Annotated in this window: 55 protein-coding genes and 1 tRNA gene (1 of these 56 running past the window's edge); 27 read left to right on the forward strand and 29 right to left on the reverse strand. The window is 74.0% G+C overall.

The features are described from left to right. Positions 1 to 398 precede the first annotated feature (398 nt). On the forward strand, positions 399 to 665 hold the full coding sequence (locus tag ABZ858_RS33940) for a hypothetical protein (RefSeq protein WP_361387655.1): 267 nt from the start codon (positions 399 to 401) through the stop codon (positions 663 to 665). Positions 666 to 1061: 396 nt separating this feature from the next. On the opposite strand, the gene ABZ858_RS33945 is transcribed toward ABZ858_RS33940, so the two are convergent. Both ABZ858_RS33945 and ABZ858_RS33950 read right to left on the reverse strand, forming a co-directional pair. After that, entirely contained in the window at positions 1062 to 1844 is a 783-nt protein-coding gene (locus ABZ858_RS33945; RefSeq protein WP_361387658.1) for an ABC transporter permease, read from the reverse strand. After that, positions 1841 to 2797, reverse strand: a complete 957-nt coding sequence (locus ABZ858_RS33950) for an ATP-binding cassette domain-containing protein (protein ID WP_361387661.1) — start codon at positions 2795 to 2797, stop codon at positions 1841 to 1843. Before ABZ858_RS33950 ends, ABZ858_RS33945 begins: the two co-directional genes overlap by 4 nt. Positions 2798 to 2861: 64 nt before the next feature. On the opposite strand from ABZ858_RS33950, the gene ABZ858_RS33955 reads away from it, so the two are divergent. Continuing rightward, entirely contained in the window at positions 2862 to 3575 is a 714-nt protein-coding gene (locus tag ABZ858_RS33955; RefSeq protein WP_361387664.1) for a TetR/AcrR family transcriptional regulator, read from the forward strand. A 52-nt stretch (positions 3576 to 3627) separates the two neighbouring features. Here the strand turns inward: ABZ858_RS33955 and ABZ858_RS33960 are convergent, their stop codons facing one another. The 4 genes from ABZ858_RS33960 to ABZ858_RS33975 all read right to left on the reverse strand — a co-directional run bounded on the left by ABZ858_RS33960 (position 3628) and on the right by ABZ858_RS33975 (position 7781). After that, a complete protein-coding gene (locus tag ABZ858_RS33960) occupies positions 3628 to 4818 on the reverse strand; it encodes a type ISP restriction/modification enzyme (protein WP_361387667.1) in 1191 nt (396 codons plus the stop codon). A gap of 26 nt (positions 4819 to 4844) precedes the next feature. After that, entirely contained in the window at positions 4845 to 5594 is a 750-nt protein-coding gene (locus ABZ858_RS33965) for a GntR family transcriptional regulator (protein ID WP_361387670.1), read from the reverse strand. A 27-nt stretch (positions 5595 to 5621) separates the two neighbouring features. Continuing rightward, positions 5622 to 6938 carry a homogentisate 1,2-dioxygenase gene (gene hmgA, locus ABZ858_RS33970; RefSeq protein WP_361387673.1) on the reverse strand — a complete coding sequence of 439 codons (1317 nt, stop codon included), beginning with the start codon at positions 6936 to 6938 and terminating at the stop codon, positions 5622 to 5624. Positions 6939 to 7511: 573 nt separating this feature from the next. Continuing rightward, a complete protein-coding gene (locus ABZ858_RS33975) occupies positions 7512 to 7781 on the reverse strand; it encodes a hypothetical protein (RefSeq protein ID WP_361387675.1) in 270 nt (89 codons plus the stop codon). Between the two features lie 353 nt (positions 7782 to 8134). Between ABZ858_RS33975 and ABZ858_RS33980 the strand changes: the two genes are divergently transcribed. The 5 genes from ABZ858_RS33980 to ABZ858_RS34000 all read left to right on the forward strand — a co-directional run bounded on the left by ABZ858_RS33980 (position 8135) and on the right by ABZ858_RS34000 (position 13042). Continuing rightward, positions 8135 to 8743: a TetR/AcrR family transcriptional regulator gene (locus tag ABZ858_RS33980; RefSeq protein WP_361387678.1), complete on the forward strand. Its 609-nt coding sequence runs from the start codon at positions 8135 to 8137 to the stop codon at positions 8741 to 8743. 210 nt (positions 8744 to 8953) lie between these two features. Beyond that, the gene (locus ABZ858_RS33985) at positions 8954 to 9628 is read left to right on the forward strand and encodes a hypothetical protein (RefSeq protein ID WP_361387681.1); all 675 of its coding nucleotides are present in this window, start codon (positions 8954 to 8956) and stop codon (positions 9626 to 9628) included. Further along, on the forward strand, positions 9615 to 10313 hold the full coding sequence (locus ABZ858_RS33990) for a class F sortase (protein WP_361387684.1): 699 nt from the start codon (positions 9615 to 9617) through the stop codon (positions 10311 to 10313). Before ABZ858_RS33985 ends, ABZ858_RS33990 begins: the two co-directional genes overlap by 14 nt. Positions 10314 to 10546: 233 nt before the next feature. Beyond that, positions 10547 to 11935 carry an aldehyde dehydrogenase family protein gene (locus tag ABZ858_RS33995; protein ID WP_361387687.1) on the forward strand — a complete coding sequence of 463 codons (1389 nt, stop codon included), beginning with the start codon at positions 10547 to 10549 and terminating at the stop codon, positions 11933 to 11935. A gap of 24 nt (positions 11936 to 11959) precedes the next feature. Continuing rightward, positions 11960 to 13042 (forward strand): Zn-dependent alcohol dehydrogenase, encoded by a 1083-nt coding sequence (locus ABZ858_RS34000; protein ID WP_361387690.1) that lies wholly within the window; start codon positions 11960 to 11962, stop codon positions 13040 to 13042. A 3-nt stretch (positions 13043 to 13045) separates the two neighbouring features. Here the strand turns inward: ABZ858_RS34000 and ABZ858_RS34005 are convergent, their stop codons facing one another. Both ABZ858_RS34005 and ABZ858_RS34010 read right to left on the reverse strand, forming a co-directional pair. Further along, positions 13046 to 13801: a winged helix-turn-helix domain-containing protein gene (locus ABZ858_RS34005; protein ID WP_361387693.1), complete on the reverse strand. Its 756-nt coding sequence runs from the start codon at positions 13799 to 13801 to the stop codon at positions 13046 to 13048. A gap of 88 nt (positions 13802 to 13889) precedes the next feature. Continuing rightward, positions 13890 to 14531, reverse strand: coding sequence for a TetR/AcrR family transcriptional regulator (locus tag ABZ858_RS34010; protein ID WP_361387696.1), 642 nt, complete (start codon positions 14529 to 14531; stop codon positions 13890 to 13892). Positions 14532 to 14634: 103 nt separating this feature from the next. Between ABZ858_RS34010 and ABZ858_RS34015 the strand changes: the two genes are divergently transcribed. Both ABZ858_RS34015 and ABZ858_RS34020 read left to right on the forward strand, forming a co-directional pair. Then, positions 14635 to 15786, forward strand: a complete 1152-nt coding sequence (locus ABZ858_RS34015) for an acyl-CoA dehydrogenase family protein (protein ID WP_361387699.1) — start codon at positions 14635 to 14637, stop codon at positions 15784 to 15786. 106 nt (positions 15787 to 15892) lie between these two features. After that, positions 15893 to 16534: a TetR/AcrR family transcriptional regulator gene (locus ABZ858_RS34020; protein WP_361387702.1), complete on the forward strand. Its 642-nt coding sequence runs from the start codon at positions 15893 to 15895 to the stop codon at positions 16532 to 16534. Positions 16535 to 16552: 18 nt separating this feature from the next. Here the strand turns inward: ABZ858_RS34020 and ABZ858_RS34025 are convergent, their stop codons facing one another. Beyond that, positions 16553 to 17014: a MaoC family dehydratase gene (locus tag ABZ858_RS34025; protein WP_361387705.1), complete on the reverse strand. Its 462-nt coding sequence runs from the start codon at positions 17012 to 17014 to the stop codon at positions 16553 to 16555. A gap of 120 nt (positions 17015 to 17134) precedes the next feature. Between ABZ858_RS34025 and soxR the strand changes: the two genes are divergently transcribed. Beyond that, positions 17135 to 17614 carry a redox-sensitive transcriptional activator SoxR gene (gene soxR, locus ABZ858_RS34030; protein ID WP_361387708.1) on the forward strand — a complete coding sequence of 160 codons (480 nt, stop codon included), beginning with the start codon at positions 17135 to 17137 and terminating at the stop codon, positions 17612 to 17614. Positions 17615 to 17634: 20 nt separating this feature from the next. On the opposite strand, the gene ABZ858_RS34035 is transcribed toward soxR, so the two are convergent. Together ABZ858_RS34035 and ABZ858_RS34040 are read right to left on the reverse strand one after the other, a co-directional pair. Then, on the reverse strand, positions 17635 to 18375 hold the full coding sequence (locus tag ABZ858_RS34035) for a 3-keto-5-aminohexanoate cleavage protein (protein ID WP_361387711.1): 741 nt from the start codon (positions 18373 to 18375) through the stop codon (positions 17635 to 17637). Positions 18376 to 18503: 128 nt separating this feature from the next. After that, positions 18504 to 19109: a hypothetical protein gene (locus ABZ858_RS34040; RefSeq protein WP_361387714.1), complete on the reverse strand. Its 606-nt coding sequence runs from the start codon at positions 19107 to 19109 to the stop codon at positions 18504 to 18506. 299 nt (positions 19110 to 19408) lie between these two features. Between ABZ858_RS34040 and ABZ858_RS34045 the strand changes: the two genes are divergently transcribed. Then, a complete protein-coding gene (locus tag ABZ858_RS34045; RefSeq protein WP_361387717.1) occupies positions 19409 to 22201 on the forward strand; it encodes a penicillin acylase family protein in 2793 nt (930 codons plus the stop codon). Positions 22202 to 22217: 16 nt separating this feature from the next. Here the strand turns inward: ABZ858_RS34045 and ABZ858_RS34050 are convergent, their stop codons facing one another. Both ABZ858_RS34050 and ABZ858_RS34055 read right to left on the reverse strand, forming a co-directional pair. Next, positions 22218 to 23543 carry a serine-threonine protein kinase gene (locus ABZ858_RS34050; RefSeq protein WP_361387720.1) on the reverse strand — a complete coding sequence of 442 codons (1326 nt, stop codon included), beginning with the start codon at positions 23541 to 23543 and terminating at the stop codon, positions 22218 to 22220. 121 nt (positions 23544 to 23664) lie between these two features. Then, positions 23665 to 24903 carry a DUF1343 domain-containing protein gene (locus tag ABZ858_RS34055; RefSeq protein ID WP_361387723.1) on the reverse strand — a complete coding sequence of 413 codons (1239 nt, stop codon included), beginning with the start codon at positions 24901 to 24903 and terminating at the stop codon, positions 23665 to 23667. A gap of 144 nt (positions 24904 to 25047) precedes the next feature. Here ABZ858_RS34055 and ABZ858_RS34060 point away from each other — a divergent pair, with 144 nt between their 5' ends. The 3 genes from ABZ858_RS34060 to ABZ858_RS34070 are packed head-to-tail and all read left to right on the forward strand — an operon-like array spanning position 25048 to position 28109. Continuing rightward, positions 25048 to 25812 carry an SDR family oxidoreductase gene (locus ABZ858_RS34060; protein ID WP_361387726.1) on the forward strand — a complete coding sequence of 255 codons (765 nt, stop codon included), beginning with the start codon at positions 25048 to 25050 and terminating at the stop codon, positions 25810 to 25812. Then, on the forward strand, positions 25809 to 27482 hold the full coding sequence (locus tag ABZ858_RS34065; protein ID WP_361387729.1) for an AMP-binding protein: 1674 nt from the start codon (positions 25809 to 25811) through the stop codon (positions 27480 to 27482). Before ABZ858_RS34060 ends, ABZ858_RS34065 begins: the two co-directional genes overlap by 4 nt. Positions 27483 to 27515: 33 nt before the next feature. Continuing rightward, positions 27516 to 28109, forward strand: coding sequence for a TetR/AcrR family transcriptional regulator (locus ABZ858_RS34070; RefSeq protein ID WP_361387732.1), 594 nt, complete (start codon positions 27516 to 27518; stop codon positions 28107 to 28109). Positions 28110 to 28180: 71 nt separating this feature from the next. Here ABZ858_RS34070 and ABZ858_RS34075 read toward each other — a convergent pair whose 3' ends face one another. The 3 genes from ABZ858_RS34075 to ABZ858_RS34085 all read right to left on the reverse strand — a co-directional run bounded on the left by ABZ858_RS34075 (position 28181) and on the right by ABZ858_RS34085 (position 30871). After that, positions 28181 to 29395 carry an acyl-CoA dehydrogenase family protein gene (locus ABZ858_RS34075; protein WP_361387735.1) on the reverse strand — a complete coding sequence of 405 codons (1215 nt, stop codon included), beginning with the start codon at positions 29393 to 29395 and terminating at the stop codon, positions 28181 to 28183. A 6-nt stretch (positions 29396 to 29401) separates the two neighbouring features. Then, positions 29402 to 30436: a phosphotransferase family protein gene (locus ABZ858_RS34080; protein ID WP_361387738.1), complete on the reverse strand. Its 1035-nt coding sequence runs from the start codon at positions 30434 to 30436 to the stop codon at positions 29402 to 29404. A gap of 147 nt (positions 30437 to 30583) precedes the next feature. Beyond that, entirely contained in the window at positions 30584 to 30871 is a 288-nt protein-coding gene (locus ABZ858_RS34085) for a hypothetical protein (RefSeq protein ID WP_361387741.1), read from the reverse strand. 110 nt (positions 30872 to 30981) lie between these two features. On the opposite strand from ABZ858_RS34085, the gene ABZ858_RS34090 reads away from it, so the two are divergent. Then, on the forward strand, positions 30982 to 31923 hold the full coding sequence (locus ABZ858_RS34090; RefSeq protein ID WP_361387744.1) for an NADP-dependent oxidoreductase: 942 nt from the start codon (positions 30982 to 30984) through the stop codon (positions 31921 to 31923). 184 nt (positions 31924 to 32107) lie between these two features. Here ABZ858_RS34090 and ABZ858_RS34095 read toward each other — a convergent pair whose 3' ends face one another. From ABZ858_RS34095 to ABZ858_RS34120, 6 genes are all read right to left on the reverse strand, one after another. Next, positions 32108 to 32458 (reverse strand): DUF202 domain-containing protein, encoded by a 351-nt coding sequence (locus ABZ858_RS34095; protein ID WP_361387859.1) that lies wholly within the window; start codon positions 32456 to 32458, stop codon positions 32108 to 32110. 23 nt (positions 32459 to 32481) lie between these two features. Beyond that, positions 32482 to 32874 carry a DUF202 domain-containing protein gene (locus ABZ858_RS34100; protein WP_361387747.1) on the reverse strand — a complete coding sequence of 131 codons (393 nt, stop codon included), beginning with the start codon at positions 32872 to 32874 and terminating at the stop codon, positions 32482 to 32484. 48 nt (positions 32875 to 32922) lie between these two features. After that, positions 32923 to 33438 (reverse strand): NUDIX domain-containing protein, encoded by a 516-nt coding sequence (locus ABZ858_RS34105; protein WP_361387750.1) that lies wholly within the window; start codon positions 33436 to 33438, stop codon positions 32923 to 32925. 40 nt (positions 33439 to 33478) lie between these two features. Continuing rightward, positions 33479 to 34390, reverse strand: coding sequence for a DMT family transporter (locus ABZ858_RS34110; protein WP_361387753.1), 912 nt, complete (start codon positions 34388 to 34390; stop codon positions 33479 to 33481). Between the two features lie 305 nt (positions 34391 to 34695). Continuing rightward, the gene (locus tag ABZ858_RS34115) at positions 34696 to 36093 is read right to left on the reverse strand and encodes a gluconate:H+ symporter (protein WP_361387756.1); all 1398 of its coding nucleotides are present in this window, start codon (positions 36091 to 36093) and stop codon (positions 34696 to 34698) included. Positions 36094 to 36236: 143 nt separating this feature from the next. Then, positions 36237 to 36749, reverse strand: a complete 513-nt coding sequence (locus ABZ858_RS34120; RefSeq protein WP_361387759.1) for a gluconokinase — start codon at positions 36747 to 36749, stop codon at positions 36237 to 36239. Positions 36750 to 36892: 143 nt separating this feature from the next. Here ABZ858_RS34120 and ABZ858_RS34125 point away from each other — a divergent pair, with 143 nt between their 5' ends. Then, entirely contained in the window at positions 36893 to 37594 is a 702-nt protein-coding gene (locus ABZ858_RS34125) for an FCD domain-containing protein (RefSeq protein WP_361387762.1), read from the forward strand. A 148-nt stretch (positions 37595 to 37742) separates the two neighbouring features. Here the strand turns inward: ABZ858_RS34125 and ABZ858_RS34130 are convergent, their stop codons facing one another. Next, a complete protein-coding gene (locus ABZ858_RS34130) occupies positions 37743 to 38117 on the reverse strand; it encodes a YchJ family protein (protein ID WP_361387765.1) in 375 nt (124 codons plus the stop codon). 106 nt (positions 38118 to 38223) lie between these two features. Between ABZ858_RS34130 and ABZ858_RS34135 the strand changes: the two genes are divergently transcribed. Both ABZ858_RS34135 and ABZ858_RS34140 read left to right on the forward strand, forming a co-directional pair. Further along, positions 38224 to 38535, forward strand: coding sequence for a dsRBD fold-containing protein (locus tag ABZ858_RS34135; protein WP_361387768.1), 312 nt, complete (start codon positions 38224 to 38226; stop codon positions 38533 to 38535). 56 nt (positions 38536 to 38591) lie between these two features. Beyond that, positions 38592 to 39908, forward strand: a complete 1317-nt coding sequence (locus ABZ858_RS34140; RefSeq protein WP_361387861.1) for a phosphoribosyltransferase family protein — start codon at positions 38592 to 38594, stop codon at positions 39906 to 39908. 53 nt (positions 39909 to 39961) lie between these two features. Here the strand turns inward: ABZ858_RS34140 and ABZ858_RS34145 are convergent. Continuing rightward, a tRNA-Leu gene (locus ABZ858_RS34145) sits at positions 39962 to 40049 on the reverse strand. Between the two features lie 215 nt (positions 40050 to 40264). On the opposite strand from ABZ858_RS34145, the gene ABZ858_RS34150 reads away from it, so the two are divergent. The 3 genes from ABZ858_RS34150 (at position 40265) to ABZ858_RS34160 (ending at position 43098) form a co-directional block, all read left to right on the forward strand. Beyond that, positions 40265 to 41590 (forward strand): M20/M25/M40 family metallo-hydrolase, encoded by a 1326-nt coding sequence (locus ABZ858_RS34150; protein WP_361387771.1) that lies wholly within the window; start codon positions 40265 to 40267, stop codon positions 41588 to 41590. A 181-nt stretch (positions 41591 to 41771) separates the two neighbouring features. Then, positions 41772 to 42005, forward strand: coding sequence for a chaplin ChpH (gene chpH, locus ABZ858_RS34155; RefSeq protein ID WP_361387774.1), 234 nt, complete (start codon positions 41772 to 41774; stop codon positions 42003 to 42005). A 190-nt stretch (positions 42006 to 42195) separates the two neighbouring features. After that, positions 42196 to 43098, forward strand: a complete 903-nt coding sequence (locus tag ABZ858_RS34160; protein ID WP_361387777.1) for a chaplin family protein — start codon at positions 42196 to 42198, stop codon at positions 43096 to 43098. A gap of 188 nt (positions 43099 to 43286) precedes the next feature. Here the strand turns inward: ABZ858_RS34160 and ABZ858_RS34165 are convergent, their stop codons facing one another. Next, positions 43287 to 43475 (reverse strand): DUF5703 family protein, encoded by a 189-nt coding sequence (locus ABZ858_RS34165; protein ID WP_361387780.1) that lies wholly within the window; start codon positions 43473 to 43475, stop codon positions 43287 to 43289. A 47-nt stretch (positions 43476 to 43522) separates the two neighbouring features. Here ABZ858_RS34165 and ABZ858_RS34170 point away from each other — a divergent pair, with 47 nt between their 5' ends. Then, entirely contained in the window at positions 43523 to 44302 is a 780-nt protein-coding gene (locus tag ABZ858_RS34170) for a hypothetical protein (protein ID WP_361387783.1), read from the forward strand. A 157-nt stretch (positions 44303 to 44459) separates the two neighbouring features. Here the strand turns inward: ABZ858_RS34170 and ABZ858_RS34175 are convergent, their stop codons facing one another. Together ABZ858_RS34175 and ABZ858_RS34180 are read right to left on the reverse strand one after the other, a co-directional pair. Then, positions 44460 to 46952: a helix-hairpin-helix domain-containing protein gene (locus tag ABZ858_RS34175; protein WP_361387786.1), complete on the reverse strand. Its 2493-nt coding sequence runs from the start codon at positions 46950 to 46952 to the stop codon at positions 44460 to 44462. Continuing rightward, positions 46949 to 47932 (reverse strand): aldo/keto reductase, encoded by a 984-nt coding sequence (locus tag ABZ858_RS34180; protein ID WP_361387789.1) that lies wholly within the window; start codon positions 47930 to 47932, stop codon positions 46949 to 46951. Before ABZ858_RS34180 ends, ABZ858_RS34175 begins: the two co-directional genes overlap by 4 nt. A 211-nt stretch (positions 47933 to 48143) precedes the next feature. Between ABZ858_RS34180 and ABZ858_RS34185 the strand changes: the two genes are divergently transcribed. Further along, the gene (locus ABZ858_RS34185) at positions 48144 to 49199 is read left to right on the forward strand and encodes an LLM class F420-dependent oxidoreductase (protein WP_361387792.1); all 1056 of its coding nucleotides are present in this window, start codon (positions 48144 to 48146) and stop codon (positions 49197 to 49199) included. 217 nt (positions 49200 to 49416) lie between these two features. Here the strand turns inward: ABZ858_RS34185 and corA are convergent, their stop codons facing one another. Beyond that, positions 49417 to 50418: a magnesium/cobalt transporter CorA gene (gene corA / locus ABZ858_RS34190; protein ID WP_361387795.1), complete on the reverse strand. Its 1002-nt coding sequence runs from the start codon at positions 50416 to 50418 to the stop codon at positions 49417 to 49419. A gap of 61 nt (positions 50419 to 50479) precedes the next feature. Here corA and ABZ858_RS34195 point away from each other — a divergent pair, with 61 nt between their 5' ends. From ABZ858_RS34195 to mshC, 4 genes are all read left to right on the forward strand, one after another. Further along, positions 50480 to 51166, forward strand: coding sequence for a histidine phosphatase family protein (locus ABZ858_RS34195; RefSeq protein ID WP_361387798.1), 687 nt, complete (start codon positions 50480 to 50482; stop codon positions 51164 to 51166). A 113-nt stretch (positions 51167 to 51279) separates the two neighbouring features. Beyond that, on the forward strand, positions 51280 to 51870 hold the full coding sequence (locus ABZ858_RS34200) for a DUF3090 domain-containing protein (RefSeq protein WP_361387801.1): 591 nt from the start codon (positions 51280 to 51282) through the stop codon (positions 51868 to 51870). After that, complete coding sequence (locus tag ABZ858_RS34205) at positions 51834 to 52664, forward strand: SCO1664 family protein (RefSeq protein WP_361387803.1); 831 nt, start codon at positions 51834 to 51836, stop codon at positions 52662 to 52664. Before ABZ858_RS34200 ends, ABZ858_RS34205 begins: the two co-directional genes overlap by 37 nt. Before the next feature lie 209 nt (positions 52665 to 52873). After that, positions 52874 to 54103: a cysteine--1-D-myo-inosityl 2-amino-2-deoxy-alpha-D-glucopyranoside ligase gene (mshC, locus tag ABZ858_RS34210; protein WP_361387806.1), complete on the forward strand. Its 1230-nt coding sequence runs from the start codon at positions 52874 to 52876 to the stop codon at positions 54101 to 54103. Positions 54104 to 54172: 69 nt separating this feature from the next. Here mshC and ABZ858_RS34215 read toward each other — a convergent pair whose 3' ends face one another. Then, a protein-coding gene (locus tag ABZ858_RS34215) for a PAC2 family protein (RefSeq protein WP_361387809.1) crosses the window boundary here: on the reverse strand, positions 54173 to 54608 show its 3' portion. 584 nt of this gene lie beyond the right edge of the window; 436 of the gene's 1020 nt are visible here — the last part of the coding sequence; its start codon lies beyond the right edge, outside the window — the gene reads right to left on this strand; the stop codon is at positions 54173 to 54175.

Below are 54608 nucleotides of genomic sequence, written 5' to 3' on the forward strand. Positions count from 1 at the left end.
GACCCCGCTCGCGGGGTCCGCGCCTCGTGGCGTTCCCGTGAGATCGCCCACGTTCCCGGCGGCCCGGCCGCCGGGAACGTGGGCCGCCGATTCCGTCACCCTGGGTGGGCACCGGAGCGGCCCGCGGTGGCGCTCCCCGGGTGACACGCCCTTGGCGGCCCAGGGCCTCCCGGCTCCGCCCGCATCACCCGGCGTGATCGGGGAACCCGACGGGGGAACCGCACGCACCGCCGGCCGGCCGATCGTCCAACTCGCCGCGAAACCGGACGGATTCGGAGAGTGATCGTCAACACCCTTATGGGGAAGGTGAATCCTGTGACCGTGATACCCGCATGCCCGGGCGGGGCGATAGGGTTACTCTGCCCGGGCCGGGTGGACTCGTACGGGTGGGGAGTGACATGGAGCAGATAACAGTGCGCAGCAGGGCGAGGGTCCCTGCGATCACGTGCGGAAGCAGCGCGACCAGCTCGCGCCTCGACCGCCATCTCTCGGTGCTGGGCGGTCCGGCCGTCCCGCAGCGTGAGACGGCCGAGGCGACGTCGCTGATGCTCGAACTGACCGCGCGTGCCGTGCACGACCGCACGGGCAGGGGCGCACGCGTGCGCCGCGTCTCGCTGTTCGCGCCGCTGCGTCGGCTGCGCCGCTCGCTGTTCGGCGGGCACTGACACCACCGTCTCCGGCCTCTCCGGCTCCTCCGGAGGGTGCCGCGGACGTTTCCCCGCGGCCCGTTCACCCGAGCACGGGCCCGGACCCGGCCGAGGCCATCGCACCGCCCCGGCGCGGTGCCACGACCTGGCCGCACACCCGCCCCACGGCGCGCGGCGGCGCCCCGGTGCCGCCGGACCCCACCGTCGTGTCCCACCGCGCGCCCCGGACTCGCCCGACCGACAGGACCGGCGACAGCGGCCCCGTGCCCGGCCCGCGTCGGCCTCCGTGAGCCCGACGCCTCCCCGCTCCGGCTCTCCCCGAACCGCCGCCGCACCCCGAACCGCCGACGCACCCGGCCCCCGGTGCGCGGCCAGACCCCCGTCCGGGCCGCGTCGACCGGCCGCCGTCGTCGTTCAGCCCCGGCCGCGCGCGTACCGGCGTACCGCGAGCGGCGCGCAGGCCGCGATCAGTGCCGCGGACCAGGCGAGCGTCCCGGCCACGGGGTGGGCCACCGGCCAGGCCGCGTGCGCCGGAACGGCGGCGTTGCCGAAGAGGTCGCGCAGGGCCGTGGTCACCGCGCTGATCGGGTTCCACTCGGCCAGCGTGCGCAGCCAGGGAGTGAGATCGCCGGTGGGGATGTAGGCGTCGGACAGCAGCGGCAGCACGAACGTCGCCGCGCCCAGCTGACCGGCCGCCTCCTCGCTGCGGGTGAGCAGTCCCAGCAGGATGCCGACCCAGGTGCACGCGAAGCGGAACAGCAGCAGCAGGCCCACGGCGCCCAGCGCGTGCCCCGCGCCGCCGTGGATCCGCCAGCCCACCGCCAGCCCGACCAGCAGCAGCGGCACCGTCCCGAGCGCCGTGACGACCAGATCGGCCACCGCCTGCCCGAGCGGCACCGCCGTCCGGCTCACCGGCATGGTGCGGAAGCGGTCCATCACGCCCCGGTGCGTGTCCTGCGCCGCCTGGAACATCCCCGTCATGACCCCGCCCGCCGCGGTCGCCGCCAGCAGCCCGGGCACCAGGAAGGCGCGGTACTCCCGTCCGGGCATCGCCAGCGCGCTGCCGAAGACGTAACCGAAGAACAGCAGCATGTTGACGGGCATCATCTGGGTCAGGATCGCGAGCCCCGGGCTGTTGCGGACCCGGCGCAGCTGCCGGCCCACCATCGTCATGCCGTCGTACGCCAGCGCGCTCATGCCGCGATCTCCTCCGTCACGTGGGCCTGTCCGGTCAGCCGCAGGAAGACGTCGTCCAGGGTCGGGGGCCGCAGGCTCACATCGAGCAACGGCACGCCCGCCGCGTCGAGTTCGCGCACCAGCCGGGGCAGGGTGAGGGCCGGGTCGGTGGAGACCGCGCCGACGGCGGCCCGTTCGTGGTCGAACACCGGCTCGGACCCGGTCAGCCGGTCCAGGACGGCCGCCGCCCGCGCCAGGTCACCGGCGTCGGCCACCACCGCCTCGGCGTGCGTGCCGACCAGCGCCTTGAGCCGGTCCGGTGAGCCGGTGTGCGCGACGCGCCCCCGGTCCACCAGGGCGATGTCGTCGGCCAGCCGGTCGGCCTCCTCCAGGTACTGGGTGGTCAGCACCACGGTGGTGCCCTGCTCCTTGAGGTCGCGCACGGCGTCCCGGATCTGGTTGCGGCTGACCGGGTCGAGGCCGGTGGTCGGCTCGTCCAGGAACAGCACGGCGGGCCGGCGCAGCAGCCCCGCCGCCAGGTCCAGGCGGCGGCGCATCCCGCCCGAGTAGGTGCCGGCCAGCCGCCCGGCGGCCTCGGTGAGGCCGAACCGCTCCAGCAGCTCGTCGGCGCGTGCCGCCGCGTCCGGGACGCGGTGCAGCCGGGCGAACAGCCGCAGGTTCTGCCGGCCGGTCAGGTCCGTGTCCACGGAGGTGTCCTGCCCGGTCACCCCGATCCGGCGGCGTACGGCGGCCGGCTCGCGCACCAGATCGTGCCCGGCCACCCGGGCCGAGCCCGCGTCCGGCCGCAGCAGGGTCGTCAGCAGGCCCACGGCCGTCGTCTTGCCGGCGCCGTTGGGGCCGAGCACGCCGCAGACCGTGCCCTCGGCGACCGCCAGGTCCAGGCCGCGCACGGCGTGGACGTCCCCGAAGCGTTTCTCCAGACCCTCACTAAGTACAGCGTACGTAGAAGTCATGGCAGGACCATAGCGCACTACGTACGGCGTACGTAACTACGATGGTGGGGCGAGGTGATGTCCGATGGCCGGCCGTGCGGCCCGACCCGAAGTGATCTGGGCCCGTCCGGAGCGGACGGGCCGGGGCCCGAAGCCCGCCCACACACGCGCCGACATCGCGGCGGCGGCCGTGCGGATCGCCGACGCCGGCGGACTGGACGCGGTGTCCATGCGGCAGGTCGCCGCCGAGCTCGGCTGCGGCACCATGTCGCTGTACAACTACGTCCCCCGCAAGGAGGACCTGTACGAGCTGATGGTGGACGCGGTCAGCGGCGAGCACGAGCTGTGGGAGCCCGGCGGCGACTGGCGGGCCGACATGGTCCGGGTGGGCCACCAGAGCCGGGCCCTGATGCGCCGCCACCCCTGGCTGCCCCGCCTGATGTCCGCGATGTACGGCTTCAGCCCCAACGCCCTGCGCTACCTGGAGCACTGCCTGGCCTGCCTGGACCCCCTGGAGGTCCCCTACGGCACCAAGATGGAACTGGTCGCCATGCTCAACGCCGTGGTGACCATGTACGTCTCCAACGAGCTGACCACCGCCGAGCGCACCCGCTCCCTGCCCTGGTCCGAGCAGGAGGAGACCGCGGTGCGCATCGCCTACCTGGGCGGCCAGGTCGCCACTGGCGCCTATCCGCGCCTGGCGGCGTCCTTCGCGCAGGACGCGGGCCCCATCGACCTGGAGGCGGTCTTCGACCGGGCCCTGGCCCGGGTGCTGGACGGCTTCACGCCGCGCGGCTGAGCCGCGGCACCCGGCACCCGGCCGCCGCGGGGCCCCGGCCCGGGGCCCGTCCTCAGATCAGGGCGAACTGGCCGCCCGGGCCCTCCTCCGCGTGGTCGAGGACCGAGGCCGGCCTGCGGGCCGCCTCCGGTACCGGCAGGACGCCCGCCGCCCGCAGCGCGGTGGCGGTCACCGGGTCCGTCATCTCCGCCTCCGCCTCCGCCTTCGCGTCCGGGCGCGGCGCCGGCTCGGCCAGCAGTGCCAGTACGGTGATCAGCTCCAGCAGTTGCGAGGTCCAGGGCTGCGGCCAGACGGCCGGGCACAGGGCCGCCAGCGTGCCCGGTTCACCCGGCGCGGTCCGGGCCGCGAACCACTGCTCCAGGACCCGGCCCGAACCGGCCTCGAAGTCCCAGGCCGCCGGGGGCACCGGGGCGACACGGCCCTCGTCGAGGTGCAGGGTCTCCTCGTCGCGGTCGTAACGCAGGCTCAGCGGGCGGGCCGGCAGGGGCGCGCGGACGTACGGGCGGCGCCCGCCGGGCAGTCTGGGGCGCTCGCCGTCACGGCGCATCAGCCACAGCGTGCGCCGGCCCGCCTCGACGCCCGCCGCCCACACCCCGGCGTCCCCGGTCAGCGGCACGGCGAGACCGCGCGGGCCGGGCCGGGCCGCCACCAGCGCCCAGGCGAGCACGTCCAGCGGGCCGAGCGGTAGCCCCAGGCGGTCCGCCAGGTGCTCCAGCAGCCCGGGCGCCAGGTTGGGTTCCCGGCCGCCCGGGCGGCGGTACAGCGGGCGGACGCGGCCCGGGCGCAGCAGCGGCGGCAGGGACGTCGCCAGCAGCGCAGGGCCGGCCGCGCCCGGGGCGGTGGCCGTCTCCACGGCGAACACCTGCCGGTCGTCCGCCACCCGCCACAGCTCAGGTCGGGCCGCGTCGATCAGCCGGTGGTCGGGGATCAGCCACTGCTCGTCGAAGGGCGCGGCCAGCACCCGTACCGGCTCCGGACACGGCCCGAAGGCCCGGATCAGCTGCTCCGTGGCGGCCGTCCCGCCCGGCAGCTGCGCCACCGCAGACCGTGCCGTGCGCGAGCGGGTCGGCTCGAACAGCGCCTCCCGCTCGGCGCCCTCGGCCTCCAGCAGGGCGGCCCAACGGGCCTTCAGGCAGCCCGGGTCGGGGGCCGCCGGCCATGCCCGGCCGAGCCGCGGCGCTGCGACGGACCACGGCATGAGGTCCGCGAGCAGCGGAGCGTCGTCGTGCGTCACGCCGGGCATCGTACGACGCGGCGGCGGTGCGCGGGTCAGGTCGCGTCGAGCGTGACCGTGAAGGAGAAGCGGTCCCCGCGGTAGTGGATGACCACCACGTCCAGCGGACGCCCGGCCGTGTCGTAGGTGATGCCCGTGTAGTGCAGGATCGGGCTGAGCAGCGGCACCTGGAGCAGCCGCGCGGTCTCCGGGTCGGCCAGCCGGGCCTGCACGGTGTCCGTGATCCGGCTGATGTCCGCGCCCACCACGTCCCGCAGCACCTTCGTCATCGGCCAGCGCACCAGATCGTCCGTGGATATCCGCGCGGCCAGCTCGGGCCGGACGTAGTTGCGGGCGTGGTTGGTCGGCTCGCCGGTCTTCTCGTCGCCGCGCAGCCGGTGGTACGTCGCCACCTCGTCCAGGTCCGGGAAGAACTCGGCGAGTTCGGCGGGGACGGCGGCCGTGCCGTGGTCCAGCAGCTCGGTCGCCATGCCGGACTGCTGGGCCACGATCGCGTCCACCGAGCCCAGCAGCCGCACCGGGGTGCCCCGCCGGGCGGCCGGCTCGATGAACGTGCCGCGCCGCCGGTGGCGGCTGATCAGCCCCTCGTCCTCCAGCTCCTTGAGCGCCTGCCGCATGGTCAGCACGCTCACGCCGTAGTGCCCGGCGAGCTGTTCCTCGGTGGGCAGGCGCAACGGGTCCCGGGGCGAGCGGCCGAGGATGGAGGCGCGCAGCGACTGCGACACCTGATACCAGAGCGGCAGCTTGCGGTTCAGGACGATCGAATCCGGGGCGAAGGACATCACGGAGCTATCCGTACCGGGCGTGATCGCTCAGCGCAACGGCCGGAAGTGCCTTTCGAGGCCCTGCCACACGTCGTCGTAGCGCTGCTGGAGGTGCTCGGCGCGGGTCGCGTGCGGGGTGAGCGTCACCGGCCAGCGGGTCTCGAACATGAACGCGAGGCCGTCGTCCACCTTCTGCGGCCGCAGCTCGGCGGCGCTCGCCCTCTCGAAGGTCTCCCGGTCCGGGCCGTGCGCCGACATCATGTTGTGCAGCGAGCCGCCGCCCGGCACGAAACCCTCCGCCTTGGCGTCGTAGGCGCCCTCGATCAGGCCCATGTACTCGCTCATCACGTTCCGGTGGAAGTACGGCGGCCGGAAGGTGTCCTCGCCCACCAGCCAGCGCGGCGCGAAGACGACGAAGTCGACACCGGCCAGGCCCGGGGTGTCGCTCGGCGAGGTCAGCACCGTGAAGATCGACGGGTCCGGGTGGTCGTACGAGACGGACCCGATGACGTTGAAGCGGCGCAGGTCGTAGACGTACGGGACGTGGTTGCCGTGCCAGGCGACCACGTCGAGCGGGGAGTGGTCGTAGGTGGCCGTCCAGAGGTTGCCGCAGAACTTGTTCACCACCTCCACCGGGCCCTCCACGTCCTCGTAGGCGGCGACGGGCGCCTGGAAGTCGCGGGCGTTGGCGAGGCCGTTGGCACCGATCGGGCCGAGGTCGGGGAGGCGGAAGGGGGCGCCGTAGTTCTCGCAGACGTACCCCCGCGCCGTCGCGTCCAGGAGTTCCACCCGCAAGCGCACCCCGCGCGGGATCAGCGCCACCTGGCCGGGCTCGGCGTGCAGCAGGCCGAACTCGGTGCGCAGCAGCAGCCCGCCGTGCTCCGGCACGATCAGCAGCTCGCCGTCCGCGTCGCTGAAGACGCGCTCCATCGAGGCGTTGGCGTGATACAGGTGCACGGCCATGCCGGTGCGCTGGGTGACGTCGCCGTTGCCGCCGAGGGTCCACAGGCCGGCCAGGAAGTCCGTGGCGGGGCCGGGCTGCGGCAGCGGGTTCCAGCGCAGCCGGTTGGGGTCGGGCACCGCCTGGGTGAAGGGCGCGGTGCGCAGCGTGCCGTTGCCGGTGCGGGTGAACGCCGGGTGCGCGGCCGAGGGGCGGATGCGGTACAGCCACGAGCGGCGGTTGTACGCCCTGGGCTCGGTGAACGCCGTACCGCTGAGCTGCTCGGCGTACAGCCCGAGCGGTGCGCGCTGCGGCGCGTTGCGGCCCTCGGGCAGCGCGCCCGGCACCGCCTGCGAGCTGTGCTCGTTGCCGAAACCGGAGAGGTATTCCAGTGCCTCGGCGGTCTTGCGTGCGTCCCCGCTCATGATCGCTCCCTTGCCACCTGATTCCTATGCTTCACCGTAGGATTGGGTCCGCCCCGGCGCAAGAGGGCGCGGACGCCCTCCTTCCGGGGGATGGCGAGAACCAGACCTGAGAGGGATTCGGCCGTCGGACCGCTGTTCTAGTCTCCGGGGCATGACGTCGTGGACGCGCCGGCCCCTCGCCGCGCTCGCGGTCTGCGCCCTGCTGCTCGCCGGGGCGGCGGGCTGCGGTGCGAGCGGTGGGCGGGGGAGTGCGGAGGGGAAATCGGCCACTCCGGTGGGCCGGCTCATCGGTCACACCGACGAGGAGGGGCGGGCCTACCGTGAGGTGGACGAGAAGGAGGCACCGGAGGTCGGTGTCGAGGTGCGGCCGGACGCGGGCGGCAGCTGGGACGTGCGGCTGACGCTGCACCGCTTCCGGTTCTCGCCGGCCGGCACGGCGGCGCGGGCCGCGGCCGGCCGCGGCCTGGCCCGCCTGCTGGTGGACGGCCGCCTCGTGGACAGCCTGCGCGGCCCCGACTACCACCTCTCCGCCCGCCTCGTCCCCCGCGGCACCCACCACGTCACCGCCCGCCTCTACGCCGACGACGGCACGGTCTGGGCGGTCTCCGGCAAGCCGGTCCAGAGCACGGCGGACATCACGGCTTCGGGGCCGGAGACGGGGGTGCCTTCGGGCGGTGGGTCGCCTGGGGTGGCGGCGGGTTCCTCGGGCGGCGGTTCGTCCGGGGGCGCGGGAGGTGCCGCGGGCGGCGGTTCGTCCGCGGTTCCCGGCGGCGGTTCGGCCGGAGTGGCGGGGGGTTCCTCGGGTACGGGGAGTCCGGCCGCCACCAGGAGCCCGGCTGCCACGGGGAGTCCGCCTGCGCGGGGCTCCGGGGTGGCGGGGAGCCGTACGGCTGCGGGGAGTTCCGCGGTCACGGGAGGTCCGGCGGTCACGGGAGGCCCGGCGGAGGCGCGGAGCCGGGGTGTGGGGGGCTCGGGGAGGATGACGGGAAGTCGTACGGCCATGGGGGGCGCGGAAGGGGTGGGGAGCCCGGAGGTGTCAGCGGCCCCGGCGGCTCCGGCGAGGTTCGGGGCTCCCCCCGCGACTGCCGTGAGGCGGGCTGCCCGAGTCATGGCCGGGGTCGCGTCCCGCGGGCGGCGGCCCGTCCGTGCTCCGGCCGGCGCTTCACCAGGGCGCCGGGAAACGGCATCATGAAGCCGTGCCCCACGCGACCCCGCTCCGCCGCGCCCCCGTGCAGCGGCGCAGTGCCGAACGGCTGACCAGGATCCTGGACGCCTGCGCCGACCTCCTCGACGAGGTCGGTTACGACGCCCTGAGCACCCGCGCCGTCGCGCAGCGCGCCGGTGTGCCCATCGGCTCGGTCTACCGTTTCTTCGGCAACAAGCGGGCGATGGCCGACGCCCTGGCCCAACGCAACCTGGAGCGTTACAGCGAGCGGGTCCAGCGACGCCTGGCGGAGACCGCGGACGGCGGCTGGCGCGCCGCCATGGACGCCGTGCTCGACGAGTACCTGGCGATGAAGCGGACCGCCCCCGGCTTCTCCCTCGTCGACTTCGGCAACCAGATCCCGCTCGGCACCAGCGGGCCGGAGCCCAACCACCGCCTCGTCGACCGCCTCACCCGCCTGCTCTCCGGCCACCTGCGCCACGAGCCCGACGACGACCTGCGCCGTGTCTTCCTGATCGCCGTGGAGACCGCCGACACCCTCGTCCAGCTCGCCTTCCGGGTGGCCCCCGAGGGCGACGAGAGGATCATCGCGGAGACCCGCGAACTGCTGCGGGCGTATCTGGTGCGGGTCCTGGACTGACCGGCCGGACCCCGGGCCGGGATCCCGCGCCTGCCCTCGACCGCACTCCGAACCTGTCCCGGCCGGACCCCGACCTGCCCCCGGCTGCGCCGTACGGGGGACATCGCCCGGCGCGTCGCGCCGCGCTGCCGCCGTCACGGGTGGAGCTGTGAAAGAGAGTCAGGTGAAAGAGCGATTTGTATGAAAATCGTCTGACTCGGAGGAGCGCGCATGCCCACCCTGACACCCCCACGCATCCCCGGCTCCCGCGTCGGCGCCGCCGTGGCCCTGACCGCCCTGACCGCGGCGGGTGCCGCGTGGTTCGCGGCCCCGGTCGCCCAGGCCCAGGGGGAGGCCGGCGACATCAAGATCCACCGGGTGGGCGTGCCCTTCGGCGTCTCGAAGGACGACCCCGTGGTCTGCCGGTTCTACCTGGACGCCGTCAACTTCGACGTCCTGCCGACCATCGGCTACACCATCCAGGCGCAGCCCCCGCTGCCCACCGCCGCCACCGTCACCGGCACCATCGCCCTCGCCGCCGGTGCGGGGCACACCGATCCGCTGGGCCTCGCCGACGGCCAGTACAAGATCATTTGGACGGTCGCGGGCACTCCCAAGGAGAAGATCTTCCGCGTCAACTGCCATGACGACGAGCACAAGGAGGGCGCCCAGGGCCCCGGCCAGATCGAGGACCAGGGCCACGACGGCGGCGACCAGCACGGCCAGGGAGGCCCCGGCAAGGGCGACCCGGGCCCCAGGGGCGGTGTGCACGCGGGCGGCGGCGGCCTCGTCGACACGGCGGCCGCCTTCTCCCCGGTGGCCGGGGCCGGGGCCGTGGGGCTGGTCGTGGTGGGCGGCGTCGCCTACTTCCGGCTGATCCGCCGGCGTCCCCATGGCGCCGCGTAGGCGCCGACGCAGGCCCTGGCACCGGACCCGCGCCTACCGGCTCGTCAGGACGGCCGTGCTCACGGCCGTCCTGGTGACGGCGGTGCGGTGCGGGGGCCATCACGAGCACGGCGCACCGGCCCGGGCCGCCGGTCCGCACGCGCGGTCCTCCGCGTCCCCGGCCGACGCGGACGGCGGCGCCCCGGGCGGGGAGAGCGGGTCCCGGGGCGCGCCCCCGCCCGCGCCGCTGCCCCGCTCCCCGGCGGCCTCCCTGCGCATCCCCTCCCTCGGCGTCGACGCGCCCGTCATCCCGGTCGGCCTCGACGCCGGCCGGCAACTGGAGACCCCGCCGGTCGACAAGCCCAAGCTGGTCGGCTGGTACAAGGACGGCCCCACACCGGGGGAGTCCGGCACCGCCGTCGCGGTCGGGCACCGCGACACGAAGACGGGCGCCGCCGTCTTCGCCGCGCTCGGCCAGGTGACACCGGGCCACCGCATCGAGGTGCGGCGCGCGGACGGCCGTACCGCCGTCTACACCGTCGACAAGGTGCGGGTCTTCGACAAGGACCGCTTCCCCGACAAGGAGGTGTACGGCTCCTCCCGCCGGCCCGAGCTGCACGTCATCACCTGCGGCGGCCTCTACACCCGCCGGGCCGGCTACTCCAGCAATGTCGTGGTCTTCGCCCACCTGACGGCGACGAAGTGAGTCACTGACGCCGCCGAAGTGAGGTACTGACGGCGGCGAGCAGGACCCTCACGGCGGCGAGCGGGACCCGCGAAAGGGCGGGCGCCGCCCGCCGCCGGTCTCTGGCGCCGCAAAACTATCGACGCTAGTTTATGGGGCTGTCGGTAGGTTGTGACGCGTCACGGCGCGTCCGGGTCCGGGCACCGCCCGCGGACCGCACACGGACGCGGACGACGCCCGCCCGGAGGAGCACCATGAAGGCACACGACGGCATGTACATCGACGGCGCCTGGCGGCCCGCCGCGGGCCGGGACGTCATCGAGGTGGTGAACCCCGCCGACGAACAGGTCATCGCCACCGTCCCCGCCGGCACCGCCGAGGACGTGGACGCGGCGGTGCGCGCCGCCCGCGCCGCCCTTCCCGGCTGGGCCGCGACGCCGCCCGCCGAGCGGGCCGCCCGCCTGGCCGCCCTGCGGGACGCGCTGACCGCCCGCAAGGACGAGATCGCCGAGACCGTCACCGCCGAACTGGGCTCCCCCCTCCCGTTCTCGCAGGCGGTCCAGGCCGGCCTGCCGATCGCGGTCGCCGCCTCCTACGCCGACCTCGCGGCGACGTACGCCTTCCAGGAGAAGGCCGGCAACTCCACCGTCCTGCACGAGCCGGTCGGCGTGGTCGGCGCGATCACGCCCTGGAACTACCCGCTGCACCAGATCGTCGCCAAGGCCGCCCCCGCGCTGGCGGCCGGCTGCACCCTGGTGCTCAAGCCCGCCGAGGACACCCCGCTGACCGCCCAGCTCTTCGCCGAGGCCGTCGACGCGGCCGGGCTCCCGCCGGGCGTGTTCAACCTCGTCACCGGCCTCGGCCCGGTCGCCGGGCAGGCCCTCGCCGAACACCCGGGCGTCGATCTGGTCTCCTTCACCGGCTCCACGGCCGTCGGCCGGCGGATCGGCGCGACGGCGGGCGCCGCCGTCAAGCGGGTCGCCCTGGAGCTGGGCGGCAAGTCCGCCAACGTCATCCTGCCCAGCGCCGACCTGGCCAAGGCGGTGCACGTCGGCGTCGCCAACGTCATGTCCAACTCCGGCCAGACGTGCAGCGCCTGGACCCGCATGCTGGTCCACCGCGACCGGTACGAGGAGGCGGTCCGGCTCGCCGCCGAGGCCGCCGCCAAGTACGCCGACCGGATCGGCCCCCTCGTCAACGCCAAGCAGCGGGCCCGGGTGCGCGGCTACATCGAGCAGGGCGTCACCGAGGGCGCGCGCCTGGTCGCCGGCGGCCCCGACGCCCCGCACGAGCGCGGCTACCACGTCAGCCCGACCGTCTTCGCCGACGTCACCGAGGACATGACCATCGCCCAGGAGGAGATCTTCGGCCCGGTCCTGTCGATCCTGCGCTACGACGACGAGGACGACGCCCTGCGCATCGCCAACGGCACGGTCTACGGCCTGGCCGGCGCGGTCTGGGCGGGCGACGAGGACGAGGCGGTCGCCTTCGCCCGCCGGATGGACACCGGCCAGGTCGACATCAACGGCGGCCGGTTCAACCCGGTGGCCCCCTTCGGCGGTTACAAGCAGTCCGGCGTCGGCCGCGAACTCGGCGCGCACGGACTCGCGGAGTACCTCCAGACCAAGTCCCTCCAGTTCTGACAACCCCCGAGGGAGTCACACCTCATGGCCGTACGCGCCGCCGTCCTGCCCGCCGTCGGCTCTCCGCTGGAGATCACCGAGATAGAGCTGCCCGCACCAGGCCCCGGGCAGGTCCGCGTCCGGCTCGCCGCCGCCGGGGTCTGCCACTCCGACCTGTCGCTGACCGACGGCACCATGCGGGTCCCGGTCCCCGCCGTCCTCGGCCACGAGGGCGCGGGCACCGTCCTCGCCGTCGGTGACGGCGTCACCCACATCGCGCCGGGCGACGCCGTGGTCCTCAACTGGGCGCCGTCCTGCGGCGCCTGCCACGCCTGCTCGCTCGGCGAGGTCTGGCTGTGCGCGGACGCGCTGAGCGGCGCCGCCGCCGTGTACGCCCGCACCACCGGCGGCACCGAACTGCACCCCGGTCTGAACGTCGCCGCGTTCGCGGAGGAGACGGTCGTCGCGGCCGCCTGCGTGCTGCCGCTGCCGGACGGCGTCCCGCTCACCGACGCGGCCCTGCTCGGCTGCGCGGTCCTCACCGGCTACGGCGCCGTGCACCACTCGGCGCGGGTCCGGGCCGGCGAGACGGTGGCGGTGTTCGGCGCCGGCGGGGTGGGCCTGGCCGCCCTCCAGGCCGCCCGGATCGCGGGCGCGTCCCGGATCGTCGCCGTCGACGTCAGCCCGGTGAAGGAGCAGCTGGCCCGCCGCGCGGGCGCCACGGACTTCGTCGTCGCCTCCGAGAACACCCCGCGCGAGATCCGCGCCCTCACCGGCAGGCAGGGCGTCGACGCCGCCGTGGAGTGCGCGGGCCGCGCGGTCTCCATCCGGGCCGCCTGGGACTCCACCCGCCGCGGCGGCCGGACCACGGTCGTCGGTATCGGCGGCAAGGACCAGCAGGTCACCTTCAACGCCCTGGAGATCTTCCACTGGGGCCGCACCCTGTCCGGCTGCGTCTACGGCAACTCCGACCCGGCCGAGGACCTGCCCGTGCTCGCCGGGCACGTGCGCGCCGGGCGCCTGGACCTGGACGCGCTGGTCACCGAGCGGATCGCCCTGGACGGCATCCCCGCCGCCTTCGAGAACATGACGGCGGGCAAGGGCGGCCGCGCGCTGGTGGTGTTCTGAGCCTCAGCGGTCCCCTGGCCTCCCGCGGCGCAGCGCCCCCGGCGCGATCCCCAGCAGCTCCGACAGGGCGCGTTCGCCGGTCGCCGTGACCTTCACGGCGCGTTCCGAGCCGATGCGCACGCACCAGCCCGCCGCCAGCGCGTGCCGGCACAGGGCCGCGCCCGCGACGCCCGCCAGGTGCGGCCGCCGTTCCGTCCAGTCGAGACAGGCGCGGGCCAGCGGCCGCCGTCCCGTGCGGTCCAGGCCGATCCCGGCCGCGCCGAACCAGGCCAGCCCCGCGTCGGTGAGCGTGAACCCGCTCTCCGCCTCCTCGTGGGCGCACAGCAGCCCGCGTACGGTCAGCGCGTCGGTCACCGCGATGCCGAGCCGCCCGGCGAGATGGTCGTAGCAGGTGCGTCCCCGGGCCATCGCGGACCCGGCGCTCGACTCGCGCAGCGTGCGCGGCGGCCGCGGCGTCCCCGGGGCGACCTGGGCGGCCAGGTCCTCCACCAGCTGGGCCACCCGCGCGCCGGCCAGGCGTACGTACCGGTGCCGGCCCTGTCGCTCCTCGGCGAGCAGCCCGCCCGCGACCAGCTTGCCCAGGTGTTCGCTGAGCGTGGAGGCGGCCACGCCCGCGTGCCGGGCCAGCTCGCCCGCCGTCCACGCCCGCCCGTCCAGCAGCGCCAGCAGGCACGCGGCCCGGGTCCGGTCGGCGATCAGCGCGGCGAGGGCGGCCAGGCCGGGCGCCCGCGGGTCCTCGGTACGGTCCCTGGAGGTCATGCGACCAGGATGCGCCCCCGACACTTCGGCACCCGCCGAAACGTGCCGGCCGAGGCGTAACCGCCGAAGTGCGTCGGCCGGAGCAGCGCTACGCGCCCCGCCCCACCTGCGCGTACTGCTGTGCCAGACCGTCGAGCAGGGCCGTCAGCCCCGTCTCGAAGGCGCGCTCGTCGATCTTCTCCTGCTGGTCGGCGAGCAGATGGGCCTGGCCGAGGTGCGGATAGTCGGCGGGATCGTAGGCGCCGGCGTCGTCCACGAAACCGCCGGCGAAGGAGCCGAGCGCGGAGCCCGTCACGAAGTAGCGCATCAGCGCGCCGATGGAAGTGGCCTGGGCCGGTGGCCAGCCCGCGTCGACCATCGCGCCGTAGACGGCGTCGGCCAGCCGCAGCGCGGCCGGGCGGCGGCCGGGACCGCGGGCGAGCACGGGGACGATGTTCGGGTGGTCGCGCAGGGCGGCCCGGTAGGAGAGGGCCCAGTCGTGCAGCGCGGCGCGCCAGTCGCGGCCGTCCTCGAACATCGACAGGTCGACTTGTCGGCTCACCGAGTCCGCGACCGCCTCCAGGATCTCGTCCTTGGTGCGGAAGTGGTTGTAGAGCGAGGGCCCGCTCACCCCCAGTTCGGCGGCGAGCCGACGGGTGGAGACAGCCGCCAGCCCCTCCGTGTCCACCAGCTCCCGTGCCGTCGCGACGATGCGGTCGGTGCTGAGGAGGGGCTTGCGCGGTCGGGCCATGGCGCACATAGTAGGGCTGCCGCCTTAAACTAGCAGTGCTAATTTAAATGTACGGCTTTCAAGATCCGATCGTGTGTGTCGTCGTCCGTGGGGTGATCTCGTGGTGAACCTGGAGCTGAGTCAGGAGCAGAGCGCGGTGCGGCGGCTCGCACGGGAGTTCGTGGAGCGCGAGATCGCCCCGCACGTGGTCGCCTGGGACCGCGCCGAGGAGGTGGACCGGGCGATCGTCAAGAAGCTCGGCGAGATCGGCTTCCTCGGGCTCACCGTCGACGAGGAGTACGGCGGCTCGGGCGGCGACCACCTCGCCTACTGCCTGGTCACCGAGGAACTGGGCCGCGGCGACTCCTCCGTGCGCGGCATCGTCTCCGTCTCGCTCGGCCTGGTCGCCAAGACCGTCGCCGCCTGGGGCGACGAGGAGCAGAAGCGGCGCTGGCTGCCGGGCCTGACCTCGGGCGAGTACGTCGGCTGCTTCGGCCTCACCGAGCCCGGCACCGGCTCCGACGCGGGCAGCCTCACCACCCGGGCGGTGCGCGACGGCGACGACTTCGTCATCAACGGCACCAAGATGTTCATCACCAACGGCACCTGGGCCGACGTCGTCCTGCTCTTCGCCCGCTCCACCGACGCCCCCGGCCACCAGGGCGTCTCCGCCTTCCTGGTGCCCGCCGACACCCCCGGCCTGACCCGCCGCACCCTCCACGGCAAGCTGGGCCTGCGCGGTCAGGCCACCGCCGAACTGGTCCTGGAGGACGTGCGCGTGCCCGCCTCCGCGCTGCTGGCCCCGGAGGGCAAGGGCTTCTCCGTGGCCATGTCCGCGCTGGCCAAGGGCCGCATGTCGGTCGCGGCCGGCTGCGTGGGCATCGCCCAGGCCGCGCTGGACGCGGCGGTCCGGTACGCCGGCGAGCGCGAGCAGTTCGGCAGGACCATCGCCCACCACCAGCTCGTCCAGGAGCTGCTCAGCGACATCGCCGTCGACGTGGACGCCGCCCGCCTGCTGACCTGGCGGGTCGCCGACCTGATCGACCGCGGGCAGCCCTTCGCGGTGGAGTCCTCCAAGGCCAAGCTGTTCGCCTCGGAGGCCGCCGTGCGCGCCGCCAACAACGCGCTCCAGGTCTTCGGCGGCTACGGCTACATCGACGAGTACCCGGCGGGCAAGCTGCTGCGCGACGCCCGGGTGATGACCCTCTACGAGGGCACCAGCCAGATCCAGAAGCTGGTCATAGGCCGCGCGCTGACGGGGGTCTCGGCCTTCTGAGTACGCCCCCTGCCCCCGGCAGCACGCCGCCGACCGGGGATGCTAAGCGCTCGCTCAGCTTCGGCGGTATGGTGGAGCCCCTGACAGCGAGAGGGGCTTGTGAGCGATGAGTACGGCGGAGGAGACGGCCGGCGGCGAGGCGCAGCCGTGGGCCGAGGTGACCCCTGACGCGGCCCGGCGGCTGCTGGTGGCCGCCGTGGACGCCTTCGCCGAGCGGGGCTATCACGCGACCACGACCCGCGACATCGCGGGCCGCGCCGGCATGAGCCCGGCCGCGCTCTACATCCACTACAAGACCAAGGAAGAGCTGCTCCACCGCATCAGCCGGATCGGCCACGAGAAGGCGCTGGAGATCCTGCGCACGGCCGCCCGGCGCGAGGGCAGCGCGACCGACCGGCTCGCCGACGCCGTCAGCTCCTTCGTCCGCTGGCACGCCGGGGGGCGCACCACCGCGCGCGTGGTGCAGTACGAGCTGGACTCGCTCGGCCCGGACGCCCGCGCGGAGATCCTCGGACTGCGCCGCCGGGTCGACGCGGAGGTGCGCGCGGTCATCGAGGAGGGCGTGGCCTCGGGCGAGTTCGACGTACCGGACGTGCAGGGCACCACGCTGGCCGTGCTCTCGCTGTGCATCGACGTCGCCCGCTGGTTCAACGTCGACGGTCCGCGCACCCCCGAGGAGGTCGGCGCGCTCTACGCCGACCTCGTCCTGCGCATGGTGGGAGCCGGCCGCACCGGCGCCGCCCGGTAGCGGGGTGCCGCCGGGAGGTCAGAGGTAGTACCGCGACACCGACTCCGCCACGCACACCGGCTTGTCGCCGCCCTCGCGCTCCACGGTGAAGGCGACGGTCACCTGCACCCCGCCGGGCACGTCGTCCACGCCGGTGATCGCGGCGGTGGCGCGCAGCCGTGAGCCGACCGGGACGGGGGAGGGGAAACGGACCTTGTTGGTGCCGTAGTTGACGCCCATCCTCACGCCCTCGACCGCGATCAGCTGCGGCCCGAACAGCGGGAGCAGCGACAGGGTCAGATAGCCGTGGGCGATGGTGGTGCCGAAGGGGCCGGCGGCGGCCTTCTCCGGGTCCACGTGGATCCACTGGTGGTCGCCGGTCGCCTCGGCGAACAGGTCGATCCGCTTCTGGTCGACCTCCAGCCAGTCGGTGTGCCCCAGTTGCTCGCCCACCGCCGCCCTCAGCTCGTCGACGCAGGTGAAGATCCTCGGCTCTGCCATGTGCGTGGCCTCTCGCATCGTACGTACCCGGAATGCAGTCTAAGCAACTGCTTAGGATGGTCGGGGCGGGGGTCCCTGTCAACGGACCGCGCACGGCACCCGGTGGGTAGGCTTGGCGGAGTGCCCCAGATTCCCGAGAAGATCCACGAGCTGACTGTCGGCCAGGTCTCCGCGCGCAGCGGCGCCGCCGTCTCCGCGCTGCACTTCTACGAGGCCAAGGGCCTGATCAGCAGCCGCCGCACCAGCGGCAACCAGCGCCGCTACAGCCGTGACACGCTGCGCCGGGTCGCCTTCGTCCGGGCCGCGCAGCGGGTCGGCATCCCGCTGGCCACGATCCGCGCGGCGCTCGCCGAACTCCCCGAGGAGCGCACCCCGACCCGCGAGGACTGGGCGCGCCTGTCCGAGGCGTGGCGCTCCGAACTCGACGAGCGCATCAAGCAGCTCAACCGCCTGCGCGACCACCTCACCGACTGCATCGGCTGCGGCTGCCTGTCGCTGGACAACTGCGTCCTGTCCAACCCGGACGACGTCTTCGGCGACCGCCTCACCGGCTCCCGCCTGATGGTGGAACGCGGGGCCGGCGCCCGCACCTCCGACTGAGCGTGGCTACCGCCCCGGCGTCACTCCGCCGGCCCCCGTTCCTGCCCCTGACCGTGCCCATGCCCCCGCAGCCCCTCGCCGATCAACTGGGCGTTGGACGCGGCCCGTTCGCCGTTCGGCAGGGTCAGGGTGTCCTCCAGGCCGACCCGCGTGGCCAGGCCCAGGCGGCCCGCCAGGCGCAGGACCGGCCAGGTGCTGCCGTCGGTGCCGTGCAGCAGCACCGGGCGGCCGTGCGCGCCACCGAGAGCGGTCAGCAGGGCGTGGGCGGACGCCTCGGCCGTGTCCGCGTCCGGGTCCGTCACCTCCGCCAGGACCCGCAGCACCCGCGGGCCCAGCGGCGAGGCGGCGAACCGGGCCGGGCCGTCCGTGCCCGACCACAGGCCCGCCTCCACACCGACGCCCAGGTCGAGCAGGGCGGCGGCCAGGTCCTCCGCGCCCGGCTCGTGCCAGTTGACGGAGGCGAAGTCCGGCAGCGCCGTCCACTCGCGTACGCGCGCCGTGCGGAGCGCCGGATCGGGCTCGGCCCACTCCGCCGTGGTCACCCCGACCGGCACCTTCACCCGCGCCCGGACCGCCTCGACCGTGGCGGCCACCACCTGCGGCGACAGACTCTCCTGCCCGCACGGCGTACGCGGGTGGACGTGCACCTCCGTGGCCCCGGCCGCGACGGCCGCCGCCGCGGCCTCGGCCACTTCCTGCGGGGTGAGCGGTACCGCCGTGCCGTCCGAGGCGGTCCGTGATCCATTGAGGCATACCTGCATGTCCGGGACAGTGCCCCGTTCCCCCGGGGTCAGTCCCCTCACCGGGAGAATCCACCTGATTCCAGTGGGAATCAGGTGGATCCGGCTGAATCCGGAAGAGCCCGGAAGGGGCCGGGGGAGAGGGGCGCTCAGGCCGACATCAGCAGCCGCCGTCCGCGCCGGGCGTACGCCAGCGCCTCCGGGGTGAGGACGGGCCGCGGCACCAGGATGCCGCACTCCGCGCAGACCGGTCCCGCGGACGGCTCGTGGTCCAGGCCGTACCGCCACACCAGCCGCTCGCCGCCGCACACCGGGCACACCGAGCCGGGCGCGCGCTCCAGCGCGGCGATCAGCCGGCGCAGCACCTCGGCCAGCGGCCCGGACGGATGCACCCGCGGGTCGTCGCACCAGGCGACCCCGAACCCGCCCCAGGTCATCCGGTGCCAGTCGTCCACACTGCCCGGCCGCCGCAGCCCGTCGTGCTTCTCCTTCCTGCGCCGCCGGGCGAACTCGACCTCGTAGTCGAGCCACACCGAGCGCGCCTCCTCCAGCTCCTCCAGCGCGGCCACGAGCCGCACCGGGTCGGGAGACCTGTCCTCGGGACCGAACCCGGCCCGGGAGCACAGATGGTCCCAGGTCGCCCGGTGCCCGTAAGGAGCGAACCGCTCAAGGCACTTGCGCAGTGAGTAACGCCGCAGTGCCAGATCGCACCGCGGGTCCCTCACCTGTCTCGCCAGACTCCGGAAACCGGCCATCGCCCTGCACCTCCGTCACACCTGTACCTGTACTTCGGTCACTTCGGCGTCGTCGTACGGTCCTCGTACCCTCCGTCGCGCGTTGTCCTCGTGTGCTGTCGTCGTACGGACGTCACCCGTCGGACGTGCCGGCCGCCGAATCGGCTCCATCCGATTTTTGCCGACCGCCACGGCTTCGCCCTGGTTGACCGTCATGTCCGTCACGTGACGACCTCCAAAAAAAGTGACGCCTGCTCATCTTCCAAGTCGGGGATACCGGCGGTAACGTGCCGCCCCACCCCCAGTCGGGAGGAGCACCCATGCCACGGCGCACCCCACCCCACGCGCTCGACGAAGTGAGAACTCCCCGCAGATTCACCGGGTTCCTGAAGACCGCATCCGTATGCGTCCTCATTGCCGGTCTTTTGTCACCCTTTTCCCAAGCGGTGGCAGCCGGCACCGCACCCCGGGCCGCCGCGAACGACTACTGCGGCGGGCAGTGCTCGGACATCCTGCCGCCCGGCGAGAACGGCAACGCCACCCTCGCCCAGATCCTGCTCAACCAGGGCTTCGGCACCCAGCCCGGCCATGCCGAGGACCAGCTCGGCCCGTACGCGAACCTCGCCAAGGGCTACCCGGCGCTGACCAACGACAAGATCGACGACTTCTTCAACGACGCCTCCTTCGGCGTCCCCGCGGGCCAGGTCGCCTCCAGCGAGAAGCCCGCCGGGCGCGGTGACGTCACCATCGTCCGCGACAAGAAGACCGGTGTGCCGCACATCACCGGCACCACCCGCTACGGCACCGAGTTCGGCGCCGGGTACGCCGCCGCCGAGGACCGGCTGTGGCTCATGGACGTCTTCCGGCACGTGGGCCGCGGACAGCTGACCTCCTTCGCCGGCGGCGCCCCCGCCAACCAGGGCCTGGAACAGCAGTTCTACCGCAACGCCCCCTACACGGAGGCCGACCTCCAGGCGCAGATCGACAGCGCGATCGCCAAGAGCGGGGCCCGCGGCCAGCAGGCCCTCGCCGACGTCAACGCCTATCTCGCCGGCATCAACGCCTACATCGACGCCTCCGACTCCGGCCGCTACTTCCCCGGCGAGTACGACCTGACCGGCCACAAGGACGCCATCACCAACGCCGGCACCATCGACCACTTCAAGGTCACCGATCTGGTCGCGCTGGCCTCCGTGATCGGCTCGCTGTTCGGCTCGGGCGGCGGCGGCGAAGTGAACAACGCCGTCTCCCTGATGGCCGCCCAGGCCAAGTACGGCGTCACCGAGGGCACCAAGGTCTGGGAGTCCTTCCGTGAACGCAACGACCCCGAGGCCGTGCTCACCCTGCACGACGGCCAGAGCTTCCCGTACGCCACCAGACCGGACAGCCCGCAGGGCGAGGCCCTGCCCGACGCCGGCTCGGTGACCCAGGAACCCCTCGTCTACGACCGCACCGGCAGCGCGAACGGCTCCGCCGCCAGGAGCGCCACCACCGCGGCCGGGCAGAGCACCCTGTCCTCGGCCCGGCGCGGCATGTCCAACGCCCTCGTGGTCAGCGGCAAGCACACCGCGAGCGGCCACCCGGTCGCCGTCTTCGGCCCGCAGACCGGCTACTTCGCGCCGCAGCTCCTGCTGCTCCAGGAGATCCAGGGCCCGGGCATCAGCGCCCGCGGCGCCTCCTTCGCGGGACTGAGCATGTACGTCGAACTCGGCCGCGGCCAGGACTACTCGTGGAGCGCCACGACCTCCGGCCAGGACATCATCGACACCTACGCCGTCGAACTGTGCCAGGACGACTACCACTACCTGTACCACGGCACCTGCACCGCCATGGACAAGGTCGAGCAGACCGACTCCTGGAAGCCGACCCTGGCCGACGGGACCGCGGCCGGCTCGTACACCATGCGGGTGTGGCGCACCAAGTACGGCCCGGTGCAGTACCGCGCCACCGTCGGCGGCAAGAAGGTCGCCTACGCCACCCTGCGCTCGTCCTACCTGCACGAGGCCGACTCGATCATCGGCTTCCAGATGCTGAACGACCCGGACCTCGTCAAGGGCCCGGACGGCTTCCAGCAGGCCGCGCAGCACATCAACTTCACCTTCAACTGGTTCTACGCCGACTCCCAGCACACCGCGTACTACAACAGCGGTGACAACCCGGTGCGCGCGGCAGGCGTGGACGCCGAGTTCCCGGTGTGGGCGCAGCCGGCGTACGAGTGGCGGAACTGGGACCCGGCCACCAACACCGCCGACTACACCCCGCCCTCCGCCCACCCCAACTCGGCCGACCAGGACTACTACATCTCCTGGAACAACAAGCAGGCCCAGGACTACACGGCCGCGCCCTGGGGCGAGGGGTCCGTGCACCGGGGGAACCTGCTGGAGGACCGGGTGAGGAAACTGGTCGCGGCCGGCGGCGTCACCAGGGCCTCGCTCACCCAGGCCATGGCGGACGCGTCCGTGACCGACCTGCGCGCCGAGGACGTGCTGCCCAAGCTGCTGAAGGTGGTGAACAGCGCGCAGAGCACCGACCCGGCGGTCACCGCGGCGGTGGCCGAGTTGCAGACCTGGCTGGCACACGGCGCCAAGCGCACCGAGACCTCGGCCGGCTCCCACACGTACGCCGACGCCGACGCGATCCGCGTCCTGGACGCCTGGTGGCCGCTGCTGGTGAAGGCCGAGTTCCAGCCGGGCCTGGGCAGCGACCTGTACAACGCGCTCGGCGCGAACCTGCCGATCGACGAGTCCCCGTCGGCCGGACACGGCCCGACCGGCTCGCACGCCGGCAGCGCCTTCCAGTACGGCTGGTGGAGCTATGTCGACAAGGACATCCGCTCGGTCCTCGGTGAGCAGGTCAAGGGCCCGCTGGCGCGGAAGTACTGCGGCGGCGGCGACCTCGGCGCCTGCCGCGACACCCTGACCGCCACCCTCAAGCAGGCGGCGGCCCTGACCGCGGCCCAGGTCTACCCGGGTGACGACCAGTGCTCGGCGGGCGACCAGTGGTGCGCCGACTCGATCGTCCAGCGCACCCTGGGCGGCATCAAGCACGGCAAGATCAGCTGGCAGAACCGGCCCACCTTCCAGCAGGTGGTGGAGTACACCTCCCACCGGTGACGCACCTGGCGGCGGGTCAGCGCACGCGGCCCGCCGCCAGCACCAGCCGGGCCAGCTCCGGGTGCAGGATGTCGCTGTGCGCGCCGGCCGGCGGGCCACCGCGCCGGACGACCGCCGCCACGTCGACGTTCACGCACCCGGACACCGGCAGCGGCGCGCCCAGCGCGTCGGCGAGGGCGCACGCGCGCGTGCCGGGCACCGCCTGGGTCCCGTCGTGCCCCAGCGCACCCCACCGGGCGCCGAGCAGCGCGCCGACGTCCACGCCCAGCACCGAGCGGTCGTCGTCCGCCATCCGCGAGGCCAGCGGATAGAAGGTGCCCAGGGCCGAGTCGAAGGAGGAGTGGCAGCACACCAGCGGGCCGTCGATCCGGCGCTCCTGGCCCTGCAACACCCCTCCCGCGCGCGGGTCGTCGGGCAGCCGGGCGGCGAACGCGTAGTGCGAGAAGGCCCCTTCCAGCAGCGTCACGGACTTCACCGACCGCACCCCCGCGGGCAGCCCGCGCAGCGCGAACGACACCAGCCGCGCGCCGAAGCTGTGCCCCACCAGATGCACCCGCAGCTCCGGGGCCGCCTGCGCGATCCGGCCCAGTGCCGGTCCCAGGCCCCGCTCGCCGACCGTGCCCGCGCGCCGCTTCATCGCCCAGTACGCCGCCTGCCGCAGCAACTCCTTGGCGCCCTCCCACGGGTTCGGCAGCGCGAACGCCTCCCGCCCGGCCGGCGTGTCCAGCCGCGCGGCGGCGTCGGCGAACTCGGCGCAGACGTCCGCCGCGGGCCGCGTGAACATGCCGGGCTCGCTCTGCGGCACCCCCTCGGCCACCGTGTCCGCGGCGAACGGGCCCTGCGGTCCCGGCGGCACCACCTCGGCCAGCAGCCGCGCCAGCCGCCTGAACTCCTCCAGCGCGGCCCCGTCGCCCGGCCGCTCGTCCAGCATCCGGGCGAGCCGGTCCACCACCGTGGCCCGGCCCGGGAAGGTCTCCAGGAGCGCGTGCCGGGTGTCCTTGTCGAGTGCCGGCCCGGGCCCCGGCGCCGGGGCGGCGGCGGTGGTGGAGCGCGGGAAGTCGGGGATCGGCTCGTCGCAGAACCGCATCGACGGCCACACCACGCCCACGTACCCGATCCGCGCGGCCGGTGCCAGGCGCGGGACGGGCGCGTAGAACGCGCTGTAGAGCCGGGTCGCCATGGACCGGTCGTCGTTCCAGCCGTGCGCGAACACCAGCAGGTCGCGCACCCCGCCGGCCGCGACGCCCGCGAGCAGCCGGTCCCGTTCGGGGCCGGCCACGTCCCCGTCCGCGTCGAAGGTCAGCTCCCAGTACGGAGCCACGCTCATCCCCGGATCAGCCATGACCGGCCTCCTCGTCCCCGCAAGCGGCGCGATGTGTGGAGCATCGTCCTGCCAACGGGGCGGATTGGCCATACGTCACGGCCCCCGGGGAAGCGGGAGTTCACCCCCTGGGGTGCCTGTCTCACCGGTAGAGCAGGTACTCCTGCCGTACCTCACGGAACGCGGCCAGTTCCGCGTGCCAGGCGGCCACCACGTCGTCGGTGCCCGCCCCGGCGTCGATCATCGTGCGGACCCGGGCGGAGCCGGTGAGCTTGTCGATCCAGTCGTCCGGGCGCCAGGCGAAGCCGCTCCACACGCGGCGGGCGGTCACCAGCAGCCCGACGCCGGTGCGCACCGGGTCGAAGGCGGCCCGGTCGTGGACGTGCAGCTGCACCCCGCCGACCGTGGTGCCCTGGAACTTGGAGAAGGCGGGCGCGAAGTACGCCTCTCGCAGCCGCACCCCCGGCAGTCCGAGCGCGTTCGCGGCCTGGGCCCAGCGCCCGTCGACGCCCTCCGCGCCGAGCAGTTCGAAGGGGCGGGTGGTGCCGCGGCCCTCCGAGAGGTTGGTGCCCTCGAACAGGCAGGTGCCGGAGTACGCCAGGGCGGTGTCCGGGGTCGGCATGTTGGGGCTCGGCGGCACCCAGGGCAGCCCCCAGGCGTCGTAGAACGAGGACCGCCGCCAGCCGGTCATCAGCACGGTCTCCAGCGGCACCGGCTTGGCCAGGAACTCCCCGTTGAACAGCCGCGCCAGCTCCGCGACCGTCATGCCGTGCGCCTGGGAGACCGGCTGCCGCCCCACGAAGCTCGCGAACTCCTTGTGCAGCACCGGGCCCAGGGCCGCCCGGCCGGTCACCGGGTTCGGCCGGTCCAGCACCACGAACCGCTTCCCGGCCAGCGCGGCCGCCTCCATGCAGTCGTACAGGGTCCAGATGTACGTGTAGAAGCGGGCGCCCACGTCCTGGATGTCGAAGACGACGGTGTCCACGCCGGAGGCGGTGAACACGTCCGCGAGCGGCTGCCCGCTCTTGAGGTACGTGTCGTACACCGGCAGCCCGGTGGCCGGGTCGGTGGAGCGGCCCTCGGAGCCGCCCGCCTGCGCGGTGCCGCGGAAGCCGTGCTCGGGGCCGAAGACGGCGGTCAGGTCCACCCGCCGGTCGGCGTGCATGACGTCCACGATGTGCCGTACGTCGCGGGTGACGCCGGTCGGGTTGGTGACGACGCCGACGCGCTGCCCGGCGAGCCGGGCGTACCCGGACGCGGCCAGGCGTTCGAAACCGGTCCGCAGCGGTCCGCCGTGCCCGGCGGCCGCCGCCGGGGGCGCGGACGACACGGTCGCCGCCGCCGCGGCCGCCGCGAGCAGACCTCTTCTGGACATGCGCATGGGTGACCTCCGTGAGGGGGGAGGGTGCCGGGGAAGGTGCTCCCCAAGGTTGCGGCAAGCACCCTTTCATTCGCACATACCGACCGGTTAGTGTGGCGTGCGGAGCCGATGCGTGTCGCGTCGCAGTCGTGTCGAAGGAGACCGATGGTGGAAGCCGTTCAGGGTGCCGCAGTGGTGGTCACCGGGGCCGGGGGAGGCATCGGCGCGGCGCTGGCCCGCCGGTTCGCCGCCGAGGGCGCCCGGGTCGTCGTCAACGACCTGGACGCGCAGCGGGCCGGGGCCGTCGCCGCGGAGATCGGCGGCATCGCGCTGCCCGGCGACGCCGCCGCGGTCGTCGCCGGCGCCCGGGACGCGCTGGGCGGCACGGTGGACGTGTACTGCGCCAACGCGGGCGTCGGCTGCGAGGGCACGGAGGCGGCCGGCGAACCGGTGTGGGCACGGGCCTGGGACGTCAACGTCATGGCGCACGTGCGCGCCGCCGAGGCGCTGCTCCCCGGCTGGCTGGAGCGCGGCCGGGGCCGGTTCGTCTCCACCGTCTCCGCCGCCGGACTGCTCACCATGATCGGCGCCGCCCCCTACAGCGTCACCAAGCACGGGGCGTACGCCTTCGCCGAGTGGCTGTCGCTGACCTACCGTCACCGCGGCGTCCAGGTGCACGCGATCTGCCCGCAGGGCGTGCGCACCGACATGCTCGCCGCCACCGGCAGCGCGGGCGACCTGGTGCTGCGGCCGACCGCTATCGACCCCGAGGACGTGGCCGACGCCCTGTTCAAGGGCATGGAAGAGGACCGCTTCCTGATCCTGCCGCACCCGGAGGTCGCCGAGTTCTACCAGGCGCGCGCCGCCGACCCCGACCGCTGGCTGGCCGGCATGAACCACCTCCAGCGCAAGTGGGAGGAGGTCCGGTGAGCGCCGCCGACGCCTCCCGCTACGCGGCGAAACCCTGGCTGGCCCTGCTGGACGAGGCCCAGCGCACCCCGGTGGACCCGGTCACCTCGCTCGTGCACGCCCTGCGCGCGGCGGTCGCCGAAGCGCCGGAGCGCACCTTCCTCGCCTACTTCGACGCCCGCCTGACCTACCGCGAGGTGGACGAGCTGAGCGACTCCGTCGCCGGCCACCTCGCCGCGCGCGGCCTGGAGCGCGGCGACCGGGTGGCCGTCGTGCTGCAGAACTCCCCGCACTTCGTGCTGGCCGTGCTCGGCGCCTGGAAGGCGGGCGCGACCGTCGTCCCGGTCAACCCCATGTACAAGTCGGCGGAGGTCGCCCACGTCCTGGCCGACGCCGAGGTGGCCGCGCTGGTCTGCTCGGACCGGGCCTGGGAGGCGTATCTGCGCGCCACGGCCGCCGCTTCCCCGGTGCGGACCGTGCTCACCGCCTGCGAGCTGGACTTCCAGACCCGCGACGACCGGCGGGTGCTCGCCTTCGAGCGGCTGGGGCCGGCCGCCGACGCCGACGACCTGGTCACCGTCGCCCGCGCCGGTCACCCGGCGCCCGAGGACCGCGCCCCGGCCGCCGCCGACACCGCCCTGATCAGCTACACCTCGGGCACCAGCGGCACCCCCAAGGGCGCCACCAACACCCACGGCAACATCATGTACAACGCCGAACGGCAGCGCACCGGCCTGGGCCTGCCCGAGGCGCCCGCCTACTTCGCGCTGGCACCGCTGTTCCACATCACCGGCATGGTCTGCCAGTTCGGCGCCTGCCTGAACAGCGCGGGCACGCTGGCGCTGGCGTACCGCTTCGAGCCCGGTGTCGTGCTGGAGGCGTTCGCCGAGCACCGGCCGCACTACACCGTCGGCCCGTCCACCGCCTTCATGGCGCTGGCCGCCCACCCCGGCGTCACCCGGGACCACTTCGCGTCCTTCCGGGTGATCTCCTCCGGCGGCGCGCCGCTGCCGCCCGCGCTGGTGGAGAAGTTCCGGGCCGGCTTCGGACCGTACCTGCGCAACGGGTACGGGCTCACCGAGTGCACCGCCCCCTGTGCCTCCGTGCCGCCCGGCCGCGAGGCGCCCGTCGACCCGGTCTCCGGGACGCTCGCGGTGGGCGTGCCCGGGCCCGACACGGTGGTGCGGGTCCTCGACGACGAGGGGAGCGAGGTGCCCTTCGGGGAGCAGGGCGAGATCGTCGTCAGCGGGCCGCAGGTCGTGCCCGGCTACTGGCGGCGGCCCGACGCCACCGCCGAGACCTTCCCCGGCGGCGAGCTGCGCACCGGCGACATCGGGTTCATGGACGAGCGGGGCTGGCTGTACGTCGTCGACCGCAAGAAGGACATGATCAACGCGTCCGGCTTCAAGGTGTGGCCGCGCGAGGTCGAGGACGTGCTCTACACCCATCCGGCGGTACGCGAGGCGGCCGTCGTCGGGGTGCCCGACGGCTACCGGGGCGAGACGGTCAAGGCGTACATCAGCCTGCGTCCGGGCGCGGCGGCCGACCCGGACGCGCTGGCCGCGTACTGCAAGGAGAGACTGGCCGCCTACAAGTATCCGCGCCAGGTGGAGATCCTGCCGGAGCTGCCGAAGACGGCGAGTGGGAAGATCCTCCGGCGGGAACTGCGTTCCCCACGGGAAAGCCAGTAGGACCGTAGGACCAAGGAAAGGCAGGTGGCGGCAGTGCCCAGGACGACGGACCCGGCCGGGACCCCGGTGCCGCAGCGACTCCTGGCGGCCGCCACCCGGCTCTTCGCCGAGCAGGGCTACGACCGCACCTCGGTGCAGGAGATCGTCGAGGCGGCCGGCGTCACCAAGGGCGCGCTGTACCACTACTTCGGCTCCAAGGACGACCTCCTGCACGAGGTGTACGCCCGGGTGCTGCGCGTCCAGCAGGAGCGGCTGGACGCCTTCGCGAACGCGGACGAGCCCATCGAGAAGCGGCTGCGGGGCGCCGCCGCCGACGTCGTCGTCACCACGATCGACAACCTCGACGACGCGTCGATCTTCTTCCGCTCCATGCACCACCTCAGCCCGGAGAAGAACAAGCAGGTGCGCGCCGAGCGCCGCCGCTACCACGAACGCTTCCGCGCGCTGATCGAGGAGGGCCAGCAGCAGGGCGTGTTCTCCACGGCCACCCCGGCCGATCTGGTGGTCGACTACCACTTCGGTTCCGTCCACCACCTGTCCACCTGGTACCGCCCCGACGGCCCGCTCACCCCGCAGGAGGTGGCCGACCACCTGGCCGACCTGCTGCTGCGGGCGCTGCGGCCGTAGCCGGCGAGGGCAGGCGAGGGCATCGGTAAGGGGCGGTCGCCCAGGCGAGGGCCCCTTACCCGTACGCCGTTCTACAGGTACTTCTTCAACTCCCGCCGCGCCAGCGAACGCTGGTGCACCTCGTCCGGGCCGTCGGCCAGCATCAGGGTGCGGGCGCCCGCGTACAGCTCGGCCAGCGGGAAGTCCTGGCTGACCCCGCCCGCGCCGTGCAACTGGATCGCCCGGTCCAGGATGCCGACCACCGCGCGCGGGGTGGCGATCTTGATGGCCTGGATCTCGGTGTGGGCGCCCCGGTTGCCGACGGTGTCCATCAGCCAGGCCGTCTTGAGCACCAGCAGCCGCAACTGCTCGACCTGGACCCGGGCGTCCGCGATCCAGTTCTGCACCACGCCCTGCTGGGCCAGCGCCTTGCCGAACGCGGTCCGGGACACCGCCCGCCGGCACATCAGCTCGATCGCCCGCTCCGCCATGCCGATCAGCCGCATGCAGTGGTGGATGCGGCCCGGACCCAGCCGGGCCTGGGCGATCGCGAAGCCGCCGCCCTCCTCGCCGACGAGATGGGACACCGGCACGCGCGCGTGGTCGAACTCCACCTCCGCGTGGCCGCCGTGGTAGTGGTCCTCGTACCCGAAGACCCGCATCGCGCGCCGCACCGTGACGCCCGGCGTGTCGCGCGGCACCAGCACCATGGACTGCTGGCGGCGGATGTCCGTCCCGTCCGGGTCGGTCTTGCCCATCACGATGAAGATCCGGCAGTCGGGGTGCATGGCCCCGGAGATGTACCACTTGCGGCCGGTGATCACATAGTCGTCGCCGTCCCGCTCGATGCGCGTGGTGATGTTGGTGGCGTCCGAGGAGGCCACCTCCGGCTCGGTCATCGCGAACGCCGAGCGGATCTCACCGGCGAGCAGCGGCCGCAGCCACTGCTTCTGCTGCTGTTCGTCGCCGAACTGCGCCAGCACCTCCATGTTGCCGGTGTCCGGGGCCGCGCAGTTGGTGGCGGTGGGCGCCAGCTGCGGGGAGCGGCCGGTGATCTCGGCGAGCGGGGCGTACTGGAGGTTGGTCAGTCCCGCGCCGTGCTCGGCGTCGGGCAGGAACAGGTTCCACAGGCCCTGCCGGCGCGCCTCGGCCTTCAGCTCCTCCACCACCGGCGGGTTCTCCCACGGCGAGGAGAGGCGCGCCCGCTGCTCGTGCGCCACCTGCTCGGCCGGGTACACGTGCTCGTCCATGAAGGCGAGGAGCCTGGCGCGCAGTTCCTCGGTGCGCGCGTCGAACGCGAAGTCCATGCTGGGTCAGCCTTCCTGGATGCCGGTGCGGAGCGTGGTCAGGCCGTGCTCGATGAAGACGGGGACGAGATCGCCGATGCGGTCGAAGCCGGCGCCGACCGTCTGGCCGAGCGTGTACCGGTAGTGGATGCCCTCCAGGATCACGGCGAGCTTGAACCAGGCGAACGCCGTGTACCAGGCGACGGCCGACACCTCGCGGCCCGAGCGCGCGGCGTACCGCTCGATCAGCTCGGCGGGCGCCGGGTGCCCGGGCGCGGTGGCGGTGGTGGACACCGGGGAGTCGGGCAGGTCCAGCGGCGTGCAGTACATCACCAGCAGGCCCAGGTCGGTCAGCGGGTCGCCGAGCGTGGACATCTCCCAGTCGAGGACCGCCCTGATCCCGTCGTCCGGGCCGATCAGCACGTTGTCCAGGCGGTAGTCGCCGTGCACCACGGCGGGGGCCGGGGAGCCGGGCAGCGCGCGGCCCAGGGCGGCGTGCAGTTCGTCGACGCCGGGCAGGTCGCGGTTGCGCGAGGCGTCCAGTTGCTTGCCCCAGCGCCGCAGCTGCCGGTCCAGGAAGCCCTCGGGCCGCCCGAAGTCCGCCAGGCCCACGGCGGCGGGGTCCACCGCGTGCAGCCCGACGAGGGTGTCCACCAGCGACAACACCACCTCGCGGGTGCGCTCCGGGCCCAGCGGGGCGAGCTGCGCGGCGGTGCGGTACGGGGTGCCCTCGACGAACTCCATGACGTAGAAGGGCGCCCCCAGCACCTCCTCGTCCTCGCACAGCAGCACCGGGCGCGGCACCGGCACGGGGGTGGGGTGCAGCGCGCTGATCACCCGGTGCTCGCGCTTCATGTCGTGCGCGGTGGCCAGCACATGGCCGAGCGGCGGCCGCCGCACCACCCAGCGGGCGGCTCCGTCGGTGACGGCGTAGGTGAGATTGGACCGCCCGCCCTCGATCAGCCGGCCGGACAGGGGACCCTGCGTCAGCCCGGGCCGCTCGCGGTCGAGCAGGCCGCGCAGCCGGTCGAGGTCGAGGCCGGGCGGGTGGTCGGGGCTCATCCAACGCTCCTGGGAACGAGACGACATCAGGTCCCGACCATCATGCTGACTAGTCGGTATGTCGTCCAGAGGCGGAGCGGGAACGTGATCGGGGCCACGACGGCGGCCGCTTCCCCCAGCGGGCACCGGGCCGTGCGGTCCGGGGTCTCAGTGGTCGTCCCAGTGCCCGGCGTGCCGGTGCCCGTCGTGCAGGTAGTCGACGTGGTCGCCGTGCTGTACCCGCGCGTGACCGCAGTTCTCGCCGTGCTGGTGGTCGTGGCCCTCGTGCGCGGTGTGCCCGGCGGGCTCGCACTCGTCCCAGTGCCCGGCGTGCTCGCGGTGCAGATGGCCGTCGTGCGCGTAGTCGACGTGGTCGCCGTGCGGCACGCGCGCGTGGCCGCAGTCGGGGCCGTGCGTGTGGGGGTGCGCGGCGTGTTCGTGGTGCGCGGTGGTCATGGTGCTCCCCTTCGGGGTCGGCGGATGACGACGGACAGCGTGCCACGCGAATGGCTCATATCCGCCCATTCTGCTTGCGTGGCGTCCCGGTACCCCCGAGGGTCGGTGGCATGAAGGGCATCAGCTACCGCCGGTACGGCGGCCCCGAGGTGCTGGAGTACGGCGAGGTCCGCGACCCCAAGGTCGGCCCCGACTCGGTGCTGGTGCGGGTGCGCGCGGCGGCCGTGAACCCGGTCGACTGGAAGTGCCGCGAGGGTCACCTCGACGGCCTGCTCGACCCCGTCTTCCCGGTGGTCACCGGCTGGGACGTCGCCGGGGTGGTGGAACGGCCCGGCGCCGCCGTCACCGAGTACGCGCCCGGGGACGAGGTCATCGGCTACGTCCGTGAGGACTTCCTCTCCCGCGGCACCTTCGCCGAGTACGTCGCCGCCCCGCTGCGCACCCTGGCCCGCAAGCCGCGCAACCTCTCCTTCGCGCAGGCCGCCGGACTGCCACTGGCCGGACTCACCGCCTATCAGGTGCTGGTCAAGGCGCTGGAGGTCAGGCGGGGCGAGACCGTCCTCGTGCACGCCGCCGCGGGCCGGGTCGGCTCGTTCGCCGTCCAGCTCGCCGCGCACCTGGGCGCCCGGGTGATCGGCACGGCGAGCGAACACCACCACGACCACGTACGCTCCCTGGGCGGCGAACCCGTCACCTACGGCGAGGGGCTGGCCGAACGGGTGCGCGGCCTCGCGCCCGAGGGCGTGGCGGCCGTGTTCGACACGATCGGCGGCGAGACGACCGCGCTCTCGGCCCACCTGCTCGCCCCGGAGGGCCGCCTCGCCTCCATCGCGGACCCCCGCGTCACCGAGTACGGCGGCCGGTACTGCTTCGTCCGCCCCGACGCCGAGGACCTGGCACGGCTGTCCGCGCTGGCCGAGCAGGGCGCGGTGTCCGTGCACGTCGCGCGGACCTTCCCGCTGGAACGGGCGGCGGACGCGCAACGCCTGAGCCAGGAGGGGCGGACCCAGGGGAAGATCGTGGTGACGGTGGACGCGGAACCGGGGGAGTAGCGGGCGCCGGGGCCCGGTGGAGAAGGCCGGGGCCTGGCACCCCGAGCAGTGTCGCCGTACGGGAACACCGGCACCGTCGCCGTACTGGAACACCGGCACTGTCGCCGTATTGGAAGACCAGCACCGTCGCCGTACTAGAAGACCAGCACCACCGCCGTACTAGAAGACCAACACCACCGCCGTACTAGAAGACCAGCACCGCCGCGCACACCGCCAGCGCCGTCGTGCACAGCACCGCCGCCGCGGCGGCCCGGGGACTCAGTGCGGGCGGGGCGGCCGACCGGCCCAGGCCGCGGATGCGGGCCTGGGCGACCAGCAGGAAGCCCAGCCAGAGCGCGCAGCACAGCGCGCCCCCGGCGATCCCGGCGGCCGTGGCGCCGCCGTACAGGGCCGTCCTCACCGCGAGCACCGCGGCCACCGTGGCGGACAGGGTCGTACGCCGCCAGGCGAGCCGGGTCCGCTCCGGCTGCAGCCCGGGGTCCCGGACAGGGCCGCCCGCCGCCCGCGCCCCGCCCGACGCTCCCGCCGCGCTCATCCCGTCCGAGGCCCCCGTCGCGCTCATCCCGCCCGCCCCGCGAACACCACCACGACCATCGCCACCGCGACGACCGCGACGACCAGGCTCAGCAGGGCCGGGAACCGCGACACCGGCAGGTCCTCGCCGCGCCGCATCGCCCGTTCACAGCGCACCCAGTGGTTGACGGCGCGCAGCGCGGACAGCACGCCCGAGGCGAGCAGCGCGAGCGCCAGACCGACCCGCCAGGCCCAGGGCAGCCCCGGCAGGAACTGGTCCACCGCGAAACCGCCGCCGATCAGCGCCAGCGCGGTGCGCAGCCAGGCCAGGAAGGTCCGCTCGTTGGCCAGGGAGAAACGGTAGTCCGGGGTGCTGCCCTCCGCCCTGACCTCCTCGGGGGCGAACCACAGCCGGACGTTCCGCACGAAGTCGATCACGCCAGGGACCCTATCCGGGCAGGCCCGGCGCCGGACCGGAGGTCCGCCTCACCCCGTCGACCGGTACGCCTTCAACCGCTCGTACGCCGCCAGCCCGTCCGGCACCCACGGCCAGTCGCCCAGCCGCCGTTCCACCTCCTCGGGCGCGAGGAAGTCGTGCCAGGCGACCTCCTCGACCTGCGGCCGCACCGGCAGCGCGCAGCGCACCTGGTACACCGCCGACCACCAGGTGCGGTCCGCCCCGTCGTCGTACAGGAACTTGAACAGGAACTCGGGACGGGGCAGCCCCGACACCCCCAGCTCCTCCTCGGCCTCGCGCAGGGCCGCGTCGTCGTAGCTCTCGCCGGCCCCGACGACCCCGCCGACGAACATGTCGTACCGGGACGGGAAGACCAGCTTCGTCGCGGTGCGCCGGTGCACGAACAGGCGTCCGGCGGTGTCACGGGCCTCGATGAAGACGCAGCGGTGGCGCAGCCCCCGGGCGTAGGCCTCACCGCGCGGGGACCGCCCCACCACGCGGTCCTCGGCGTCGACGATGTCGAGGATCTCCTCAGCAGCGCTCATGCCCCCATCAAAGCAGCCGCGCCGGCGCGCGGGGCGGGCGTCAGCGGGCCTGGAGGTTGCGCTGCGGCTCCGGGGCGGCCGCGCCGCAGGGCATCGCCGGGTGCAGGCCGAGCAGGACGATGCCCGCCACGATCGCCGCCAGCCCCGTCGCCTCCCAGGTCAGCGCGGAGACGTCGGTACGCAGCCGGTCGCCGAGGAAGCCCACCCCGCAGGCGATCCCGGCCAGCGGCTCGGCCGCGGTGAGCGCGGGCAGCGACATGCGCAGCGGCGCCGTCTCGAACGCGCTCTGCACCAGGATCAGCCCGGTCACCCCGATGACCACCAGGCTGTACGGCTGCCAGCTGGTGAACAGCCCGCCCCAGCCGCCCGCCGAGAACCGCTCCCCGCTCACCCGGGTCAGCGCGTCCTGCACGCCGTACAGCAGCCCGGCGGCCACCGCCAGCAGCACCGGGCCCCAGCTCAGCCGGGACCGCTTGGCGTAGGTGGTCAGCACCAGGGCCACGCCGACCATGGTCCCGATGATCAGCCAGTGCCGCAGCGGGTCGGTGACCGCGCTGCCCGCGCGCGGCTGGCCCGCCAGGATGAACGCGGTGACGCCGCCCGCCAGCAGCGCCAGCCCCAGCCAGCCCTGCCGGCCCAGCGGCTGCCGGGTCTGTCTGCGGGACAGGGCCAGGGCGAACAGCAGGTTCGTCGCCAGCAGCGGTTCCACCAGGGAGATCTCGCCCCGGCCGAGCGCGACGGCGCCCAGTACCATGCCGGCGATCATCAGGGCGAGCCCGCCGAGCCAGCGCGGCACCTTCATCAGGTCGAGCAGCAGCCGGGGCGAGAGGAAGTCGCTCAGCGGTGCCCGCTGGGCCGCGTTCTGCTGGAGGACGAAACCGAAGCCCAGGCAACAGGCGGCACTCACGGCGAGAGTCAGAACCAGAACCGACACGCTGCGTACCTCGATCATCCGGTCGGGCCACGGGGTGCGTAAGGGCCGACTCTAGCGGCCCGGAGCGCCGTCTGCCGGTGCGAGTACCCGGGAATCGGGCGGCCGACGCGGCCCCGGCCCCCGGCGCGGCAGGGTGACGGCCCGGCCGTACGGGCGGCCCGCCCGGCTCGTGAGCAGCGCGCACCGGCGTACGCCGCACGGGTGAGCCGGACCCAGCTTCCCGGCCGCGCGAGGCAGCCAGGACGGGCCGTACACGCCAGGGCAAGCACCATAAGGAAAAGGTGAGTTGCCCCCCGCCTCGCCCCCTACAGGATTCCGGCCCCCTACAGGATGAGGGACAGCACGAGGACCAGGCCGCCGGCCACCACGGACAGGATCGTCTCCATGAGCGACCAGGTCTTGACCGTCTGCCCGACGCTCAGCCCGAAGTACTCCTTCACCAGCCAGAAACCGGCGTCGTTGACATGGCTGAAGAAGAGCGAGCCGGCGCCGACCGCGAGGACCAGCAGCGCGGTGTGGGTGGTCGACATGTCGGCCGCCAGCGGGGCGACCAGGCCGGCCGCCGAGACGGTCGCCACGGTCGCCGAACCGGTCGCGAGCCGGATCACCACCGCGATCAGCCAGGCCAGCAGCACCGCGGGGACCGACCAGCTCTTGGAGATGTCCAGGATCATCTGGCCCACCCCGCAGTCGATCAGCGTCTGCTTGAAGCCGCCGCCCGCGCCGACGATGAGCATGACGCCCGCGATGGGCATGAGGCCCTTCTCGACGGTGGCGTTGATCCGCTCCTTGCTGAACCCGGCGGGCCGGCCCAGCGTGAAGATGCCGACGATCACGGCGGCCAGCAGGGCGATCAGCGGGGAGCCGATCACGTCGAAGACGCGCTGGGTCCGGTCCGCCGGGTCGTCCACGACGATGTCCACCAGCGCCTTGGCCAGCATCAGCACCACCGGCAGCAGCACCGTGGACAGCGCGGCGGCGAAGCTCGGGCGGCGCTCCAGCTGCTCGGAGGCGCGCTGCGGCAGCATGCGGTCCGGGGCGGGCACGTCCACCCAGCGGGCCGCGACCTTCGAGAACAGCGGACCGGCGATGATCACGGAGGGGATCGCGACCACGAGGCCCAGCGCCAGCGTCACGCCCAGGTTGGCCTTGAGCGCGTCGATCGCGACCAGCGGGCCGGGGTGCGGCGGGATCAGGCCGTGCATCACGGACAGACCGGCCAGCGCCGGGATGCCGATGCGCATCAGGGAGTAGTTGCCGCGCTTGGCGACCATCAGCACCACCGGGATCAGCAGCACGATGCCGACCTCGAAGAACAGCGGCAGCCCGATCACGGAGGCGATCAGCACCATCGCCCACGGCATCGCCCGGCCCTTGGCCTTCGCCAGGATCGTGTCCACGACCTCGTCCGCGCCGCCGGAGTCGGCGAGCAGCTTGCCGAGGACCGCGCCCAGCGCGATCAGCACGCCCACACCGGCCACCGTCGAGCCCAGCCCGGCGGTGAAGCCGGCGATCGCCTTGTCCAGGGGTGCCCCGGCGACCGTGCCGAGCACCAGTGACCCGATGGTCAGCGACAGGAAGGCGTGCAGCTTGAACCGGGTGATGAGCAGGACGATGACGGCGATGCCCGCCAGGACGGCGATGCCCAGCTGGGCGTGGCCGGCCGAAGTGATCGGCGGGGGCGCGTCCGCTGCCAGCATCTCGACGCTGAGTCTGGTCACGGGGGATTCCCTTGAGGGTGAAGAGGGACGGTGGTGGTGTGGGGGAGCCGTACGCGAGGCGGGCGGTCAGGCGACCGTGGGGGAGCCGTACGCGGGGCGAGCGGTCAGGCGACCGCGGGGGAGCCCTACGCGGGGCGGGGCGGTCAGGCGACCGCGAGGGTGTCCAGCGCGGCCGCGGCACGCGCGGCGATCTCCTCCGGGGAGCCGGAGACGTCCACGGCGACGCCCCGCTCGTCCGCCTGGAGCGGCTGGAGCGTGGCGAACTGCGAGTCCAGCAGCGCGGTCGGCATGAAGTGCCCCTGGCGGTGCGCCATCCGGTCCTCGATGAGCTTCCGGTCACCCGTCAGGTGCACGAAGACCACGCCGGGGGCCGCCGCCCTGAGCCGGTCGCGGTACGACCGCTTCAGCGCCGAGCTGCTCACCACCCCGCCGAGTCCGGCCCGCCCGTGCGCCCAGGCACCGATGGCGTCCAGCCAGGGCAGGCGGTCGGCGTCGTCGAGCGGGGACCCGGCCGACATCTTGTCGATGTTGGCCTGCGGATGGAAGTCGTCGCCCTCGGCGTACGGGACGCCGAGCCGGGCCGCGAGCAGGGGACCGATCGTGGTCTTGCCCGTGCCGGCGACGCCCATCACCACGACGACGTGGGGGGTGCGCATGACTGCCTCGCTGTCTTCCTCGACATCGGACGCCGACATCCGGCGTACGCCACACTGAAACCCATTAGGTACGACGAATTCAAGAGCCTGTGATGTATAAGTCTGACTTTTTAGTTCCGTGATCCACCCCGTACGCTGAGTGCATGAGCACACCGGGCAGGGGGCTGCACGGCCGCGTACTGGACTCCCTCGGCCCCGCCATCACGGCCGGCGAGTACCCTCCGGGCAGCGTGCTGCGCACCGACGAACTGGCACAGCGTTTCGACGTGTCGCGATCCGTGATGCGCGAGGCGGTCCGGGTCCTGGAATCCATGCACCTGGTCGCCTCCCGCCGCCGGGTCGGCGTCACCGTGCTCCCGCAGAACGAGTGGAACGTCTACGACCCGCAGGTCATCCGCTGGCGCCTGGCCGGCGCCGACCGCCCGCGCCAGCTGCGCTCTCTGACCGTGCTGCGCTCCGCGGTCGAACCGGCCGCCGCGGGACTGGCCGCCCGGTACGCCACCGCCGAGCAGTGCGCCGAACTCACCGAGTGCGCCCTCGGCATGGTGGCCCACTCACGCGGCCACCGCCTGGAGGGGTACCTCTTCCACGACATGGCCTTCCACCGCGTGATCCTGACCGCCTCGGGCAACGAGATGTTCGCCCGCCTCGGAGACGTGGTCGCCGAGGTGCTGACCGGCCGCACCCATCACGAGGTCATGTTCGAGGACCCCGACCCGGCCGCCGTCACCCTCCATGTCCAGGTCGCCGAGGCCGTCCGCGAGCGCGACGCCGAACGCGCCGAGCGGCTGACCCGGGAGATCACCGTCGGCGCGCTCCAGGAACTGGACATCCTGGCGCCGTAGCGCCGTAGCGCCGTAGCGCCGTAGCGCCGTAGCGCCGTAGCGCCGTAGCGCCGTAGCGCCGTAGCGCCGTAGCGCCGTAGCGCCGTAGCGCCATGGGGCCATGGGGCCATGGGGCCATGGGGCCGTGGGGCCGTGGGGCCATGGTCGTCTACGCCAGGAAGTCCCCGTCCACGTACACCCACGCCCCGTCCACCCGCTCGAACCGGCTGCGCTCGTGCAGCGATCCGCCCCGGTAGGACGCCCGGAACGTCACGGTCCCGGTGCGGTGGAAGGCGGAGCCGTCCGTGGTGCCCAGGATCTCCAGGCCCGTCCAGCGTGTCCCCGCGTCCAGGTCCAGCCGCTCCGGCCGGGTCCGCGGGTGCCAGGTGCGCAGCAGGTACCCCGCGTCCTGCCGGACGAAGGCGCTGTAGCGCGAGCGCATCAGCGCCTCGGCGCTGGGCGCGGCGGCCGGGCCGCGGTGGTAGCGGCCGCAGCACGACTCGTACGGCTCGGGCAGCCCGCACGGGCAGGAACGCGTGGTCATGGCCCCCATTCTGCCCGCGTCCCGGCCCCGCGCGGCACGCGCGCCGACGAGGCACAGTGGAAGGGGTGGACACAGGGCGTCCCACCGCAGCCGAGGGGAGACGCAGATGACGCGACCCGTCGAGAGCCGGCCCTGGGCCGTCAAGGAGTGGCGGCTCAACCTGTACCTGTCCGAGCACGACCCGGACACCACCGCCCGGATCGTCCTGGACACCGGTGACAACGTGCTGGAGACCTGCGCGGAGGCCCGCCGCAGCCCGCACGACCCGACGGTGCCCGACATCGGCGACGAACTCGCCGCCGGCCGGGCGCTGATCGCCCTCGGCCGCGAGCTGGTGCGCGCCGCGCAGGGCGACATCAGGGCGGTGGGCGCGCCCGAGGCGGACCCGCCCGTCCCGCTCTGGCCGCCGCAGGAGTGAGACCGAGTGGGACCCCGGAGCGACCGAGGGGGACCGGAGTGAGAGAAGGCGCCGCGGTGCTCTTCACCGACCGTCTCGAAGCGGGCCGGCGGCTCGGCACCCGCCTCACGCACCTGGCCGGCCCGGACGTCGTCGTCCTCGCCCTGCCCCGCGGCGGCGTCCCGGTAGCGGCGCAGGTCGCGGCGGCCCTCGGCGCGCCCCTGGACCTGTGCCTGGTACGGAAACTGGGGGTGCCCGCCCAGCCCGAGCTGGCCATGGGGGCCGTCGGCGAGGACGGCGTGCGCGTGATCGACGACACGGTGGTCCGCGAGACGGGCGTACGCCCCCGCGAACTGGCCCGCGTGGAGGAGCGCGAACGCCGGGAGCTGGACCGCAGGGCCACGCGCTACCGGGGCGGCCGCCCGCCCGTCGCCGTCGCCGGACGCACCGTCGTCCTGGTCGACGATGGCGTGGCCACCGGCTCCACCGCCCGGGCCGCGTGCCGCGCGGTCCGGGCCAGGGGAGCGGCCCGCACCGTGCTGGCCGTGCCCGTCGCGCCCCCGGACTGGACCCGCCGGCTCGCCGGCGAGGCCGACGAACTGGTCAGCCTCGCCACCCCGCCCGGCTTCTTCGCGGTCGGCCAGTTCTACGACGACTTCGCCCAGCTCGACGACGAGGACGTGACCGCCTTCCTGCGGCGCGCACCGGCTGCCGCGGAGGACCGCGAGCCGGTCGGCGTGGACGAGGAGGTGACGGTGGCCGCCGGTGCCGTACGCCTCGCCGGACGCCTGACCGTGCCCGCCGGGGCACCAGGCATCGTGGTCTTCGCACACGGCAGCGGAAGCGGCCGGCACAGCCCGCGCAACCGGTTCGTCGCCGCCGGACTGCACCGCGCCGGACTCGGCACCCTGCTGTTCGACCTGCTCACCGAGGAGGAGGCGGACGACCGGGCCAACGTCTTCGACACCGCCCTGCTCGCCACCCGCCTGACCGCCGCCGTCGCCCGGCTGCGCGAGCGGCCCGAGGCACACGGCCTCGCCGTCGGCTGCTTCGGCGCCAGCACCGGGGCGGCCGCCGCCCTGCGCACCGCGGCCGAACCCGGCACACACCTCGCCGCCGTCGTCTCACGCGGCGGCCGCCCCGACCTCGCGGGCCCCGCGCTGGCCGCGGTGACCGCCCCCACCCTGCTGGTCGTCGGCGGCGCCGACCACGCCGTACTCGACCTCAACCGCCAGGCCCAGTCCCAACTGACCTGCGAGAACCGGCTCACCGTCGTCCCCGGCGCAACCCACCTGTTCGAGGAACCCGGCACCCTGGAGACGGTGACGGAACTGGCCCGCGACTGGTTCACGACCCACATGCCCGCGAACGCCGCCCCGCCTCCGCCGCCGTGAGAGACCCCGGCGCCCTGAAACGCGAAAGACCCCAGATCAACTGGGGTCTCAGCTGGTGTCCGAGGGGGGACTTGAACCCCCACGCCCGATAAAGGGCACTAGCACCTCAAGCTAGCGCGTCTGCCATTCCGCCACCCGGACAGGGTGTGTGCCGTGCGGGTTTCCCCTCGCGGCGACGACGTAAACATTACCAGGCTTTCGAGGGTGTCCGATCACCCCCCGTCCGCGCAGCGCCCCGGCGTGAACGGAGTGTGACGGGCCGCGGCCCGTCTTGGGGCGGGGCCGGGCGGGGAGGGAGGATGAACGGACCACCGGCACACGAGGTGGGCCACCAGCACCCAGCGGGAGGAAGCAGCGTGAGCGAGACGGAGACGGCCGGGCGCGTCACCGGCGAGGACGAGGTCGTCGACCTCTGCCGTGAGCTGATCCAGATCGACACCAGCAACTACGGCGACCACTCGGGGCCGGGCGAGCGCAAGGCCGCCGAGTACGTCGCGGAGAAGCTCGCCGAGGTGGGTCTCGACCCGAAGATCTTCGAGTCGCACCCCGGCCGCGCCTCCACCGTGGCCCGCATCGAGGGCGAGGACCCGTCGCGGCCCGCGCTGCTCATCCACGGCCACACCGACGTCGTACCGGCCAACGCCGACGACTGGACCCACCACCCCTTCTCGGGCGAGGTCGCGGACGGGTGCGTGTGGGGCCGCGGCGCGGTCGACATGAAGGACATGGACGCGATGACCCTGGCGGTCGTGCGCGACCGGCTGCGCAGCGGCCGCAGGCCGCCCCGGGACATCGTGCTCGCCTTCCTCGCCGACGAGGAGGCCGGCGGTACTTACGGGGCGCGGTTCCTGGTGGACCGGCACCCCGACCTGTTCGAGGGCGTCACGGAGGCGATCAGCGAGGTCGGCGGCTTCTCCTTCACGGTCAGCGAGCAGCGCCGGCTCTATCTGATCCAGACGGCCGAGAAGGGCATGCACTGGATGAAGCTGACCGTGGCCGGCACGGCGGGCCACGGTTCGATGATCCACCGGGACAACGCGATCACCGAGCTGTCGGCCGCCGTCGCCCGGCTCGGCCGGCACGAGTTCCCGGTGCGGGTGACCAAGACCACCCGGGCCTTCCTCGACGAACTCGGCGACGCGCTCGGCACCGAGCTGGACCCGGAGAACATGCAGGGCACCCTCGCCAGGCTCGGCGGTATCGCCAAGCTCATCGGCGCGACCCTGAGCAACACCGCCAACCCCACGCAGCTGGGCGCCGGCTACAAGGTGAACGTCATCCCGGGCGAGGCCACCGCCCACGTCGACGGGCGCTTCCTGCCGGGCCACGAGGAGGAGTTCCTGGCCGACCTCGACCGGATCCTCGGCCCCCGGGTCAAGCGCGAGGACGTGCACTCCGACAAGGCCGTGGAGACCACCTTCGACGGGGAACTGGTGGCGGCGATGCAGTCCGCGCTGCTGGCCGAGGACCCGGCCGCCAAGGCCGTCCCGTACATGCTCTCCGGCGGCACCGACGCCAAGTCCTTCGACGACCTGGGCATCCGGGGCTTCGGCTTCGTCCCGCTGAAGCTGCCGCCGGAGCTGGACTTCGCGGGCATGTTCCACGGCGTGGACGAGCGGGTGCCGGTGGACGGCCTCAAGTTCGGCGTGCGGGTGCTGGACCGGTTCATCGACGCGTCGTGACAGCGGTCGCCGCCGCGTCCCGGCGCCGGTCATCGCCCGGTTGACCTCGGTAATCGGCCGCGTGTACGGGCGTTACCGGGAAGGGTGAATGCGACCATAAGCTCGTAGCTCCATCACTCCCTCCTCGTTACAGGTAATGCGATCAGCAACACGGGATCGCTTTTGCCAACTAGGAGGAATAATGATCAAGAAGGTCGTCGCTGCCGCGGTCGCCACCGGTGGACTCGTCCTCGCGGGCGCGGGCCTGGCCGCCGCCGACTCCGGCGCCCAGGGTGCCGCCGTGCAGTCCCCGGGCGTCGTCTCCGGCAACGTCATCCAGGTGCCCGTGCACGTCCCGGTGAACATCTGCGGCAACACGATCTCGGTGATCGGGCTGCTGAACCCCGCCTTCGGCAACACCTGCGTCAACAAGTGACGTCGGGCCCCCGCCCCGTGCGGGTCTGAGGCCATCGCCTCCGTGGGGGTCTGAACCCGTCGGCCCCGGAGCGCGCGCCATGCGCTCCGGGGCCGACCGGCTTTTCCGCGCGCCCGGACCGGCGGGTTCCCGCCGGCAGGGGTGCGCGTTCCGGAAGGTTCCAGAAGGACGAAGGCAGGGATTCAGCAACATGCGACAGGTCACCCGCAAGGGCCTGATGACCGTGGCCGCGGCCACCGGCGTGATCGCCGCCGCGAGCGGCGCCGCGTACGCCGACGCGGGCGCGGGCGGTGTCGCCGCGGGCTCGCCGGGCGTGCTGTCCGGCAACACGGTGCAGGTGCCGGTGCACGTGCCCGTGAACGTCTGCGGCAACACCGTCAACGTCGTCGGGGTGCTCAACCCGGCGGCCGGCAACACCTGCGCCAACCACGGCGGCGGCAGCGGCGGCTCCGGACACGGCGGCCACCGCGGACCGGGGGGCGCGCACGCCGGTGGGCACACCGGCGGCTCGCCCGGCGTGGGCTCGGGCAACCAGGTCCAGGTCCCGGTCGACGTGCCGGTGAACGTCTGCGGCAACAGCGTCGACGTGGTCGGCGTGGGCAATCCGGCGCTGGGCAACCACTGCGCCAACCAGGGCGGTTCGGGCGGGGGCCACAACCCGCCGGGCGGCGGCCACGGCAACCCGCCCGGCCACCCGGGCCAGCCGGGCCACCCGGGACAGCCGGGCCACCCGGGCCAGCCCGGCCACCCCGGTCACCCGGGCCAGCCCGGCAATCCGGGACAGCCGGGCCACCCCGGCAACCCGGGTACACCGGGGCAGCCCGGTAACCCCGGCAATCCGGGGACGCCGGGACAGCCCGGTAACCCCGGCACGCCCGGCCACCCCACCACGCCGCCCTCCACCGGCGGCAAGACGCCCGGCGGGCCGGTGCACGTCAACCACCCCGGCACGCAGACCGTCACCAAGCCGGGCAGCGGGGCGCAGCTCGCCCACACCGGCAGCGACCTGCCGATGGGGCTCGCCCTGCCGGTCGGCGCGGGCGCGCTGCTGGCGGGCGCGATGCTGTTCCGGAGGGCACGCGCCTCGGCGTGAGGCGTGGGAGGCCCGTGCGGCACGTGAGGCCCGTGCGGCACGTGCGGCAGTGAGGCGCGTGCGTCGCTCGGGCCGCATGGTGGGCCGTATGAACATGAAGGCGTGAGCATGTCACAGTGGGCCCCGCATGCGCGGGGCCCACTGGGGGTTCGGCCGGTGATCCGGCCGGGTGGTCCGGCCGCCTCAGCTCACCAGGTGGCGCGTACCTGGCGGATGATCCGCCGGCGCAGCCGCACCCTGCGGCTGCCGTCGCGCATCAGGCTCAGGCGGTACAACTCCCAGTGTCCGTACTCGGCGTGGTCCGTCAGCAGGCGTGCCGTCTCGTTGCGGGAGACCCCGCGCGGGACGAACACGTCGACAAATTCGTATTCCGGCATCGCATCTATTGTGCGGGCTGGGGCCCGGTACGGATAGCGTCTGCACTATGTCTGATGCTGCGCAGCCCACCGCTGCCGAGGTACGCGCCGCCGCCGAGGCGGTCAAGACCGCGCTCGACCGTCACCTGGCGGCGGTCGAACGCAGGTCGGGGGACGACGACCCGGCCGTCTACGAGGCGTTCAACCAGCTGGCCGCGGCGGCGGAGGCGTACGACGAACTGCTCTACGACCGCTACGACGAGGTCACGCCCTTCGAGATCCCCGGTGACGACGCGCTGCCGCCGTACACGGGCCCCGAGGAGCCGAACGCGATCAGCGTGCTGATCCGCCGCGACTACGCCGTGGCCGACCAGCGGCGGCTGCTGGCCCAGGCCCAGCGCGTGGAGGCCGCGGACGCCGAGACCGGCGCGGGTATCGGCGACGGCGTCTCCGGCACGGTGCACGGAGCGCTCGGTGTCCTGTTCGGTGAGTTCGAACCGGACGAGATCGCCTCCCGGCACAAGGAGTTCGGCCTGGAGGAGGGCGACTCCACGCTCTGGGTCACGGCCTCGGACGAGCCCGCCGACCCGGGCGACTGGCTGGAGTCGCCGTTCGAGCAGGTCGATCCGCAGGCAGTGGTCTGCCGCTTCGACGTCAGCGCGGTCTTCGACGACGAAGACGAGGAGGACGGCGAGGACGGCGAGGACGGCGACGCGGAGGACGCGGACGGCGACGACACCGAGGACACCGAGGACGCGGACGAACTCGGCGCCGAGTTCGACGAGGAGGAGCTGGGCACCGGCCTCGACGAGGAGGACCTGGAGCCGCTGGACCGCAGGGACCGCTAGCGCAGGCGCGGCGGACGGTGAGAGGCCCGGGCGGCGGAGCCGCCGCCCGCCCGCCCGCCGCGGCCACGTCCGGACCCGCCGCCTGCCGCCCGCCGGGGCCACGTGTCCGGGCCCGCCGCCCGCGCCCCAGGTCCGGGCCCGCCGCCCGGACCCGCCGTCAGTCCTCCGCCCGCGCTCGCGCCTGGGCCGGCGCCTGAGTCTGCGCCTGCGTCTGGGGGCCCAGCAGGGCCGGCAGGCGGGTCGTGCGGGGCTTCGGCGGCACCTCCGCCACGGCCCGGGGCAGCGCCTGCTCCACACCGTGCACCACGGACAGATGACGGATCGCCCGGCCGAACGCGGTGTAGATCCAGGCCCGGCTGAGCGCCCCGGCCGCGTCGCCGGGCAGCACCACGACCGCCGCGGGCCAGCGGGCGCCCGCGGCCTGATGCGCGGTCAGCGCCCACCCGTGCCGCACCCGGCCCTCGACCTGCTCCTTCGCTACGACCACGGGGGCGCCCGAGCACGACAGGTGCAGCCCCTCCGCGTCGGCCTTCACCACCTGACCGGGCAGCGCACGGCCCGGGGCGGGGGAGTACACGATCCGGTCGCCCGGGTCGAAGCCGCCGAAGCGGCCGGGGCCCGGATTGAGCCGTTCCTTGAGCGCCGCGTTGAGCGCGCGGGTACCCGCCGCACCGCCGTGCCCGGGAGTGATCACCACGGTCTGCTCGGCCGGGACACCGATCGCCCGGGGCACCGAGTCCGCGACGAGCTGCACCGTCCGGTGCACGGCCTCGCCGGCGTCCCGCACCGGGACGATCACGACCTCCTTGCCGGGCGCCGCCACCTGATTCAGCTCGCCCACGCCGATGCCCGAGACCAGCTCGCCCAGCGGCCCGGGGTCCGGCACCCGGGAGGCCACGTGCGGGCACGCCCGCGCCGCCAGCAGATCCGCGAAGACGCGTCCGGGACCCACGGACCACAGCACCGCCGGGTCCCCGGCCAGCACGAGCCGGGCACCGTCCGGCAGCGACTCCACCAGCAGGGCCGCGCTCTCCACGTCCAACTGGGGGGCGTCGAGCACCACGAGGAGATCCAGGGCGAACATCCCGTCCGCGTCCCGGCCCGGCCCCTCGGCACCGGACAGCAGCCCGGCCGTCGTGACGACGAAGGGACCGTCCGGGCTGTCAGGAGCGCCGTCAGGGCTGTCAGAACCGTCAGGACCGGGGCTCTCGGCGGGGCCGCCCCCTTCTTCGGGGCGCCGCCGCAGGAGTTCGGTCAGGCCCTCCCGGCCGAGCGGGCTGTGCACGGCGGCCCAGGCGCGCAGCCCGAGACCGTGCGCCACGCGCAGCAGCCGCGCCGGTTCGGCACGGGAGGCCTCCCCGCCGCTGTGCAGCACCAGGGCATGGCCCGCGACCGCGCGGATCAGCTCGGCGGCGGACCCCGGGGCGGCGGCGGCCGCCCGCTCCCAGCCCTCGGCCGGGCCGTCCTGCTTCGGCACGGAGTTGACCAGCCGGGCCAGCCCGTCCGCGAGGCTCTCCTCGGCGAGCGCGTACCGCTCCAGGCCCACGAGGATCCGTACCGGGCGCTCCTCCTCCCCGTCCTCGGCGTCCCCCTCGGCGGCGGCCGGGGCGCCCGGCTCCTCCAGGGCGTCCTGGAACACCAGGGCCTCGCCCTCCGCGAGCGTGCTCTGCAGGACCGCGTCCGGGTCGGGCACCCCGCGCTGGGCCAGGGCGGCGGTCAGCGCCGGCGCCTCCAGGGCCGTATGCCCGGCCAGTGCCGCCTGCTCCAGCAGCCAGCCGGCGAAGGCCCGTCCGCGCCGCTCGTCGGCGGGCCCGCAGTCCGCGCCGAGCAGGGCCCGCGCGAAGCCGTCGGCCTGCTCGGGCCGGACCCCGGGAACATGGACCAACTGCCAGGGATCGGCGCGCAGCCGCTCCGGCGCGCCCTCACCGAGGGCCGCCGCGACCGGGAGGGCGAGCGCGTCGGGCGCGCCGCCCTCGCCCAGCACCCGGCGTACGGCCTCGACGGACTCGGTGGCGGGCGCGGCGGGCACGGCGGCCGCCTCGGCCGTCACGGGCCCCGGGCGCCGCGCGGGCTCCGGGGCGGGCCTGCGCCGTACGGGCTCGGGCTCCGGCTCGGCGAAGACGGTGGCCGCGGGCTTCTCGCCGCTCTCCACGGCCCGCACCGCCGCCAGCAGGTCGGCCGCCTTGCCGCTGAGCTTGGTCCCGCTCGCGATCGGCGTTCCCTTCTCCGTCTTCCGCCGCTCGATCCGCTCCCGCTCGACCCGCTGCGCGGCAAGCTCGGCCGCGGCCTCGGACAACCCGGCGGCCCCCTCCGCCGCGCCCTCGCCCGCGGTGCCACCCGCCGCCTCGTCGCCGTCCGGGCCGTTCCCACCCGCCGCACCGGCGCCGACATCGCCGCCGGCATCGGGATCGGCGCTGCCCGCGTCCCCCTCGGGACCGGCCTCCCCGGCCGCGGCGTCACCGCCCTCGCCGCCCGCCGCGCCCTCGTCCGCCGAGTCGTCCCCGACGGCGTCCGCCGGGACGGTGTCGGCCGCGTGGCCCGGGGGCGTGGCGGCTCCCTCCTCCGCCGGACCGGCCTGCGCCGGCCCCCCCGCCGTGCTGTCCGGCGTACCCGGCCCGGCTTTCTCCGTGGTCTCCGGCTCCGTGCTCACAGCGTGCTCCAGTCGTGATCGGGATAGCGGTGCACGGGCGCCGACACATCGTCGAGCGCCCGGCAGATCTCGTCAGGAAGACTAAGCGCCTCCACTGACAACGCCGCCGTGAGCTGCCGCGCGGTGCGCGCGCCGACGATCGGGGCGGCCACGCCGGGCCGGTCCCGGACCCAGGCGAGGGCGACCTGGAGCGGGGTCACGGCCAGCCCGTCCGCGGCCGTCGCCACCGCGTCCACGATGCGGCGCGCGGTGTCGTCGAGATACGGCTCGACGAACGCCGCCAGGTGCTCCGAGCCGCCCCGCGAGTCCGGCGGCGTCCCGTTGCGGTACTTGCCGGTCAGCACGCCCCGGCCCAGCGGCGAGGACGGCAGCAGACCGATGCCCAGGTCCAGCGCGGCGGGCAGCACCTCGCGCTCGACGCCCCGTTGCAGCAGCGAGTACTCCAGCTGGGTGCTCGCCAGCGGGGTCCGCGCGCCCGGCGCCGCGAGCTGCCAGGTCCCGGCTCTGGCCAGCTGCCAGCCGCAGTAGTCGGCCACCCCCGCATACCGCACCCGGCCGCTGCTCACGGCCAGGTCGAGGGTGTGCAGGGTCTCCTCCAGCGGGGTGTGCGGGTCGTAGGCGTGCACGTGCCAGACGTCGATGTAGTCCGTGCCGAGCCGGGCGAGCGAGGCGTCCAGGGCCGCCAGCAGATGACCGCGGGAGGCGTCGACCCGGCGGTCGGGGTCGGCCACGCCGCCCGCCTTCGTGGAGATGACCAGGTCACGGCGGGGCACAAGACCGTCCGTCAGCCGTCCCAGCAGGTATTCGGCCTCCCCGTCCCCGTACACGTCGGCCGTGTCGACGAGGGTGCCGCCCGCGTCCCAGAACGCCTTCAGCATGTCCGCGGCGTCGTGCTCGTCGGTGTCCCGGCCCCAGGTGAGGGTGCCGAGGCCGATGCGGGACACGCGCAGGCCCGTACGGCCGAGATGCCTCTGCTCCATGAACGCCGAGATTACTGGCCGGTGACGCCCCGTGGTGACCCTGTGGACAACCCGCCGACCTGCCCGCGGACCGTCCACAGCCCCGTCCGCGCGCCCCTCCGCGCGCCCTCCGCGAGGCGGCCGTCACACCGGCCGCGACCTGCCGTATTCCCCGGCCGCGCGCTAGGGTCTCCCGCACAGAGCACGTTACTGATCGGTAAGGGGATGCGGCATGCGGCTCGGGATCAACCTCGGTTACTGGGGTGCCGGGATGGACGGGGACAATCTGGCCGTCGCGCAGGAGGCGGACCGTCTCGGCTACGCCGTCTGCTGGGCGGCGGAGGCGTACGGCTCGGACGCGGCCACCGTGCTCACCTGGGTCGCCGCCCAGACCGAGCGCATCGACGTCGGCTCGGCCATCTTCCAGATCCCGGCCCGCCAGCCGGCGATGACGGCGATGACGGCCGCCACCCTCGACTCGCTGTCCGGCGGCCGGTTCCGCCTCGGCCTCGGCGTCTCGGGGCCGCAGGTCTCCGAGGGCTGGTACGGCGTCAAGTTCGACAAGCCGCTGGCCCGCACCCGCGAGTACGTCGAGATCGTGCGCAAGGCGATGACCCGCGAGCGGCTGTCGTACGAGGGCACGCACTGGACGCTGCCGCTGCCCGGTGGCCCCGGCAAGCCGATCAAGCTGACCGTGCACCCGCAGCGCGAGCACATCCCGCTCTACATCGCCGCCATCGGCCCGAAGAACCTGGAGCAGACCGGCGAGATCGCTGACGGCGCGCTGCTCATCTTCCCCTCCGCCGACCACCTGGAGGAGACCGCGATCGGGCACCTGCGCGCCGGCCGCGAGAAGGCCGGCCTGACCCTGGACGGCTTCGACATCTGCCCGACCGTGCCGCTCGCCCTCGGCGACGACAAGGACGTGGCCGCCCTCGCCGACACCTTCCGCCCCTACACCGCCCTGTACGTCGGCGGCATGGGCAGTCGCAAGCAGAACTTCTACAACCAGCTCGCCCGCCGCATGGGCTACGAGAAGGAAGCCGCCGAGATCCAGGACACGTACCTGTCCGGCGACAAGCAGGGCGCCGCCGCGGCCGTACCGCAGCAGCTGATCGACCAGACCACGCTGCTCGGCTCCGTCGACCGGATCGCGGACCGGATGAAGGCGTACGCGGCGGCCGGCGTCACCACGCTCACCCTGGCCCCCGCCGGCTTCACCCTGGACGAGCGCCTCGCCGCGCTCCGCGCCGGCACCGAGGCCCTGGAGCGCGCCGGACTGGCCTGACCGCCGCCCCCGCCGGGCGACGACCGCGCCCGCCGGGGCGAGGGGGGATTTCCGCGGCCGTGGTGGGGGCTCGGGGTCCTCCCCGCCACGGCCGTCACCCAGGACAACGCACCGGAGCGCGCCCGGTTACGCCCTGCGCGCCACACGCGTACGCCCGGGCGCCCCCGCTCCACGCGTACACCGGTCCGCCACGCCCGACCGCCAGCTCCCCCGGCGCCTACAGCCACCCCCGCTGCTTGAACAACCGGTACAGCAGCACCTCCAGCACGGCCATCACCGCGATCACCACCGGGTACGACCAGACCCAGTGCAGCTCGGGCATGTGCTCGAAGTTCATGCCGTAGATCCCGGCGATCATCGTCGGGATCGCTGCCATGGCCGCCCACGCGGAGATCTTCCGCATGTCGTCGTTCTGCTGGACGCTGGTCTGCGCCAGATGCGCCGACAGGATGTCCGAGACCAGCCGGTCCAGGCCCTCCACGGACTCGTTGACGCGGGTGAGGTGGTCGCTGACGTCCCGGAAGAAGGGGCGCGCCTTGTCGTCCACGAAGGGCACGGTCGCGGTGAACGCGCCCACCCCGGTGCCGCCCAGGCGGGACATCGGCACCGCCAGCGGGCCCGTCGCCCGCCGGAACTCGGTGATCTGGCGCTTGAAGTTGTAGATCCGGGAGGCGGTGTGCCGCGAGCCGCCCCGGTCGGGGGAGAAGACCTCCGCCTCCAGCTCCTCCAGGTCCGTCTGCAGTTCGGTCGCCACGTCCAGATAGTGGTCGACGACCGAGTCGGCGATCGCGTACAGCACCGCGGTCGGGCCCTTGCCGAGCATCTCCGGCTCCTGCTCTAGCCGGTGCCGCACGGCGGCGAGCCCGTCACCCTCACCGTGACGGACAGTGACCACGAACGAGTCACCCAGGAAGATCATGATCTCACCGGTCGAGACGGCATCGCTGTGCGGCTCGTACACCACCGGCTTCAGGACCATGAACAGCGAGTCGTCGTAGACCTCCAGCTTGGGCCGCTGGTGCGCCTTCAGCGCGTCCTCCACCGCCAGCGCGTGCAGCGCGAACTCCTGGCTGACCAGCTCGAACTCGTCCGGGGACGGTTCGTGCAGCCCCACCCACACGAAACCGCCGGCCGCCCGCGCCTCGGCCAGGGCGTCGGAGAAGTCCTCCGGGCCCTCGGTGCGGTGGCCGTCGCGGTAGATACCACAGTCGACGATCACAGAGTGTGTTCTCCTTTCGCCCGGCCGACGCCGGAGCCGCGGGTACGCCTACGCTGGCCGCATGCCCACGCTGATCCTCGTCAGGCACGGACGTTCCACCGCCAACACCGCGGGACTGCTCGCCGGCTGGACGCCCGGCGTCGCCCTCGACGAACGCGGCGCCGCGCAGGCCGCCGCGCTGCCCGGCAGGCTCGACGGCCTGCCGCTCGCCGAGGTCGTCACCAGCCCGCTGCAACGCTGCCAGGAGACCGTACAGCCTCTCCTGGACGCCCGGCCCGGTCTGCCCGTACACACGGACGAGCGGATCGGGGAGTGCCACTACGGCGACTGGTCCGGCCGCAAGCTCGCCGAACTCAAGGACGAACCGCTGATGGAAGTGGTGCAGTCGCACCCCTCGGCGGCGGCCTTCCCCGGCGGCGAGTCCATGCGCGCCATGCAGACCCGCGCCGCCGAGGCGGTGCGCGAGTGGAACGCGCGCGTGGAGCGCGACCACGGCGCCGACGCCGTCTACCTGATGTGCTCGCACGGCGACATCATCAAGTCCCTCGTCGCCGACGCCCTCGGCCTGCACCTCGACCTCTTCCAGCGGGTCTCCGTCGAACCGTGCTCCGTCACCGCGATCCGCTACACCCGGCTGCGGCCCTTCCTCGTCCGGCTCGGCGACACCGGCGACTTCGCGTCGCTGGCCCCGCGCGAGGAGCAGGCGGACGGCGACGCCGCCGTGGGGGGCGGCGCGGGCGCACCGTGATCGTCGGCCGCAGTAGGGTGAAGCGGTCGCCGCCGGCTTCCCGACTCCCGTCGTGATCCCGGTCCCCCCGCCCCGATCCCCCGACCTCCCCCCGATCCCCATGGAGACAGGACGTGTCCCGTCAGGTGTTCCTCTACGACCCCCCGGACCGCTTCGTGGCCGGCACGGTCGGACTGCCCGGGCGCCGTACGTTCTTCCTCCAGGCCACCGCCGGCCCCCGGGTGACCAGCGTGGCCCTGGAGAAGACCCAGGTCGCCGCGCTCGCCGAACGCATGGACGAACTGCTCGACGAGGTGGTGCGCCGCAGCGGCGGCAACGCGGCGGTGCCCGCGGTCGCCCCCACCGAGGTCACCGACAGCCGTCCGCTGGACTCCCCCGTCGAGGAGGAGTTCCGGGTCGGCACCATGGCGCTGGCCTGGGACGGCGAGGAACAGCGCATGATCGTCGAGGCGCAGGCCCTCGTCGAACTCGACGCGGAGTCCGAGGAGGACCTCGCCGAGGCCGAGGAGCGGCTGCTCCAGGACGAGGAGAACGGCCCGCCGATGCTGCGGGTCCGGCTCACCGGCGCGCAGGCGAGGGCCTTCGCCAAGCGCGCCCTCGACGTCGTCAACGCCGGGCGGCCGCCGTGCCCGCTGTGCAGCCTCCCGCTCGACCCGGAAGGACACGTATGCCCGCGCCAGAACGGATACCGCCGCGGGGCGTGACGCCCGGCGCCGCCGCGGCCGGGCTGCTCGCCCGCGGTGAGCTGACCGTGCGCGGCCGCATCCGCGAGGCGTCCAACGCGGCGCTGTTCTGCACGGTCGCCCACGACGGCGCGGAGGCGTCCTGCGTCTACAAGCCGGTCGCGGGGGAGCGCCCGCTGTGGGACTTCCCGGACGGCACCCTCGCCGGGCGCGAGGTGGCCGCCTACGAGGTCTCCGAGGCGACCGGCTGGGGCCTGGTGCCGCCCACCGTGCTGCGCGAGGGCCCCTACGGCGAGGGCATGGTCCAGCTGTGGATCGAGGCGGCCCCGGAGGCGGAGCTGCTGGCGCTGCTCGACGCCGAGGAGCCCGGCCCCGGCTGGAAGGCGATCGGGTTCGCCGAGGTCGGCGAGGACCGCACCGCGCTGCTCGTGCACGCCGACGACGAGCGGCTGCGGCGCCTGGCCGTGCTGGACGCCGTGATCAACAACGCCGACCGCAAGGGCGGCCATCTGCTGCCCGCCCCGGACGGGCGGCTGTACGGCATCGACCACGGCGTCGCCTTCCACGCCGAGAACAAGCTGCGCACCCTCCTGTGGGGCTGGGCGGGCGAGCCGCTGCCCCAGGAGGCCCTGTGCGTCCTCAAGGGCCTCAAGGACGCCCTGGCCGAGGGCGGCGCCCTCGCGGCCCGGCTGGCGGGCCTGATCACCCCGGCGGAGGCCGACGCCACCCGCGCCCGCGTCGACGCCCTGCTCGCCTCCGGCGTCCACCCGGAGCCGACCGGCGAATGGCCCGCCATCCCGTGGCCGCCTGTCTAGGGTCTTCCGCCGGGGGTTCGGATCATGCCGGACCCCGCGGGCCCGGCATGATCCGAACCCGGCATGATCCGGACGAGACCGCCGCGCCTGCCCGGATCGCCCGGAACCTCCGCGCGAGCACACCCGCCCCCGTCCCGCAAGAACGCCTGACCGGCCATCCGCACCGATCCGGTTCGTAGACGGGACCGCGGTCCGGTTACGCTCATGACATGCATGCCTGGCCCGCTTCCGAGGTCCCCGCCCTGCCTGGTCAGGGCCGCGACCTGAGGATCCACGACACCGCGACCGGCGGCCTGGTCACCCTCGCCCCCGGTCCCGTCGCCCGTCTCTACGTCTGCGGCATCACGCCGTACGACGCGACCCACATGGGTCACGCGGCGACCTACAACGCGTTCGACCTCGTCCAGCGCGTGTGGCTCGACACCAAGCGGCAGGTCCATTACGTCCAGAACGTGACCGACGTCGACGATCCGCTGCTGGAGCGGGCGCAGCGCGACGGCCTCGACTGGGTGAAGCTGGCCGAGCGGGAGACGGTCCTGTTCCGCGAGGACATGACCGCCCTGCGAATGCTGCCCCCGCGCCACTACATAGGCGCCGTGGAGGCGATACCCGGCATCGTCCCCCTGGTCGAACGGCTGCGCGATCTCGGCGCGGCCTACGACCTGGAGGGCGACGTCTACTTCTCCGTCGAGTCCGACCCGCATTTCGGCCAGGTCTCCCGCCTCGACGCGGCCGCGATGCGGCTGCTGTCCGCCGAGCGCGGCGGCGACCCCGAGCGGCCCGGCAAGAAGAACCCCCTCGACCCGATGCTGTGGATGGCGGCCCGCGACGGCGAGCCCAGCTGGGACGGCGCCTCCCTCGGACCCGGCCGGCCCGGCTGGCACATCGAGTGCGTGGCCATCGCCCTCGACCACCTCGGCATGGGCTTCGACGTCCAGGGCGGCGGCTCCGACCTAGCCTTCCCGCACCACGAGATGGGCGCCTCGCACGCCCAGGTGCTCACCGGCGAGTTCCCGATGGCCAAGGCGTACGTGCACGCCGGCATGGTCGCCCTGGACGGCGAGAAGATGTCCAAGTCCAAGGGCAACCTCGTCTTCGTCTCGCGGCTGCGGCGCGACGGCGTGGACCCCGCGGCCATCCGGCTCACGCTCCTCGCCCACCACTACCGCGCCGACTGGGAGTGGACCGACCAGGTGCTCCAGGACGCCGTCGCCCGCCTGGACCGCTGGCGCGCCGCGGTCTCCCGGCCCGACGGTCCCTCCGCCGACGCCCTGGTGGAGGAGGTCCGCGCCGCCCTCGCCGAGGACCTCGACGCCCCGGCCGCCCTCGCCGCGGTCGACCGCTGGGCGGCCCTCCAGCAGCAGCGGGGCGGCACCGACACCGGCGCCCCCGGCCTGGTCTCCCGCACGGTGGACGCCCTGCTGGGCGTGGCGCTCTGACCCGGCCGGCCGGGCGTCCGGCCGGTACGGCGACAGGGGCGGTGCGCGCTGCGCACCGCCCCTGTCCCTTCACTCCTCCGAGGAATCGTCCCCCGCGTCGCCGTCGTCCGGCTCCGCCTCCGGCCGGGGCGGTTTCGGCGGCCTCGTCCGCCCGCCGGGGCCGGTACCGCCCGGGCCGTCCCGGCCGTCGCGCAGGTACGAGCCGCTGTCGCCGCCGTCCGTGGCGTGTCCGCCCGCGGTGGGGCCGCCGCCGTCCCGGCGCCGCAGGTAGCGCTCGAACTCGCGGGCGATCGCCTCGCCCGACGCCTCCGGCAGCTCGGCGGTGTCCCGGGCCTCCTCCAGTGTCTGGACGTACTCGGCGACCTCGGTGTCCTCGGCGGCCAGCTGGTCCACGCCCACCTGCCAGGCGCGCGCGTCCTCCGGCAGCTCGCCGAGCGGGATGCGCAGGTCGAGCAGGTCCTCCAGCCGGTTCAGCAGGGCCAGCGTGGCCTTCGGGTTGGGCGGC

Origin of the sequence: Streptomyces sp. NPDC047017 (genome assembly GCF_040644175.1) — a bacterium.
Lineage (GTDB): Bacteria > Actinomycetota > Actinomycetes > Streptomycetales > Streptomycetaceae > Streptomyces.

Excerpts from the sequence above, each read along its gene's own strand:
- ABZ858_RS34060 (WP_361387726.1), top strand. The coding sequence starts at position 25,048 with ATGGTGGAAGCCGTTCAGGGTGCCGCAGTGGTGGTCACCGGGGCCGGG.
- ABZ858_RS34205 (WP_361387803.1), top strand. The coding sequence starts at position 51,834 with ATGCCCGCGCCAGAACGGATACCGCCGCGGGGCGTGACGCCCGGCGCC.
- mshC (WP_361387806.1), top strand. The coding sequence starts at position 52,874 with ATGCATGCCTGGCCCGCTTCCGAGGTCCCCGCCCTGCCTGGTCAGGGC.
- ABZ858_RS34110 (WP_361387753.1), bottom strand. The coding sequence starts at position 34,390 with ATGATCGAGGTACGCAGCGTGTCGGTTCTGGTTCTGACTCTCGCCGTG.
- ABZ858_RS34005 (WP_361387693.1), bottom strand. The coding sequence starts at position 13,801 with ATGACCTCCAGGGACCGTACCGAGGACCCGCGGGCGCCCGGCCTGGCC.
- ABZ858_RS34000 (WP_361387690.1), top strand. The coding sequence starts at position 11,960 with ATGGCCGTACGCGCCGCCGTCCTGCCCGCCGTCGGCTCTCCGCTGGAG.
- ABZ858_RS34095 (WP_361387859.1), bottom strand. The coding sequence starts at position 32,458 with ATGAGCGCGGCGGGAGCGTCGGGCGGGGCGCGGGCGGCGGGCGGCCCT.
- ABZ858_RS34170 (WP_361387783.1), top strand. The coding sequence starts at position 43,523 with ATGTCTGATGCTGCGCAGCCCACCGCTGCCGAGGTACGCGCCGCCGCC.
- ABZ858_RS33990 (WP_361387684.1), top strand. The coding sequence starts at position 9,615 with ATGGCGCCGCGTAGGCGCCGACGCAGGCCCTGGCACCGGACCCGCGCC.
- ABZ858_RS34130 (WP_361387765.1), bottom strand. The coding sequence starts at position 38,117 with ATGACCACGCGTTCCTGCCCGTGCGGGCTGCCCGAGCCGTACGAGTCG.
- ABZ858_RS33960 (WP_361387667.1), bottom strand. The coding sequence starts at position 4,818 with ATGCCCGGCGTGACGCACGACGACGCTCCGCTGCTCGCGGACCTCATG.
- ABZ858_RS33995 (WP_361387687.1), top strand. The coding sequence starts at position 10,547 with ATGAAGGCACACGACGGCATGTACATCGACGGCGCCTGGCGGCCCGCC.
- ABZ858_RS33955 (WP_361387664.1), top strand. The coding sequence starts at position 2,862 with ATGGCCGGCCGTGCGGCCCGACCCGAAGTGATCTGGGCCCGTCCGGAG.
- ABZ858_RS34090 (WP_361387744.1), top strand. The coding sequence starts at position 30,982 with ATGAAGGGCATCAGCTACCGCCGGTACGGCGGCCCCGAGGTGCTGGAG.
- ABZ858_RS34040 (WP_361387714.1), bottom strand. The coding sequence starts at position 19,109 with ATGGCCGGTTTCCGGAGTCTGGCGAGACAGGTGAGGGACCCGCGGTGC.
- ABZ858_RS34050 (WP_361387720.1), bottom strand. The coding sequence starts at position 23,543 with ATGGCTGATCCGGGGATGAGCGTGGCTCCGTACTGGGAGCTGACCTTC.
- ABZ858_RS34025 (WP_361387705.1), bottom strand. The coding sequence starts at position 17,014 with ATGGCAGAGCCGAGGATCTTCACCTGCGTCGACGAGCTGAGGGCGGCG.
- ABZ858_RS33940 (WP_361387655.1), top strand. The coding sequence starts at position 399 with ATGGAGCAGATAACAGTGCGCAGCAGGGCGAGGGTCCCTGCGATCACG.
- ABZ858_RS34135 (WP_361387768.1), top strand. The coding sequence starts at position 38,224 with ATGACGCGACCCGTCGAGAGCCGGCCCTGGGCCGTCAAGGAGTGGCGG.
- ABZ858_RS34080 (WP_361387738.1), bottom strand. The coding sequence starts at position 30,436 with ATGAGCCCCGACCACCCGCCCGGCCTCGACCTCGACCGGCTGCGCGGC.
- ABZ858_RS34035 (WP_361387711.1), bottom strand. The coding sequence starts at position 18,375 with ATGCAGGTATGCCTCAATGGATCACGGACCGCCTCGGACGGCACGGCG.
- ABZ858_RS33985 (WP_361387681.1), top strand. The coding sequence starts at position 8,954 with ATGCCCACCCTGACACCCCCACGCATCCCCGGCTCCCGCGTCGGCGCC.
- ABZ858_RS34045 (WP_361387717.1), top strand. The coding sequence starts at position 19,409 with ATGCCACGGCGCACCCCACCCCACGCGCTCGACGAAGTGAGAACTCCC.
- ABZ858_RS34165 (WP_361387780.1), bottom strand. The coding sequence starts at position 43,475 with ATGCCGGAATACGAATTTGTCGACGTGTTCGTCCCGCGCGGGGTCTCC.
- ABZ858_RS34185 (WP_361387792.1), top strand. The coding sequence starts at position 48,144 with ATGCGGCTCGGGATCAACCTCGGTTACTGGGGTGCCGGGATGGACGGG.
- ABZ858_RS34085 (WP_361387741.1), bottom strand. The coding sequence starts at position 30,871 with ATGACCACCGCGCACCACGAACACGCCGCGCACCCCCACACGCACGGC.
- ABZ858_RS34195 (WP_361387798.1), top strand. The coding sequence starts at position 50,480 with ATGCCCACGCTGATCCTCGTCAGGCACGGACGTTCCACCGCCAACACC.
- ABZ858_RS34105 (WP_361387750.1), bottom strand. The coding sequence starts at position 33,438 with ATGAGCGCTGCTGAGGAGATCCTCGACATCGTCGACGCCGAGGACCGC.
- ABZ858_RS33945 (WP_361387658.1), bottom strand. The coding sequence starts at position 1,844 with ATGAGCGCGCTGGCGTACGACGGCATGACGATGGTGGGCCGGCAGCTG.
- ABZ858_RS34120 (WP_361387759.1), bottom strand. The coding sequence starts at position 36,749 with ATGCGCACCCCCCACGTCGTCGTGGTGATGGGCGTCGCCGGCACGGGC.
- ABZ858_RS34020 (WP_361387702.1), top strand. The coding sequence starts at position 15,893 with ATGAGTACGGCGGAGGAGACGGCCGGCGGCGAGGCGCAGCCGTGGGCC.
- ABZ858_RS34125 (WP_361387762.1), top strand. The coding sequence starts at position 36,893 with ATGAGCACACCGGGCAGGGGGCTGCACGGCCGCGTACTGGACTCCCTC.
- chpH (WP_361387774.1), top strand. The coding sequence starts at position 41,772 with ATGATCAAGAAGGTCGTCGCTGCCGCGGTCGCCACCGGTGGACTCGTC.
- ABZ858_RS34180 (WP_361387789.1), bottom strand. The coding sequence starts at position 47,932 with ATGGAGCAGAGGCATCTCGGCCGTACGGGCCTGCGCGTGTCCCGCATC.
- hmgA (WP_361387673.1), bottom strand. The coding sequence starts at position 6,938 with ATGAGCGGGGACGCACGCAAGACCGCCGAGGCACTGGAATACCTCTCC.
- ABZ858_RS34075 (WP_361387735.1), bottom strand. The coding sequence starts at position 29,395 with ATGGACTTCGCGTTCGACGCGCGCACCGAGGAACTGCGCGCCAGGCTC.
- ABZ858_RS34160 (WP_361387777.1), top strand. The coding sequence starts at position 42,196 with ATGCGACAGGTCACCCGCAAGGGCCTGATGACCGTGGCCGCGGCCACC.
- ABZ858_RS33950 (WP_361387661.1), bottom strand. The coding sequence starts at position 2,797 with ATGACTTCTACGTACGCTGTACTTAGTGAGGGTCTGGAGAAACGCTTC.
- ABZ858_RS34055 (WP_361387723.1), bottom strand. The coding sequence starts at position 24,903 with ATGCGCATGTCCAGAAGAGGTCTGCTCGCGGCGGCCGCGGCGGCGGCG.
- ABZ858_RS34010 (WP_361387696.1), bottom strand. The coding sequence starts at position 14,531 with ATGGCCCGACCGCGCAAGCCCCTCCTCAGCACCGACCGCATCGTCGCG.